The sequence below is a fragment of the Elioraea sp. Yellowstone genome (assembly GCF_006704265.1).
Classification (GTDB): Bacteria; Pseudomonadota; Alphaproteobacteria; order Acetobacterales; family Acetobacteraceae; genus Elioraea.
Genome location: NZ_VIKA01000004.1, coordinates 1 through 56,409 on the forward strand (window position 1 = coordinate 1; position 56,409 = coordinate 56,409).

Annotated in this window: 50 protein-coding genes and 1 tRNA gene (1 of these 51 only partly in view); 39 read left to right on the plus strand and 12 right to left on the minus strand. The window is 73.2% G+C overall.

What is annotated here, in order from left to right; all coding sequences use genetic code 11:
* A partial coding sequence (locus FK498_RS01450) for a mechanosensitive ion channel family protein (RefSeq protein WP_141851035.1) occupies positions 1-2,058 on the plus strand: 2,058 nt, incomplete at its 5' end.
* A gap of 20 nt (positions 2,059-2,078) precedes the next feature.
* Here the strand turns inward: FK498_RS01450 and FK498_RS01455 are convergent.
* Positions 2,079-2,549 carry an L-2-amino-thiazoline-4-carboxylic acid hydrolase gene (locus tag FK498_RS01455; protein WP_141851036.1) on the minus strand — a complete coding sequence of 157 codons (471 nt, stop codon included), beginning with the start codon at positions 2,547-2,549 and terminating at the stop codon, positions 2,079-2,081.
* Positions 2,550-2,651: 102 nt separating this feature from the next.
* On the opposite strand from FK498_RS01455, the gene FK498_RS01460 reads away from it, so the two are divergent.
* Genes FK498_RS01460 through FK498_RS01485 form a run of 6 tightly spaced genes read left to right on the plus strand, consistent with a single transcriptional unit; the run spans position 2,652 to position 9,626 of the window.
* On the plus strand, positions 2,652-3,623 hold the full coding sequence (locus FK498_RS01460) for a tripartite tricarboxylate transporter substrate binding protein (protein ID WP_141851037.1): 972 nt from the start codon (positions 2,652-2,654) through the stop codon (positions 3,621-3,623).
* A 3-nt stretch (positions 3,624-3,626) separates the two neighbouring features.
* Complete coding sequence (locus FK498_RS01465; RefSeq protein ID WP_141851038.1) at positions 3,627-4,778, plus strand: mandelate racemase/muconate lactonizing enzyme family protein; 1,152 nt, start codon at positions 3,627-3,629, stop codon at positions 4,776-4,778.
* A complete protein-coding gene (locus FK498_RS01470) occupies positions 4,778-5,653 on the plus strand; it encodes an alpha/beta fold hydrolase (protein WP_141851039.1) in 876 nt (291 codons plus the stop codon). Before FK498_RS01465 ends, FK498_RS01470 begins: the two co-directional genes overlap by 1 nt.
* A 57-nt stretch (positions 5,654-5,710) precedes the next feature.
* Positions 5,711-7,279, plus strand: a complete 1,569-nt coding sequence (locus FK498_RS01475) for an ABC transporter substrate-binding protein (RefSeq protein WP_141851040.1) — start codon at positions 5,711-5,713, stop codon at positions 7,277-7,279.
* Positions 7,279-8,712, plus strand: a complete 1,434-nt coding sequence (locus FK498_RS01480; RefSeq protein WP_141851041.1) for an amidohydrolase family protein — start codon at positions 7,279-7,281, stop codon at positions 8,710-8,712. Before FK498_RS01475 ends, FK498_RS01480 begins: the two co-directional genes overlap by 1 nt.
* Positions 8,712-9,626 (plus strand): EamA family transporter, encoded by a 915-nt coding sequence (locus FK498_RS01485; RefSeq protein WP_141851042.1) that lies wholly within the window; start codon positions 8,712-8,714, stop codon positions 9,624-9,626. The genes FK498_RS01480 and FK498_RS01485 overlap by 1 nt, the downstream gene beginning before the upstream one ends.
* 61 nt (positions 9,627-9,687) lie before the next feature.
* On the opposite strand, the gene FK498_RS01490 is transcribed toward FK498_RS01485, so the two are convergent.
* Positions 9,688-10,710 (minus strand): enoyl-CoA hydratase/isomerase family protein, encoded by a 1,023-nt coding sequence (locus FK498_RS01490; RefSeq protein WP_141851043.1) that lies wholly within the window; start codon positions 10,708-10,710, stop codon positions 9,688-9,690.
* A 300-nt stretch (positions 10,711-11,010) separates the two neighbouring features.
* Between FK498_RS01490 and FK498_RS01495 the strand changes: the two genes are divergently transcribed.
* Positions 11,011-13,488: a ribonucleoside-diphosphate reductase gene (locus tag FK498_RS01495; RefSeq protein ID WP_141851044.1), complete on the plus strand. Its 2,478-nt coding sequence runs from the start codon at positions 11,011-11,013 to the stop codon at positions 13,486-13,488.
* 88 nt (positions 13,489-13,576) lie between these two features.
* Here FK498_RS01495 and FK498_RS01500 read toward each other — a convergent pair whose 3' ends face one another.
* Positions 13,577-16,405 carry an EAL domain-containing protein gene (locus tag FK498_RS01500; RefSeq protein WP_141851045.1) on the minus strand — a complete coding sequence of 943 codons (2,829 nt, stop codon included), beginning with the start codon at positions 16,403-16,405 and terminating at the stop codon, positions 13,577-13,579.
* A 289-nt stretch (positions 16,406-16,694) separates the two neighbouring features.
* Here FK498_RS01500 and FK498_RS01505 point away from each other — a divergent pair, with 289 nt between their 5' ends.
* The 16 genes from FK498_RS01505 (at position 16,695) to FK498_RS01580 (ending at position 32,876) form a co-directional block, all read left to right on the plus strand.
* Positions 16,695-17,810, plus strand: a complete 1,116-nt coding sequence (locus tag FK498_RS01505) for an ABC transporter ATP-binding protein (protein ID WP_141851046.1) — start codon at positions 16,695-16,697, stop codon at positions 17,808-17,810.
* Positions 17,811-17,873: 63 nt separating this feature from the next.
* Positions 17,874-18,914 (plus strand): ABC transporter substrate-binding protein, encoded by a 1,041-nt coding sequence (locus tag FK498_RS01510; protein WP_141851047.1) that lies wholly within the window; start codon positions 17,874-17,876, stop codon positions 18,912-18,914.
* 19 nt (positions 18,915-18,933) lie between these two features.
* Complete coding sequence (locus tag FK498_RS01515) at positions 18,934-20,160, plus strand: ABC transporter permease (protein ID WP_141851048.1); 1,227 nt, start codon at positions 18,934-18,936, stop codon at positions 20,158-20,160.
* Entirely contained in the window at positions 20,157-20,984 is an 828-nt protein-coding gene (locus FK498_RS01520) for an ABC transporter permease (protein ID WP_141851049.1), read from the plus strand. Before FK498_RS01515 ends, FK498_RS01520 begins: the two co-directional genes overlap by 4 nt.
* Before the next feature lie 7 nt (positions 20,985-20,991).
* Complete coding sequence (locus tag FK498_RS01525; protein ID WP_141851050.1) at positions 20,992-22,101, plus strand: ABC transporter permease; 1,110 nt, start codon at positions 20,992-20,994, stop codon at positions 22,099-22,101.
* Positions 22,095-22,889, plus strand: a complete 795-nt coding sequence (locus tag FK498_RS01530) for an ABC transporter ATP-binding protein (protein ID WP_141851051.1) — start codon at positions 22,095-22,097, stop codon at positions 22,887-22,889. The genes FK498_RS01525 and FK498_RS01530 overlap by 7 nt, the downstream gene beginning before the upstream one ends.
* A 12-nt stretch (positions 22,890-22,901) precedes the next feature.
* Positions 22,902-23,945, plus strand: coding sequence for an MlaD family protein (locus FK498_RS01535; protein ID WP_141851052.1), 1,044 nt, complete (start codon positions 22,902-22,904; stop codon positions 23,943-23,945).
* A complete protein-coding gene (locus FK498_RS01540; RefSeq protein WP_141851053.1) occupies positions 23,942-24,556 on the plus strand; it encodes an ABC-type transport auxiliary lipoprotein family protein in 615 nt (204 codons plus the stop codon). The genes FK498_RS01535 and FK498_RS01540 overlap by 4 nt, the downstream gene beginning before the upstream one ends.
* Before the next feature lie 105 nt (positions 24,557-24,661).
* Positions 24,662-25,381, plus strand: a complete 720-nt coding sequence (locus FK498_RS01545; RefSeq protein WP_141851089.1) for a GntR family transcriptional regulator — start codon at positions 24,662-24,664, stop codon at positions 25,379-25,381.
* A gap of 56 nt (positions 25,382-25,437) precedes the next feature.
* The gene (locus FK498_RS01550) at positions 25,438-26,430 is read left to right on the plus strand and encodes a TRAP transporter substrate-binding protein (protein WP_141851054.1); all 993 of its coding nucleotides are present in this window, start codon (positions 25,438-25,440) and stop codon (positions 26,428-26,430) included.
* A gap of 53 nt (positions 26,431-26,483) precedes the next feature.
* Positions 26,484-26,960, plus strand: a complete 477-nt coding sequence (locus FK498_RS01555; RefSeq protein WP_141851055.1) for a TRAP transporter small permease — start codon at positions 26,484-26,486, stop codon at positions 26,958-26,960.
* Positions 26,960-28,237 (plus strand): TRAP transporter large permease, encoded by a 1,278-nt coding sequence (locus FK498_RS01560; protein WP_141851056.1) that lies wholly within the window; start codon positions 26,960-26,962, stop codon positions 28,235-28,237. Before FK498_RS01555 ends, FK498_RS01560 begins: the two co-directional genes overlap by 1 nt.
* Positions 28,238-28,245: 8 nt before the next feature.
* On the plus strand, positions 28,246-29,289 hold the full coding sequence (locus FK498_RS01565) for an L-idonate 5-dehydrogenase (protein ID WP_141851057.1): 1,044 nt from the start codon (positions 28,246-28,248) through the stop codon (positions 29,287-29,289).
* Between the two features lie 18 nt (positions 29,290-29,307).
* Complete coding sequence (gene uxuA, locus FK498_RS01570) at positions 29,308-30,489, plus strand: mannonate dehydratase (protein WP_141851058.1); 1,182 nt, start codon at positions 29,308-29,310, stop codon at positions 30,487-30,489.
* A complete protein-coding gene (locus FK498_RS01575) occupies positions 30,489-31,979 on the plus strand; it encodes a mannitol dehydrogenase family protein (protein WP_141851059.1) in 1,491 nt (496 codons plus the stop codon). Before uxuA ends, FK498_RS01575 begins: the two co-directional genes overlap by 1 nt.
* A gap of 222 nt (positions 31,980-32,201) precedes the next feature.
* A complete protein-coding gene (locus FK498_RS01580; protein ID WP_141851060.1) occupies positions 32,202-32,876 on the plus strand; it encodes an SIMPL domain-containing protein in 675 nt (224 codons plus the stop codon).
* Positions 32,877-33,473: 597 nt separating this feature from the next.
* Here the strand turns inward: FK498_RS01580 and polA are convergent.
* Positions 33,474-36,242 (minus strand): DNA polymerase I, encoded by a 2,769-nt coding sequence (gene polA, locus FK498_RS01585; RefSeq protein WP_141851061.1) that lies wholly within the window; start codon positions 36,240-36,242, stop codon positions 33,474-33,476.
* 13 nt (positions 36,243-36,255) lie between these two features.
* Positions 36,256-36,444: a zinc-finger domain-containing protein gene (locus tag FK498_RS01590; RefSeq protein ID WP_141851062.1), complete on the minus strand. Its 189-nt coding sequence runs from the start codon at positions 36,442-36,444 to the stop codon at positions 36,256-36,258.
* Between the two features lie 44 nt (positions 36,445-36,488).
* On the opposite strand from FK498_RS01590, the gene FK498_RS01595 reads away from it, so the two are divergent.
* The 5 genes from FK498_RS01595 (at position 36,489) to FK498_RS01615 (ending at position 39,104) form a co-directional block, all read left to right on the plus strand.
* Complete coding sequence (locus FK498_RS01595) at positions 36,489-37,526, plus strand: alpha/beta fold hydrolase (RefSeq protein WP_161988267.1); 1,038 nt, start codon at positions 36,489-36,491, stop codon at positions 37,524-37,526.
* Positions 37,517-37,593, plus strand: a tRNA-Arg gene (locus FK498_RS01600). The genes FK498_RS01595 and FK498_RS01600 overlap by 10 nt, the downstream gene beginning before the upstream one ends.
* 66 nt (positions 37,594-37,659) lie before the next feature.
* On the plus strand, positions 37,660-38,112 hold the full coding sequence (locus tag FK498_RS01605) for a MarR family winged helix-turn-helix transcriptional regulator (protein ID WP_141851064.1): 453 nt from the start codon (positions 37,660-37,662) through the stop codon (positions 38,110-38,112).
* 18 nt (positions 38,113-38,130) lie between these two features.
* The gene (locus FK498_RS01610; protein ID WP_141851065.1) at positions 38,131-38,508 is read left to right on the plus strand and encodes a hypothetical protein; all 378 of its coding nucleotides are present in this window, start codon (positions 38,131-38,133) and stop codon (positions 38,506-38,508) included.
* Entirely contained in the window at positions 38,505-39,104 is a 600-nt protein-coding gene (locus tag FK498_RS01615; RefSeq protein WP_141851066.1) for a permease, read from the plus strand. Before FK498_RS01610 ends, FK498_RS01615 begins: the two co-directional genes overlap by 4 nt.
* 16 nt (positions 39,105-39,120) lie before the next feature.
* Here FK498_RS01615 and hemW read toward each other — a convergent pair whose 3' ends face one another.
* The 6 genes from hemW to FK498_RS01645 form a co-directional block, all read right to left on the minus strand.
* A complete protein-coding gene (hemW, locus tag FK498_RS01620) occupies positions 39,121-40,275 on the minus strand; it encodes a radical SAM family heme chaperone HemW (protein ID WP_141851067.1) in 1,155 nt (384 codons plus the stop codon).
* Positions 40,276-40,364: 89 nt separating this feature from the next.
* Positions 40,365-40,934, minus strand: coding sequence for a GNAT family N-acetyltransferase (locus FK498_RS01625; RefSeq protein ID WP_141851068.1), 570 nt, complete (start codon positions 40,932-40,934; stop codon positions 40,365-40,367).
* The gene (locus FK498_RS01630; RefSeq protein ID WP_141851069.1) at positions 40,931-42,238 is read right to left on the minus strand and encodes an RsmB/NOP family class I SAM-dependent RNA methyltransferase; all 1,308 of its coding nucleotides are present in this window, start codon (positions 42,236-42,238) and stop codon (positions 40,931-40,933) included. Before FK498_RS01630 ends, FK498_RS01625 begins: the two co-directional genes overlap by 4 nt.
* Positions 42,235-42,918 carry a haloacid dehalogenase type II gene (locus FK498_RS01635; protein ID WP_141851070.1) on the minus strand — a complete coding sequence of 228 codons (684 nt, stop codon included), beginning with the start codon at positions 42,916-42,918 and terminating at the stop codon, positions 42,235-42,237. Before FK498_RS01635 ends, FK498_RS01630 begins: the two co-directional genes overlap by 4 nt.
* Positions 42,915-44,408: an IMP dehydrogenase gene (guaB, locus tag FK498_RS01640; RefSeq protein WP_141851071.1), complete on the minus strand. Its 1,494-nt coding sequence runs from the start codon at positions 44,406-44,408 to the stop codon at positions 42,915-42,917. Before guaB ends, FK498_RS01635 begins: the two co-directional genes overlap by 4 nt.
* A 102-nt stretch (positions 44,409-44,510) precedes the next feature.
* The gene (locus FK498_RS01645; protein ID WP_202614703.1) at positions 44,511-45,572 is read right to left on the minus strand and encodes a LacI family DNA-binding transcriptional regulator; all 1,062 of its coding nucleotides are present in this window, start codon (positions 45,570-45,572) and stop codon (positions 44,511-44,513) included.
* Between the two features lie 327 nt (positions 45,573-45,899).
* Between FK498_RS01645 and FK498_RS01650 the strand changes: the two genes are divergently transcribed.
* The 4 genes from FK498_RS01650 to rpiB are packed head-to-tail and all read left to right on the plus strand — an operon-like array spanning position 45,900 to position 49,142.
* Positions 45,900-46,907, plus strand: a complete 1,008-nt coding sequence (locus tag FK498_RS01650; protein ID WP_141851072.1) for a TRAP transporter substrate-binding protein — start codon at positions 45,900-45,902, stop codon at positions 46,905-46,907.
* Positions 46,908-46,915: 8 nt separating this feature from the next.
* A complete protein-coding gene (locus FK498_RS01655; protein ID WP_161988268.1) occupies positions 46,916-47,392 on the plus strand; it encodes a TRAP transporter small permease in 477 nt (158 codons plus the stop codon).
* Between the two features lie 12 nt (positions 47,393-47,404).
* A complete protein-coding gene (locus FK498_RS01660) occupies positions 47,405-48,679 on the plus strand; it encodes a TRAP transporter large permease (protein ID WP_141851074.1) in 1,275 nt (424 codons plus the stop codon).
* A gap of 16 nt (positions 48,680-48,695) precedes the next feature.
* Entirely contained in the window at positions 48,696-49,142 is a 447-nt protein-coding gene (gene rpiB, locus FK498_RS01665; RefSeq protein WP_141851075.1) for a ribose 5-phosphate isomerase B, read from the plus strand.
* Positions 49,143-49,269: 127 nt separating this feature from the next.
* Here rpiB and FK498_RS01670 read toward each other — a convergent pair whose 3' ends face one another.
* Complete coding sequence (locus FK498_RS01670) at positions 49,270-50,604, minus strand: MATE family efflux transporter (RefSeq protein WP_141851076.1); 1,335 nt, start codon at positions 50,602-50,604, stop codon at positions 49,270-49,272.
* Positions 50,605-51,102: 498 nt separating this feature from the next.
* On the opposite strand from FK498_RS01670, the gene FK498_RS01675 reads away from it, so the two are divergent.
* From FK498_RS01675 to FK498_RS01700, 6 genes are all read left to right on the plus strand, one after another.
* Entirely contained in the window at positions 51,103-52,125 is a 1,023-nt protein-coding gene (locus FK498_RS01675) for an extracellular solute-binding protein (RefSeq protein WP_141851077.1), read from the plus strand.
* A gap of 201 nt (positions 52,126-52,326) precedes the next feature.
* On the plus strand, positions 52,327-53,142 hold the full coding sequence (locus tag FK498_RS01680) for an ABC transporter permease (RefSeq protein WP_141851078.1): 816 nt from the start codon (positions 52,327-52,329) through the stop codon (positions 53,140-53,142).
* A complete protein-coding gene (locus FK498_RS01685; RefSeq protein WP_141851079.1) occupies positions 53,139-53,936 on the plus strand; it encodes an ABC transporter permease in 798 nt (265 codons plus the stop codon). Before FK498_RS01680 ends, FK498_RS01685 begins: the two co-directional genes overlap by 4 nt.
* Positions 53,933-54,961, plus strand: a complete 1,029-nt coding sequence (locus tag FK498_RS01690) for an ABC transporter ATP-binding protein (RefSeq protein WP_141851080.1) — start codon at positions 53,933-53,935, stop codon at positions 54,959-54,961. Before FK498_RS01685 ends, FK498_RS01690 begins: the two co-directional genes overlap by 4 nt.
* A gap of 102 nt (positions 54,962-55,063) precedes the next feature.
* A complete protein-coding gene (locus tag FK498_RS01695; RefSeq protein ID WP_141851081.1) occupies positions 55,064-56,056 on the plus strand; it encodes a TAXI family TRAP transporter solute-binding subunit in 993 nt (330 codons plus the stop codon).
* Positions 56,057-56,129: 73 nt separating this feature from the next.
* On the plus strand, positions 56,130-56,409 hold the start of the coding sequence (locus tag FK498_RS01700; protein WP_141851082.1) for a DMT family transporter. 638 nt of this gene lie beyond the right edge of the window; the window shows 280 of its 918 coding nt (coding positions 1-280); its start codon is at positions 56,130-56,132; the stop codon falls past the right edge of the window.

Sequence of the window (56,409 nt, forward strand, 5' to 3'; positions counted from 1 at the left end):
GCGCGCCCCCGGCCGGCGGCCCAGGCCGAGGCGCCGCCCGCGCAACCCGAGGCGGAGCGCTCGCTGCCGCTGGCCCCCGACAGTCTCGGCGCGCAGCTCCTGGTCGCGCTGAGCGAGCGGCTGGTCGGCATCGGCGAGACCACCATCGCGGTGGTGCAGACGCTCGCGGACGCGCCGCAGGTCTGGACCTGGGTCAACCGTGTGGCCGCCGACCCGGCCGCGCGCGCGGGCGTGCTCGACACGCTCTGGAAGATCGCGCTCGTGCTCGGCGCGGGCATCCTGGTCGAGCGGCTGCTGATCCTGGCGCTGCGGCCGGTGCGCGCGCGCCTGCTCAGGCGCGAGCCGGCGAACTGGACCGCGCGCGGGCTCGCCGCCGGCGCCGATTTCGTGCTCGACGTGCTCCCCATCGTCGCCTTCGCGATCGTCTCCTACAGCCTGATCACGGCGGTGGAGCGCTGGCCGTCGCGCCAGATCGTGCTGCTGGTGGCGAACAACGCCTATCTCGCCGCACGGCTCGCGCGCGCCCTCGGCCGGCTGGTCTTCTCGCCCGACGCGCCGTCGCTCCGGCTGATCCCGCGCATGTCCGACGAGACGGCCGCCTATGCGCAGATCTGGCTGCAGCGCATCACCACGGTCGGCGTGATCGGCTATGCCGCGACCGAGGCCGCGCTGGTGTTCGGCCTCGACCGCGCGGCCCATTCGGGCCTGCTCAAGCTGCTCGGCCTGATCATCACGGTGCTCCTGATCCTGATCGTGATGCAGAACCGCGAGGCGGTGGGCGACGCGATCCGCGCCGGACCGGGGACCGGCGGCCCCTGGGCGGTGGTGCGCAACCGGCTCGCCGATGTCTGGCACATCCTGGCCGCGCTCTATCTGGCCGCCGCCTGGGTGGTGACCGCGCTCGAGATCGAGGACGGCTACGGCCGCATCCTGCGCTTCACCGTCACGACGATCCTGGTGGTGGGGCTGGCCAAGCTCGCCGAGCTCGCGATGCGGCGCGCGCTCGAGCGCGGCTTCGCGGTCAAGCGTGCGACCGCCGAGCGCCATCCGGGGCTGGAATCCTGGGTCAACCGCTACGTGCCGGCGCTGAAGGGCGTGCTGGCGGGCGCGATCTGGGCCTTCGCGGCGGTGGTGATGCTGCAGCTCTGGGGCTTCGGTGCCTTCGACTGGTTCCGCCCGGGCCAGCTCGGCAGCCGCCTGCTCGGCGCGGTCGCCTCGATCGGCATCACCGTGCTGATCGCGCTCCTCGTCTGGGAGAGCGCGAACGCCGCGATCCAGCGCCATCTCGACCGGCTCTCGCGCGATGCGCAGGCTGCGCGCAGCGCGCGGGTGCGCACGCTCCTGCCGATGCTGCGCACCTTCCTGATGGTGGTGATCGTGGTCGTGGTGGCGCTGATCGCGCTCTCGGAGATCGGCGTGAACATCGCGCCGCTTCTGGCCGGCGCCGGCGTGATCGGGCTGGCGATCGGCTTCGGCTCGCAGCGCCTGGTGCAGGACCTGATCACCGGCATCTTCCTGCTGATGGAGGACGCGATCGCGGTCGGCGACGTCGTCAACGTCGCCGGCCAGGGCGGTGTCGTCGAGGCGCTCTCGATCCGCTCGATCCGGCTGCGCTCGCTCGACGGCACGGTGCACATCATCCCGTTCAGCGCCGTGAACATGGTGTCCAACATGACCAAGGACTTCGCCTTCGCCGTGTTCGATGTCGGCGTGGCCTACCACGAGGACACCGACCGGGTGGTGGAGGTGCTGAAGGCCGCCGCCGAGGAGATGCGCGGCGAGGACCGCTGGGCGGCGGTGATCCGCGAGCCGCTCGAGATCCTGGGCGTCGACCGCTTCGCCGACAGCGCGGTTGTGATCCGCGCGCGCTTCCGCACCAACCCGGGCAGCCAGTGGTCGGTCAGCCGCGAGTTCAACCGCCGCTACAAGAAGGCGTTCGATGCGGCCGGGATCGAGATCCCGTTCCCCTACCGCACGGTGGTGCTGAAGGGGGAGGGCGGGACCCCGGCGCTGACGGTGGACGAGAAGCGCGCCATCGCCGCCGCCGGCGCGGCCTGATGCCCGGCGCGGGCGGGGCGCTACGTCTCGAGCCGGTAGCGGAAGTCGCAGTGGCTCGCCCCGCCCATGATCGTCTGCGTGCGGGTGAGCTTGAGGCGCGGGTCGTAGCCCTCGCAGAACGCGCCGTCGCGGTTGCAGGAGAGGATCGCGCCGAGATGGCCGATCCCCATGGCCCTGTAGGTCTCGGCATAGCGGCAGCGCGTGACGTTGAAGTGGAACTCCGTCTCGCTGCGCTTCAGCACCTCGATCCGCAGCGCGTCGTCCCTGGTCCAGGCCGGCAGAGTCGCCTCGAAGGTGGCGAGGTCGGTCCTGCCCTCCGGCGCCTTGCGGGCCCATGCCGCCCCTGCCGCCCTGGCCATCCGGATCACCGCGCGGGCGAGGATCTCCCGCGCCCGCGCCTCGCCGAGCTCCGCCGCCATCTCGTCGTAGATCTCCTTCGCGAAGGCCGCCTCGATGGTGCGCTGGCGCAGGATGCCGATCTCGTCGCTCATGGCCCGTCCATTCCCTGGTCCGGCGCGGACAGTAGCGCCGGGGTTGCGGCGGGCGGAAGCCCGCGCAACGATGCGCGCCAGGACCGGGACGAGGAGGGAACGATGATCCGCCGCCGCGCGCTGCTGGCTGCCCCGGCGCTGCTGATCCCGGCGCAGGCGAAGGCCCAGGACCCGTGGCCGTCGCGGCCGGTGCGCGTGATCGTTCCCTCCGCTCCCGGCGACGGTGGCGATTCGATCGCGCGGCTCTACGCCGCGAAGCTGCAGGAGGCCTTCGGCCAGCCCTTCCCGGTCGAGAACCGCACCGGCGCGGGCGGGCGGATCGGCACCGAGGCGGCCGCGCGCGCCGCCCCCGACGGCCACACGCTCATCATGGGCAATGCCGGCAGCCACGGTATCAACGGCGCGGTCTACCGCAACCTCCCCTACGACCTGGTGCGCGACTTCCAGCCCATCAGCCTGCTGGTGGAGGCGCCCAACGTGCTGGTGGTGAACCGCAAAGTGCTGGATGTCGGCTCGGTCGCCGATCTGATCGCCCATGCGAGGGCGCGGCCGGGCCGGCTCGACTACGCCTCGGGCGGGGTCGGCACCTCGGCGCATCTCTCGATGGAGCTGTTCAAGTCGATGGCCGGGCTCGAGATGCAGCACGTGCCGTTCCGCGGTGCCGCGAACGGGCTGCAGGCGCTCGTCTCGGGCGCGCCGCCGGTGATGTTCGTCAACCTGCCGCCGGCGATGGCGATCATCCAGCGGGGCGAGCTGCATGCGCTGGCCGTGACGTCGATGCAGCGCACGCCGGATCTGCCCGACACGCCCACCGTGCACGAGAGCGGCCTGCCGGGCTTCGAGACCATCGCCTGGTTCGGGCTGCTGGCACCCGCGGGCACGCCGCGCCCCGTCGTCGACCGGCTGCATGCGGCCTGCGTGACGATCGCGTCCCTGCCCGAGACGGTCGCCGCCGTGCGGCGGATCGGCGGCTTCCCGCGCGCCACCACGCCGGAGGAGTTCCACGAACGCGTGCGCGACGATGTCGCGAAGTGGCGACGCCTGGTGGCCGAGAAGAACCTGGCGCTGGAGTAGCGGGTGCGCATCGCCGCCATCCGCTTCGCGGGCGTCAACGTCACGCCGAAGACCAACTGGTCGTTCGTACAGGTCGCGACCGAGGATCGGCGCACCGGCACGGGCGAGTGCACGCTGGCGAACCACGAGGCCGTGCTCGCGCTCGAGGTCGCGCGGCTGGATGCGGCGCTGCGCGGGGCAGACGCGCGCGACCGCAACGCCCTGGCGCGACTGCTGCCGCACGCGCCGGGCGGGCTGGTGCGCCATGCCGCGATCTCGGCCCTGGAGCAGGCGCTCTGGGATCTCGCCGGGCAGGAGGCCGGTGTGCCGATCTGGCGCCTGCTCGGGGGGCGGCTGCGCGACCGTGTCGCGCTCTACGCCAACATCAACCGCGGCGTGGCCGAGCGCGTGCCCGAGGGCTTCGCCGCCGCCGCCCGCCGCGCGGTCGCGGACGGGTTCGGGGCGGTGAAGCTCGCGCCGTTCGACCCGTTCGTCTGGGAGGATGCCGCCGCCCCGGACCAGCGCGCAGCCTATGCCCGGGGGATCGAACGCATCGCCGCCGTGCGCGAGGCGGTCGGTCCCGGAATCGACGTGATGGTCGACTGCCACTGGCGCTTCTCCGCCGGCGGCGCGGCCGCGCTGGTGCGCGACCTCGCGCGCTTCGACCTGTTCTGGCTCGAATGCCCCCTCGCCGAGGCGAACCTCGGCGAGCTCCGCCGCATCCGCGCAATGGCGAACGATCGCGGCATGCGGCTCGCCGGTGCGGAGACGCTCGCCGGGCTCGCGGGCTTCGCCCCCGTGATCGCCGCCGGCGCCTATGACGTGCTGATGCCCGACATCAAGTACTGCGGCGGGTACGAGGAGATGCGCCGGATCGCCGCGCTGGCCCAGGTGCACGGCATCGAGATCGCGCCGCACAACCCGACCGGCCCGATCTGCCACGCCCACACGGTGCATGCCTGCGCCACGATCCCGAATCTCGGCCGGCTCGAAGTGCAGTTCGGCGAGACGCCGCTGTTCTTCGGCATCGCCGCCGGCACCGTGCCGGCGATCTCGGGCGGGGCGGCGCCGGTGCCCGACCGGCCGGGCCTCGGCGCCGCGCTCGCCGAGGGCATCGCCGCCGAACGCCCCTGGATCCCGATCCCTTCCCCCTGGCTCGACCCGAGGCTCGGCTGATGCATGCGCGCATTCGCGACACCACGCTCTATTTCGACGTCGACGGCGCGGGCCTCGTCCCCGACGGGCCGCGCATGCGCGAACGCCCCGTCGCCTTCGCGATCCATGGCGGGCCCGGCTCGGACCATTCCGGCTTCAAGCCAGGCTACGCGCCGCTGACGCGCGCGATGCAGCTCGTCTATTTCGACCATCGCGGCCAGGGTCGGTCGGCGCGCGACGGCGATCCCGCGCGCTGGACCCTCGACGAGAACGTCGAGGACATGGAGGCGCTCAGGCGGCATCTGGGGCTCGGCCCGATCGTGTCGATCGGCACGAGCTACGGCGGCATGGTCGCCATGGCGCATGCCGCGCGCCACCCGGACGCGGTCTCGCACCTGATCCTGGTCGCCACCGCCGCGCATGGCGGGTTCATCCACCGCGCGCGCGCGATCCTCGCCGAACGCGGCACGCCCGAACAGCAGGCGATCGCGGCGGCGCTCTGGGAGGGCGGGTTCCGCAGCGAGGAGGACGTGCGGCGCTTCCACACCGTGATGGGCCCGCTCTACTCGCGCCGCTTCGACATCGGGAAGGCGGGGCCCGCGCTCGCGCGCCTGCCCTATGCGCCCGAGCCGCTGAACCGGGCCTTCGGGCCGGACGGCTTCCTGCGCCGCTTCGACCTCCGCCCCGAACTCGCCCGCATCACCGCGCCGACCCTGGTCATCGCCGGCCTGCACGACTGGATCTGCCCGCCCGAGTTCTCCGAGGAGATCCACCGCCTGATCCCGGGCTCGCGCTACGCGCTGTTCGAGAACAGCAGCCACTCGATCCGCGCCGACGAGCCGGAACGGCTGATGACGGCGATCCTCGACTTCGTCGGCGCCCCCGTCACGAATTGACGCGCGGGCACGGCGGCCGCAGGCTCACCCTGACGCAACGGAGCAGGGAGACGGACGATGCGCATCCTGGCGGCGGTGGCCCTGGCGGCCGCGATGGTATTCGGACCGGCCCAGGCCAGGACCTTCACCTGGTCCTTCACCTCCGACGTGCTGACGCTCGATCCGCATGCCTCCAACAACACCTTCACCAACGCCTTCATCAACAACATCTACGAGGGGCTGACGCGGCACAACGCGAAGCTCGAGATCGAGCCCGCGCTCGCCGAGCGCTGGGAGCTCGTCTCGCCGACCGTCTGGCGCTTCCACCTGCGCCGCAACGTCGTGTTCCACGACGGCTCGGCCTTCGACGCCGACGACGTCGTGTTCACCTGGGCGCGGCTGAACACGCAAGGCGCGCTGGCGCGCCCGACCATTGGCCCGGTGAGGGAGGTGCGCAAGATCGATTCGCACACGGTCGAGTTCGAGACCACCCAGCCCTTCCCGGTGTTCCTCTCGGCGCTCACGCACTTCTTCGTCATGGACAAGGAATGGAGCGAGCGCGTCGGCGCGACCACCGCCTCGGACCTCTCCGCCCAGCGCGAGAGCCCGGCGGCACGGCAGGCGAACGGCACCGGCCCGTTCCGGCTGCGCGCGCGCGAGCCCGACACGCGCACCGTGCTGGAGGCGAACCCGCGCTGGTGGGACAAGCCCGAGCACAACCTGACGGAGGTGGTGTTCCAGCCGATCCGCAGCGCCGCGACGCGGACCGCGGCGCTGCTCTCCGGCGCGCTCGATGCGACGGTGGAGATCCCGATCCAGGACATCCCGCGCATCGAGCAGAACCCCGCCCTCCAGGTCGTGCAGGGGCCGGAGCTGCGGACGATCTATTTCGGCTTCGACCACTTCCGCGACGAGCTGCTCTACAGCGACGTGAAGGGGAAGAACCCGTTCAAGGACCGGCGCGTGCGCCAGGCGATCTACCAGGCGATCGACGTCGAGGCGATCAGGCGCAGCGTGATGCGCGGCCAGTCCTGGCCTGCCGGGATGATGGCCTCGCCGTTCCTCAACGGCGCGCCGCAGGACCTGAACACGCGGCCCTACCCGTACGATCCCGAGGCGGCGAAGAGGCTGCTCGCCGAGGCGGGATATCCGAGCGGGTTCTCGGTCGGGCTCTCCTGCCCGAACGACCGCTACGTCTATGACGAGCGCATCTGCCTCGCGGTGATCGGCATGCTCGGCCGCGTCGGCATCACCGTGCAGCCGCAGATCGAGCCCCTGAACGTCTGGTCGCGCCGCGTGAACACGCACGACCTCTCGATGTTCATGCTCGGCCATGCCGGGCTGCCGCTGATCGACGCCTGGTACGTGCTGTCCGAGGTGATCCAGACCAAGGGCGAGCGCGTGGGCGGCCTGAACAGCGGGCGCTACTCCAACCCGAGGATCGACGCGCTCACCCAGGCGGCGAGCCGCGAGACCGACGAGACGAAGCGGCGGGTGCTGCTGCGCGAGGCCTTCGCCCTGGAGCGCGAGGACATCGCGCATGTGCCGCTGCACCAACAGCCGATCGTCTGGGCCTCGAGGAAGGGCATCGAGCTCGCCCAGGCGCCGGACAACCGGCTGCGCCTCTGGCTGGTGCGGATGCCCTGATGCGGGACGCGTCGCTCATCATCCGGGGCGGGGTCGTCGTCACGATGGACCCCGCCCGGCGGGTGATCGAGGACGGCGCGGTCGCGCTCGCGGGCGACCGCATCGCCGCGGTCGGCCCGCGCGCCGAGGTCGAGGCCGCGTGGCGCGCGCGCGAGGCGATCGAGGCCAGGGGCCGCGCGATCCTGCCGGGCTTCATCGACGGCCACGCGCACGCGGGCCACGGCCTGGTGAAGACGATGGGCGGCGGCGACTCCGAGGCCTGGTCCGAGGCGTGCCGGATCATCTACACCCTCGCCTCGCCGCCCTCGTTCTGGCGCGCGGAGGCCGAGCTCGCGGCGCTGGAACGTCTGCGCAACGGCGTCACCACCGGCGTGTCGCTGCTCGGCGGCGGCGATTCGATCATGCGCACCGACGATCCCGCGCATGGCGACGCCCATTGCGAGGGCGTGGCCGCGGTCGGCATCCGCGCGGTCGTCGCGGTCGGGCCGACGCGGCCGCCGCATCCGCGAGAGTACGCCGTCTGGGAGAACGGTACCGAACGCCGCCGCGCCGTCAGCTTCGAGCGCCAGGTGGAGACCTGCGCGGCGCTGATCGAGCGCTGGCACGGCGCGGCCGAGGGGCGGATCGCGATCGCGACCCTGATGCCCGTCTATCGCGAGGAGCGGCACGATCCCGCCAGGGTCGCCGAGATCGAGCGGCAGGGCCGGATCATCCGCGACCTCGGCAGGAAGCACGGCACGCTGTTCCACCAGGACGGCCACCGTGCCGGCTCGATCGCGATGGCCGACCGCATGTTCGGGCTCTGCGGTCCGGATGCGTTCTTCAGCCACTGCACCGATCTGACCGATGCCGACATCGAGACGCTGGTACGCACCGGCACCTCGGTCGTGCACAACAGCTCGGCGATCGCGCAGGTGCGCGGCCACTGCCCGGTGCCGCGGCTGATCGAGGCGGGGGTGACCGTGATGATCGGCTCGGACGGCACCGCACCCGATCGCGGCACTGACATGTTCCGCCACATGGTGATGTGCGCGCGGGTGCACCAGCGCGCGGCGCGCGACGAGCGGCTGATGCCGCCCGGCAAGCTGCTCGAGATGATCACGATCGACGCCGCGCGGGGGATCGGCCGCGCGGCCGATCTCGGCAGCCTGGAGGTCGGCAAGAAGGCGGACATCATCACGGTCGATCTCGCCACGCCGCACGCCTATCCGCCGAACATGCCGGTGCATCGCCTCGTGTGGTTCGCGCAAGGATCGGACGTGCGCGACGTGATCGTCGACGGGCGCGTGCTGATGCGCGACCGGACGGTGCCGCATCTCGACGAGGCCGCGATCCTCGCCGCGGCCGCGCGCGAGACCGAGACGATGCTCGCACGCAGCGGTCTTGCCCATCTGACCCGCATGGATCCGGGCTGGGGCCGCATCCGGCTCTGATGGCGCCGGCCGATCTCTGGATCCCGATCACGGTCGGCGCCGCGCTGCTCCAGACCTGGCGCACCGCCCTGCAGCAGAAGCTGCGCGGCGCGCTGTCGGCCGACGGTGCGGCCTTCGTGCGCTTCCTCTACGGCGCGCCCTCGGCCGCGGTGCTGCTCGCGCTCTGGTGCGTCGCGACGTCGCGCCTGCCGCCCCCGCCGCACGCCTGGTTCCTCGCCCTCTGCGCCACCGGCGGCGTGTTCCAGATCCTCGGCACCTCGCTCCTGATCCGCGCCTTCGGCTACCGCAACTTCGCCGTCGGCACCGCCTACTCCAAGACCGAGGCCGTGCAGGGCGCGGTCGCGGCCTGGATCATCCTGGGCGAGGCACTGACGCCGATCGCCTGGGTCGGGATCGCGGTCGGCGCGGGCGGTGTGCTGACACTGTCGCTGCCGAAGGGCGGCACCACGGTGGGGGCCTTCCTGCGCTCGTCGATCCAGCCGGCCGCGGCGTGCGGGCTCGGTGCGGGCGGCGCCTTCGCCCTCTCCGCGGTGCTGTTCAAGATGGCCAACTTCACGCTCGCCGGGCCGGACGCGATCCTGCGCGCGCTCGCCACCCTTCTCGCCACCAACATCCTCCAGACGCTGATCATGGCCGCGTGGCTCGCCCGCCGCGAGCCGGAGCAGCTCCGCCTCGCCGTCTCCACCTGGCGGGGTTCGGGGCTCGTCGGCGTGCTCTCGGCCTGCGGCTCGGCCTGCTGGTTCTCGGCCTTCGCGCTCGCCCCGGTCGCGCTCGTGCGCGCCCTCGGCCAGGTCGAGATGGTGTTCACCCTCGCCTTCAGCCGACTCTACCTGCGCGAGGTGGTCCGCCGCGAGGACGTGATCGGGCTCGCGCTGGTGGTGCTCGGCGTGGTGCTGATCCTGGTCGGGCGATGAGCGCGCGCGGGCGCTCCTGCACATGCCCGACGGGCCGCCTCGCTCCCCCCGAAGCCCGCCCCTAGGCCCCCTCGAACAGCGCCAGCACCGCCTCGCGCGAGACCTCCTCGACGCGCGCGGGCTGCCATCTCGGATCGCGCGTCTTGTCCACCACCTGCGCGCGCACGCCCTCGGCGAAATCCGGGTGGCGGATCACGCCGCGCGTCAGCCTGAGCTCCATCGCCAGGCATTCGGGCAGCGTCATGGTCGCGCCGCGCTTCAAGAGCTCCGCCGTCACGCAGAGGCTGGTCGGCGACATCCGCCTGAGCGTCTCGAGCGTGCGCCTGGACCACTCCGTTCCCTCGGCCTCGAGCGCGCGGAGGATCGCCATCACGTCGTCGGCGGCGAAGCAGCGGTCGATCGCGGCGCGGTCGCGCGCGAGCAGGCTCTCGGGCGGGGCGTGCGCATGCGCGGCGAGCGCGGCGACACCGTCGCGCGCGAGCGCCGCCTTCAGCGCCTCGAGCGACGCCCGCGGCACGTGGTGCGTTGCAAGCCCTGCATAGATGGCGTCGCCGGGCGATACCCGCGCGCCGGTGAGCGCGAGATAGAGCCCGAGCCTGCCCGGCAGGCGCGGCAGGAAATAGGACGCACCGATGTCCGGGAAGAGCGCGATCGCCGTCTCGGGCATCGCCATCACCGCGTGTTCGGTGACCACGCGGTGACTGCCGTGGACCGAGAGCCCGAGACCGCCGCCCATCGACAGCCCGTCGATCAGCGCCACGTAGGGCTTGGGGTATTCGGCGATCATGCGGTTGACGCGGTACTCGGCGGCGAAGAACGCCTCCGAGGCGGCGGCATCGCCGCGCAGCACGTTGTCGCGGATCAGCCGGACATTGCCGCCGGCGCAGAACGCGCGCCCGCCCGCGCCCTCGATCGTCACCAGCCGCACGGCCGGATCGTCGCGCCACGCGGTCAGCGCCGAAGCCAGCGCGGCGATCATCTCCGGGTCGAGCACGTTGAGCACGCGCGGGCGGTTGAGCACGATCCGCCCCACGCCGTGCGCGACCTCGGTCAGCACGCTGGGCTCGGTGGCGGCGTCGGTCATGGGCGGCTCCTGCGATCGATCGGCCGATCGCCTACCAGCCGCACCTGCGGCGGGCAACCGCGGCCCGGCGGCAGGCTGGTCCCCGGGCGTCGGTTGCGGGTCGGATCCGCCCCGCATCGGGGTTCCCTCCCCGGCTGGGCGATGCCCAGATCGGGCGCATGACGGCGCGGGCGGCTCGGCCCACTAGATGTGGTGTGCCGGCCACAGCGTTCCCCAATATGCAGATGATCCTATGGCACAGTCCCGTCTCCCCTTGGTAGCCTTCCGACTCCGCCTGTCCCTTCCCGAGAGATCCTGCCCATGACCGTGATGCCGGTGCCGCCTGTCTCGTCGAGCCAGCCCCTGCTGCCCTGGGGCGAGACGCCGGCCCGCACCTACGCCCCGGGCATGGGCCAGGCGGTGGCCGACCGGACGATCAACCGGCGCATCGTCCGCCGCCTGCCGGCGCCCGAGCGCGTGCCCTTCGAGGTGCCGCGCGACGACTCCACCTCGCTCGAGAGCCAGCTCGCCGCCTGGGCGCGCCGCCAGGGCTGGGCCTATGAGGGGCGGTTCTTCGTCGAGCATGGCGACGACCGGCGCGTCTCCGGCTGGATCGAGGCGGTCGGGCGGATCGAGACCGAGTCCTGGGCCGACGTGGCGGAGCGGGTGGCGCTCGGCAACGCGCTGCTCGAGCCCCGCCCGGAGTGGCGCGAGGCGGAGCGGGCGACGCTGCGCCATCACCTGCGCCAGGCTTCGCTGCTGATGAGCGGGCGGCATCTGCAGCACGGCGACGCCTCGCAGCCGACCCGCAACATGGAGGTCTTCACCAACTGCTCGACCGCGGCGACGAGCTTCCTCTGCTACCTGCTGCTGCTGAACGGCTCGGGCGTCGGCCGTGCCTACGACGACGCGATGATGGCGGTCGACTGGGCGAACGACATGCCGATCGTCGTCCCCGTGATCGACTGGAGCCATCCCGACGTGCAGGCCGGTCACATCACCGGGTTCCTGACGCGCCGCGACGCCGAGCACCTCTACGCCTCGCACGGGCGGATCGTCGTGCACGAGGTCGCCGACAGCCGCGAGGGCTGGGCCAAGGCGGTGGAGGTGGTCGAGCGCCTCGCCTTCGAGCGCCGGCGCGACGACGTGGTGCTGCTCGACTTCACCGGGGTACGCCCGAAGGGCGCGCCGATCATGGGCATGCAGGGCCGCCCCGCCTCGGGACCCGGGCCGTTCATGCACGCCCTCTCCCGGGTGGCGATGGTGCGCGGGTCGGGCATGGAGCCCTGGCGCGCCGCGCTGTTCGTCGACCACTACCTCGCCGAGTGCGTGCTGGTGGGGGGAGCCCGCCGGTCGGCCCGGATGAGCACGAAGACGTGGCGGGACCGCTCCGTGCTCGGCTTCATCTCGGTCAAGCGCGGCGGGTTCCTCTGGTCGTCGAACAACTCGATCACCGTCGATGCCGCGTTCTGGGCGCATGTGCACCGGGCCGAGCCCGACCCGGCCTGGGACGCGGCGACGCGCGAGGAGTGGGCGCACGCCCATGCGGTGTTCGAGGCGGCGGTGAAGGCCGCCTACGACGACCAGACCGGCGAGCCGGGCTTCATCAACCAGGACAAGCTGGTCGCCAACGACGAGGGGCTCGACGCCTACGAATCGGGCGCGCTGTTCGTGGGCAGCGACAAGTACCAGCCGGACGCCGAGACGCATCCGCTGCTGCGCGACCTCGTCCGGCGCGCGCGCGCCTCGCGCTACACCCAGATCACCAATCCCTGCGGCGAGATCAGCCTGTTCATGCTGGGCGGCTACTGCGTGATCGCCGATGTCGTGCCCTACCACGCCGCGGACGACGACGACGCCGAGGCCGCGTTCCGTGCCGCCGCGCGCGCGCTGATCCGCGTCAACCTGATGGACTGCCTCTACCGGCCGGAGACGCGGCGCACCAACCGCATCGGCGTCGGCATCACCGGGCTGCACGAATGGGCGCTGAAGCGCTTCGGCCTCGGCTTCCGCGACATGATCGACGAGCGGCGCGCGAGGCCGTTCTGGATGATGCTGTCGCGCTTCAAGCGCGCGGTGCGCGACGAGGCGGTGCGCTACTCGGCCGCGCTCGGGCTCACCGCGCCGCACACCGACACCACGATCAAGCCCGCCGGCACGACCAGCAAGCTGTTCGGCCTGACCGAGGGGGCGCACCTGCCCTCGATGCGCGAATACCTGCGCTGGGTGCAGTTCCGCAACGACGACCCGATGGTGCGCGAATACGCCGCCAAGGGCTATCCGGTGAGGAAGCTCACCACCTATCGCGGCACCACCGTGGTCGGCTTCCCGACCAAGCCCGAGATCGTGCGGCTCGCCGACGAGCTCGGCCTCGCGGACGCGCTCGTCACCGCCGGCGAGGCGACGCCCGAGGAGCAGTACCGCTACCTCCAGCTCCTCGAGAAGTACTGGATCCGCGGCGTCGACGAGCAGGGCGAGCCGCTCGTCCCCGATACCGGCAACCAGGTCTCCTACACCCTCAAATACGACCCGAAGGTTGTGAGCTTCGAGGCGTTCCGCCGCGCCGTCCTCGACCTCCAGCCGACGGTGCGCGCCTGCGCGGTGATGCCGCAGGCCGACACCACCGCCTACGAGTACCAGCCCGAGGAGCCGGTGACGAAGGCGGAATACGAACTCATCGCCGCGGCGATCGCCGGCGCGCAGGCGAAGGAGGAGGTCGGGCGCGAGCACGTGGACTGCGCCGCGGGCGTCTGCCCGATCGATTTCGGCACCAACGAGGCGAGCCAGAAGGCGGCCTGAGGCCGCGCGGGACTGGCAGCGCCGCCGCGCCCGGGACCAGGACCGTCATGCCGGCGAGCGGTGGGGCTCGCCAGCATGCGTGCCTCCGCTACGCGGCAGCCGCGTTCGCCGGAATGCGCCGCTGCGCGAGCGTGCTCAGAAGCGCCGGCACGCGCTCGGCCGCGCAGGGCCGGCTGAACAGGTAGCCCTGCGCCTCGGTGCAGCCCTCCGTGCGCAGGATCTCGAGGACCGCCCCCGTCTCGACGCCCTCGGCCGTGGTGCGCATGCCGAGCGACCGCCCGAGCGCCGCGATCGCGCGCACGATCGCCCGGCTGTCCGGCTTGGAGTCGAGATCGCGGATGAAGGACTGGTCGATCTTGATCTTGTCGAAGGGGAAGCTGCGCAGGTAGCCGAGCGAGGAGTAGCCGGTGCCGAAATCGTCCATCGCGATGCGCACGCCGAGGCCGCGCAGCCGGTGCAGCAGCGCCCCGGTCGCAGCCTCGTCCTCGAGCAGCAGCGACTCGGTGATCTCGATCTCCAGCCGGCTCGCCGGCAGGCCGGAATCGGCAAGCGCGGTCGCCACCGTCGCGACCAGATTCGGATCACGGAACTGGACCGCCGAGACGTTCACCGCCACGCGGATGCCGTCCGGCCAGGCGGCCGCATCCGCACAGGCGCGGCGCAGCATCCAGGCGCCGATCGGCACGATCAGGCCGAGCTCCTCCGCGACGGGGATGAACTCCACCGGCGAGACCATGCCGCGCGCGGGATGGCGCCAGCGCAGGAGCGCCTCGAAGCCGACCACGCGCCCGGAGGCGAGCTCGACGATCGGCTGATAGGCCGCCTGGAACTCCTCCCGCTCCAGCGCCTGCTTCAGGTCGGCCTCCAGCGCGCGGCGCCGCTGCGCGGCCGCATCCATCTCCGGCTCGAAGAAGCGGAACGCGCCGCGCCGCTCGCGCCGGCAGAGCTCGAGGGCGAGCTGCGCGTGGCTCAGGAGCGCATCGTGGGTCGCCCCGTCGCGGGGCGCCAGCGCGATGCCGACGGAGGCGCCGAGCTCGACCGTCTGCCCCTCCACCACGAACGGCTTCGCAAACGCGGCGATCACGCGGCGGGCCAGGGCGGCGGCATCCTCGCCCCGTTCCAGCCCGGTCTGCACCACCGCGAACTCGTCGCCGCCGAGGCGGGCGACGCTGTCGGTCTCGCGCACGCAGGCCCTCAGCCGCTCCGCCACCTGGCGCAGCACCTGGTCGCCGGCCGGATGGCCCAGCGACTCGTTGACGGCGCGGAACCCGTCGAGGTCGAGGGCGAGCAGCGCACAGTGCCCGCCGCGCGCGCACTGCGCCAGCGCGTGATCGACCCGTTCGCGCAGCAGCAGGCGGTTGGCCAGGCCGGTCAGCCCGTCATGGCGGGCGAGATAGGTGATCTGCGCCTCGGCGCGCCGCCGTTCCGTGATGTCCTCGTAGGTGACCACCCAGTGTCCGCCCGGGATCGGCTCGTGCGAGATCGCGATCACGCGCCCGTCGGCGAGGTCCTGGAAGCTGGTGCCCGGCTCGCCGCGGGCGACGAAGCCGAGCCGCTCGCGGACCAGCGTCTCGGTCACGGCGGGGCTGTGGTTGCCGGCGGCGATGCTCTGCATCAGGAGGTCGCGGAAGGTGATGCCCGGACGCACCACCTCGGGGTCGAGCCGGTAGATCTCGTAGAAGCGCCGGTTGGCGACCAGCAGCCGGTGCTCGGAGTCGTAGAGGCAGAGCCCCTGCGACATGTTGTTCAGCGCCGCGTCGAAGCGGAGATTGGCCTCCTCGAGCGCGGCCTGCTGACGCTTCAGGGCGGTGATGTCGGAGAGCACGAGCACGAACCCGCCGTCGTGCACCGGGCTGCGCGCCACGCGCAGCCAGCGCCCGTCCGCGGTCCTGAGTTCCGCCTCCTCGGCGGCGAGGTCGAGCCCGGCGGCGCGCGCCAGCGCCTCGGCGGGCGTTCCCGGGGCGAGCAGCGCCGCCGCCGCGGGGAGGAACGCGGCGACCTGCCGGTTGGCGATGACGATCCGTCCGTCGCCGTCGACCAGCATCACGCCCTCGCGCGACCCCTCGATCGCGTCCACCAGCCGCCCCTGTGCGGAACGCCGCGCCGCGACCTCGCGCTCCATCATCGCCCGGATGTTGTCGCGCATCGTCGCCATGGCCCGCAGCAGGGCGCCGAGCTCGTCGCCTCCGGCCGCGGGGATCGGCGTGTCCAGCCGCCCGGCGGCGATCCCGCGCGCGGCGGCCGAGGCGGCGGCGACCGGACCGAGGATCCGCCGCCCGAGGAGCCAGGCGACCAGCGCGCCCAGAATGAGGCCGATCGCGGTCGCCGCCGCTCCGGCCTCGCGGATGACGCCGACCTGGGCGCGTGCCGCGCGCTCGGCGCGGAACGCATCGCCGGCGATATGGTTCACGACCACGTCCAGCGCCTCGCGCATCTCCGCCGAGAGCGCGGCGATGGGCGCGCCGTCATCCGCCTGTTCGGCCGCCCTGCGCCAGCGCGCGAACAGCGCGAGCGCCGCCTCGAGTGCGGCGCGCGTCTCCGCGGACTGGGCCCGCTCGCGCACGATCGCGAGGTCCCCCTCGACCTGCTCGGCGAGGGCGGCGAAGCGTCCCCCAGGCGCGGCGGAGGAGGCTCCCGGCGCGCGGCCGTCACGCGCCAGCATGGCTTCGAGGGCGACGAAGTCGGCCTGGGCCGCGCGCGCGTAGCTGGTGGCGATGACGGCGTTGTCATAGGCGCGCGCCGCGATGTCGTAGGTGAGCGAGACGTTGCGCACGCCCACATAGCCGATCGCGCCGGCAATCAGGCCGAGCGCCAGGAAGCCGACCAGGATCGGGGCGCGCAGCCCGACCGGCCTGCGCCCGGACCGGAGGCGCTGCCCCGGCCCCGACGGAGACGGCGAGGGGCTTCCGCGCGGCATGGGCCCGGATCATCGGCGCTGCGCCTTAACGTCGCCATAACGCTGCGCCGCGACGGAGCGATTACGCTTGTTTCATGCGTCTGCCGCAGGCTCGGCCGCGAGATCGGGTGGAGACATGCGCATGATCGACCCGCATCCGATTCGATGACGTGACAGCCGCCAGGCGAGGAGGACATTCCGCTCCGTTTACCGAACAGACTGCCCGCCATCCTCGCGCGGATGCGGCTCGAGGTGACGGTGCGCTGACCGGCTTGCCCGCCGGCCGCGGCGCTGGCAGCGTGCCGCGCCGATGCCTCCGTTCCCAGCCCCGATCGTCCGCTTCCTCGGCGTCGAGAAGTCCTACGACGGCCTGACGCGCGTGGTGCGCCATCTCGACCTCGAGATCGCGCGCGGCGAGTTCCTGACCCTGCTCGGCCCCTCGGGCTCGGGCAAGACCACGACCCTGATGATGCTCGCCGGCTTCGAGGAGCCGACCGCCGGGCGGATCGAGGTCGAGGGGCGCGACGTCTCCCGCCTGCCGCCGCACCGGCGCGGCATCGGCGTGGTGTTCCAGTCCTACGCGCTCTTTCCCCACATGACGGTCGCCGAGAACGTCGCCTTCCCGCTCGCGGTGCGCGGGGTGGCGCGGGCCGAGCGCGCGGCGCGCGTGGCGCGCGCGCTCGAGATGGTGCGCCTCGGCGGGTTCGGCGACCGTCGCCCCGCCCAGCTCTCGGGCGGCCAGCAGCAGCGCGTGGCGCTGGCCCGCGCGCTCGTCTTCGAGCCGGCGCTGGTGCTGATGGACGAGCCCCTGGGCGCGCTCGACAAGCAGCTCCGCGCCGAGATGCAGCTCGAGATCCGCCACCTGCACGAGGCGCTCGGCGTCACGGTGGTCTATGTCACGCACGACCAGGAGGAGGCGCTGACGCTCTCCGACCGGATCGCCGTGTTCCACCAGGGCGCGGTGCAGCAGCTCGACGCGCCCGCCGCGCTCTACGAGCGCCCGGCCAACGCCTTCGTCGCCCGCTTCATCGGCGAGAACAACCGGCTCGCCGGCACGGTCGCCGAGATCGATGCGGTCGACGGCATGGCGCGCGTCGCGCTCGCGGGCGGACGCAGCCTCTGGGCGATGCGCGGCGACTGCGGGCCGCCGGGTGCCGCTGCGGTGGTGTCGATCCGGCCCGAGCGGATCGCGCTCGCCGCCGGGCCGGCCGCCGATCTCTCGGAGGATGCGATCCCGGCACGCGTGCTCGAGACGATCTATCTCGGCGACCACGTGCGGGTGCGGCTCGCGCTCGAGGGCGGGGCGGAGGTGATGGCGAAGCGGCCGATCGCGGCGGCCGATCCGCGGCTCGTGCCGGGCGCGGAGGCCGCGGTCGCCTGGCAGCCCGAGCACGCGATCGCCTTCGCGCCCGAGCCCGCCGATTGAGCACGCCCGGTCTCCGCCGCTAGACTCGCCGGCCGGTTCCGATCGTCTGGGGAGAGAGCCACCATGAAACCGCTGATCCTGGCCGCTGCCCTGGCCGCGGCCGCGCTCGCCGCGCCCGCGGCCGCAGCCCGCGACCTGACCGTCGTCTCCTGGGGCGGGGCGTACCAGGACGCCCAGCGCGCGGTCTATTTCCAGCCCTTCATGCAGGCCAGGGGCATCCGCCTGCTCGAGGAGACCTGGGACGGCGGGGTCGGCGTGCTGCGCGCCAAGATCCAGTCGGGCGCGAACAACTGGGACGTCGTGCAGGTCGAGAGCGAGGAGCTGCTGGTCGGCTGCGAGGAGGGGCTGTTCGAGCGGATCGACTGGGCGCGGATCGGCGGGCGCGCCGCCTATCGCGAGGATGCGGCGCATGAGTGCGGCGTCGGCGCGATCTACTACTCCTTCATCCTCGCCTATGACCGCGCCCGCATCACCGGCGAGGGCCCGAGATCCTGGGCCGATTTCTGGGACGTGCAGCGCTTTCCCGGCAAGCGGGGCCTGCGGCGCGGGCCGAAGACCAACCTCGAGATCGCGCTGATGGCCGACGGCGTGCCGGCCGCCCAGGTCTATCCGATGCTGCGCACCGAGGCGGGCGTGGAGCGTGCCTTCCGCAAGCTCGACGCGCTGCGTCCGCATCTCGTCTGGTGGACCGCCGGCTCGCAGCCGCCGCAGCTGCTCGCCTCCGGCGAGGTGGCGCTGACGAGCGCCTACAACGGCCGCATCTCGGCGGCGAACAGGAACGACGGGCGGAACTTCGCGATCGTCTGGACCAACAACCTCTACACGATCGACTCCTGGGTGATCATGAAGGGCTCGCCCAACCTCGCCCAGGCCTACGCGTTCCTCGCCTTCGTCGGCCAGCCGCAGGCGCAGGCGCAGCTGCCCCCGCGCATCCCCTACGGCGTGCCCGCGATCGGCGCCGATGCGCTGATCCCGGCGGCCGTGAAGGCCGAACTGCCGACCACCGAGGCGAACATCGCGACCGCCCTGCACATCGACGATGCGTTCTGGCTCGAGAACATCGACCGGCTGACCCAGCGCTTCAACGCCTGGGCGGCGCGCTGAGGGGCCGGCACGGCGGCTGATGGCGGAAGGATCGGCCGCCGCGGGGCTCGCGCACCGGGTCCGTCGCACGGGGGGGCGGCGGCGTCTCGCCGCCGCCCTGCTGGTCATGCCGCTGTTCGTGTTCCTGCTGGTCGGCTTCGTCGGGCCGATCGCCGCGCTGCTGGCGCGCGGCGTGCAGGACACCGAGGTGCCGCGCGTCCTGCCGCGCGTGACCGCCGCGCTGGCCGAGTGGGACGGGCGCGGCCTGCCGGACGATGCCGCCTTTGCCGCGCTCGTCGAGGACCTGCGCGCGGCGCGCGCCGCCGGCACACTCGCCCAGGCGGCGACCCGGCTCAACTACGACATCAACGGCTTCCGCACCCTGATGTTCGCGACCGCCCGCCGGCTGCCCGTCCCGGGCGAGGATGCGCGCGCCGCGCTCATCGCCGCCGATCCGGCCTGGGGCGAGCGCGCGACCTGGGCGGCGATCCGGCGCGCCGCCGGGCCGGTCACCGACTTCTACCTGCTCGCCGCGCTCGACCTGAAGCGCGACACGGACGGCGCCATCGTCGCCGCGCCCGCGGAGCAGGCGATCTTCCTCGACGTGCTCGCGCGCACCTTCGGCATCAGCGCCCTGGTCACGCTGCTCTGCCTGGCGGCGGGGTATCCGGTGGCGGCGCTGCTCGCGAGCCTGGAGCCACGGCGCGCGGCGGTGCTGTTCGCCTTCGTGCTGCTGCCGTTCTGGACCTCGCTGCTCGTGCGCACGGCGGCCTGGGTCGTGCTGCTGCAGCGCGAGGGCGTGGTCAACGCAGCCCTGCTCGGGCTCGGGCTCGTCGAGGCGCCGCTGCAGATGATCTTCACGCGCTTCGCCGTGGTGCTGGCGATGGCGCACATCCTGCTGCCCTTCATGATCCTGCCGCTCTATGCGGTGATGCGCGCGATCCCGCCCGGGCTCGGCCGCGCCGCCGCCTCGCTCGGCGCGCCGCCCTGGCTCGCCTTCCTGCGCGTCACCTGGCCGCTCAGCCTGCCCGGCGTCGCGGCGGGGTCGCTGATGGTGTTCATCCAGGCGCTCGGCTACTACATCACCCCGGCCCTGCTCGGCGGCGCCTCCGACCAGATGATCTCCTGGTTCATCGCCTTCTACGCCTCGCGCACGGTGAACTGGGGCATGGCGGCGGCGCTCTCCGCCCTGCTGCTCGTCGCCACCGCCGCGCTCTATGCCGTCTATGCCCGGCTTGCCGGCGAAACCCAGGCGAGGATGGCATGAGCGCGCCGCGCACGCCGCTCGGCCGGCTCGGCCGGGTCGTCCACTGGGCCTTCACGCTCGCCGTGCTCGCCTTCCTGGTGGCGCCGATCCTGGCGATCGTGCCGCTCTCGTTCTCCGCCGGCTCGTTCCTGCACTACCCGCTGCCCGGGCTGTCGCTGCAGTGGTACCGCGAGTTCTTCGGGAGCCCGTTCTGGATCGACTCCGTCGTCAACAGCCTGATCATCGGCGCCGGCGCGACCGCGCTCGCCACCACGCTCGGCACGCTCGCCGCCTTCGGGCTGTGGCTCGCCCGCCTGCCCGGACGCGGCGTCGTGGTCGCGGTGCTGATCGCGCCGATGGTGGTGCCCTCGGTCGTCGCCGCCGTCGGGCTGCTGTTCGCCTACGCCCCGGTCGGGCTGGCGAACAGCCATGCCGGCATGATCCTGGCCCACACCGCGCTCGCCGCGCCCTTCGTGGTGGTGACGGTCTCGGCCACACTCTCGGGCTTCGACCGGACGCTGCTGCGCGCGGCCGCCGCCTGCGGCGCCGGTCCGGCAACCGCGTTCCGGCGCGTCGTGCTGCCGCTGATCGCGCCGGGGGTGGCGGCGGGCGCCCTGTTCGCCTTCGCGATCTCGCTCGACGAGGTGGTGGTGGCGCTGTTCCTCGCCGGCCCCGGCCAGCGCACCCTGCCGCGGCAGATGTTCGCCGGCCTCAACGACAACCTGAGCCTCGCCATCGCCGCTGCGGCGACGATCCTGATCGCGCTCTCGATCCTGCTGATGGCGTCCGTCGGCTGGCTGCGCGGCCGCGCGGCGCGGCTCGCTGCGCGGACGGGCCAGCCCTAGCCGGCGCATGGCCGCCTCGCCCACCGCCGACGCCGCGCTGACCCGGCGCGACGGCGCGATCGTCCTCTCCGGGCGGCTCGATGCGCGTTCGCTGGCCACGCTCTGGGAGGAGGCGGTCGCCGCGGTGACGCCGGGCGCGACGCTGACGATCGATCTCTCCGGCTGCGGCTACTGCGATCTCTCCGGGACCGCGCTCCTGCTCGCCATGGAGGAGCGGGCGGGAACGCCGGCACGGCTGGTCGGCGCCGATCCGCGCACCGTCCGGCTGGTCGAGCGAGCGCGCGAGGCCGGCGCGGTGCGGCCCCCGCCGGCGCCAGGCCCCGCGCCGAGCCTGCCGGTCGCCCTCGGCGAGGCGGTGGTCCGGCGCCTGCGCGACCTCGGCATGCGCATCGCCTTCCTCGGCCAGACCGCCGCGGCGACGGCGCTGACCGCGATGCGTCCGCGCTCGCTCAGGCTCGCCGACACGCTGCACCAGGCCGAGGAGGTGGGCAGCCGCGCGCTGCCGCTCGTCTGCATGATCGGCTTCCTGTTCGGGCTGATCCTCGCCTTCCAGTCCTCGATCCCCCTGCGCCAGTTCGGCGCCGACATCTTCGTCGCCAACCTCGTCGCGATCTCGGTCTTCCGCGAGCTCGGCCCGCTGCTCTCGGCGGTGATCCTGGCGGCGCGCTCCGGCAGCGCCTTCGCCGCCGAGATCGGCACCATGAAGGTGAACGAGGAGATCGACGCGCTGACCACGATGGGGCTCGACCCGTTCCGCTTCCTCGTCCTGCCGCGGCTGCTCGCCGCGGTCGTCATGATGCCGGTGCTGATCGTCGCGATGAACCTCGCGGCGATCGCGGGCATGTCCTCGGTGATGCTCTCGCTCGGCTTCCCCTGGGCCGCGATCTCCTCGCAGGTGGTCACCTGGACGGGACCGTCGGACGTGTTCGGCGGCCTCGCCAAGGGGCTCGTGTTCGGCGCGGCGGTGGCCGGCATCGGCTGCGCGCGCGGGATGGCGACGGGAGTCGGGCCGCGCGCGGTCGGCGAGGCGGCCACCGCGGCGGTGGTCGGCGGCATCGTCGCGATCATCGTGCTCGACGGCATCTTCGCCGTCCTGTTCTATCTGATGGGATGGTGAGCGCATCCGCCTCGGCAGCGGTGTCCGACGGCGACGGGGTGGCGGCCTCGGTGCGCCGCGTCGCCATGCGCTTCGGCGCGACGACCGTGTTCGAGAACGTCACCTTCGACGTCCGGCGCGGCGAGGTGTTCGTCATCCTCGGCGGCTCCGGCTGCGGCAAGTCGACCCTGCTCAAGCTGATGATCGGGCTCCACGCGCCCGCCGAGGGGACGATCACGATCCTCGGCCAGGAGATCGGGGCGCTGCACGGCGAGGCGCGACGGCGACTGCAGCGGCGCTTCGGCGTGATGTTCCAGTCGGGCGCGCTGTTCGGCTCGATGAGCGTGCTCGAGAACGTCGCCCTGCCGCTGGCGAGCTTCACCGCCCTGCCGCCGGCGGCGATCGAACGGATCGCGCGCATCAAGCTCGGACTGGTCGGCCTCGCCGACGCGGCGCACCGGATGCCGGCGCAGCTCTCCGGCGGCATGATCAAGCGCGCGGCGATCGCGCGCGCGATCGCGCTCGATCCGCCGCTCGTCTTCCTCGACGAGCCCTCGGCGGGGCTCGACCCGATCACCTCCGCCGGGCTCGATGCGCTGATCGTCTCGCTCGCGCGCGACCTCGGCATCACCTTCGTCGTCGTCACCCACGAGCTCGCCAGCATCCTCGCGATCGCGGACCGCGTGATCATGCTGGACCGCGAGGCGCGCGGGGTGATCGCGGAGGGGGATCCGCGCCGGCTCAAGGCGGAGAGCACGCACCCGCTGGTGCACGCCTTCTTCAACCGCACCGAGCCCGGAGGCGCCTGAGGAGCGGCAGCGATGGACCAGAAGAGCCTCTACTTCCGCATCGGCAGCGCGATCCTGGGCGGGCTTGCGGGCCTGCTCGCGCTGCTCGTCTGGATCGGATCGGATACGTTCCGCCGCCGCGGGATCATGATGGAGACCTATTTCGGCGAGACCGTGCAGGGGCTCGAGGTCGGCGCGCAGGTGAAGTTCCGCGGCGTGACCATCGGCGCCGTGCGCCAGATCTCGGTGGCGGCGGCGGAGTATCCGCAGGCGGTCGGCGAGACCCTCGCGACCGACCCCTCGCTCCGCCTCGTCGTGGTGCGCTTCGAGCTGATCCGCGAGCGGGTCGCCGGTTCGGACGGGCGCGACTTCCGCGAGATGGTCGATGCCGGGCTCAGGATGCGCATGGCAAGCCAGGGCATCACCGGCATCGTCTATCTCGAGGCCGACTTCGTCGATCCGGCACGGTTCCAGGTCCTGCGCCCGCGCTGGGAGCCGGCCTATCCCTACATTCCCTCCGTGCCCTCGACGCTGACGCAGTTCCAGACCGCGGCCGAGCAGCTGATGGCCCGGCTGAACGACGTCGATGTCGGCGGGCTGGTGCAGCGGACGGACGCGCTGGTGACGGCGCTGACGGAGGCGGTGTCGAGCGGCGAAGGCTACCGCCTGCTCGTCGAGGCGGCCGATGCGGCGGCCGAGCTGCGCACGGCCGTGCACAGGATCGCCCCCGCGCTCGAGGCCACGGCCGCCGAGGCGGGCGCGGCGACGAAGGCGCTGCGCGAGATCATGGAGGGACGCGAGATGCGCGCGATCGTCACCAACACCGCCGCCGCGACGGCCGAGCTCCGCGCGGCGCTGGCGCGCCTGCCGGCGACGCTGGCGACGGCCGACCAGACGGTGCGGCGGATCGACGCCCTGGCGAGCGACGCCGACCGGGATCTCGGCCCGATCCTGCGCGACCTGCGGGCGATGGCGGACAATCTGCGCGCACTGACCGAGCAGATGCGCCGCTACCCGAGCCAGGCGCTGTTCGGCCAGCCGCCGCCGGGGGGGCCGGCCGAGGAGCCGCGGCCATGAGGCGGCGCGGCGTGCTGGCGGCGCCCGCCCTCCTCCTGCTCGAGGGCTGCGCGAATCCGCTGTCGCGCCCCTATCCCGAGAAGCGGCTCTACGTGCTCGCGGCGCGGCGCGCGACGGCGCTTCCCGCCCCGCCGCAGGGGCGGGTGCTGGTGGTGCGCTCCGTCACGCCGGCGCCCGGCATGGAGGGACGCGGCCTGGTCACGCGCCGCCCGGGTCACGTGCAGGAGAGCGACTTCTGGAACGAGTTCTTCGCCCCGCCCGCCGCGATGGTGCAGGACGCGCTGCGGCAGTGGCTGTCGGATGCCGGGCTGCATGCCGCGGTCCTCGACCAGGGCAGCCGGGCGCGCGCCGATCTGGCGCTGGAGGCCGTGCTCGTGGCCGCGATCGGCGACGGCAGCGATCCGGCCGCGCCGGCCGCACGGCTGCACCTGCAGACGCTGCTGCTCGGCCTCGACCGCACCCCGCCGCGCATCCTCGCACGCGGCGACTACGACCGGCGCGTGTCGGTGGCCGCGCTCGCGCCGGACGCCGTGGTGGAGGGGTTGTCGCGCGCGCTGGCCCTCGTGCTGGCCGATCTCGAGACCGATCTGCGCCGGGTGGCGGGCGCGTGACGGGGCCACGGCGCGACCGGCACCGAAGGGAACGCGGGCCTCGCGGCGAGGGATGGGCCGGCGCGTCGACTTGACTGGTATGGTAGTATGGTGCATCCTCTGGCCATGGGCGCGACACCCGGCACCCTCAACGCGCAGGACGCGATCGCTCCGCAGGTCGTCCGCCTGCTCCGCGACGCCATCATCCGCGCCGAGCTCGCCCCTGGCAGCGCGATCTCCGAGGCGGACATCGCCCGCCGCTTCGGCGTCAGCCGCCAGCCCGTGCGCGAGGCCTTCATCAAGCTCCGCGAGATGGGCCTGCTCGAGATCCGTCCCCAGCGCGGCACGCTGATCCGCCGCATCTCGGCGCGCGACGTCATGAATGCGCGCTTCGTTCGCGAGGCGGTCGAGGTCGCGGTTGTCCGCGAGGCTGCGGCGGAGCGGCCGGCCGGCCTGATCGACGACCTGCGCGGCCAGATCGTGGCGCAGAAGGCGCTGGCCGGCGCCGAGGACGGACCGGGATTCCTGCTCCTGGACGAGCGGTTCCATCGCACCCTCGCCGAATCGATCGGCCGCGGCTTCGCCTGGACCGTGCTCGAGAGCATCAAGGCGCAGATGGACCGCGTGCGGTTCCTGAGCGTTGCCGGCGCGACCCCCCTGCGCGAGCTCGTACGCCAGCACGACGCGGTGGTGGACGGCATCGCCGCGGGCGATCCCGACCGCGCCGAGCGCGCCATGCGCACGCATCTGCGCGAGATCCTGTCCAGCCTGCCGCGCATCGCCGCCGCCCACCCCGACTACTTCGACGTCGAAGAACCGCAGCCGCCGCGATCGGCCGCGGCCTGACCGCCACCCCCTCGTCGCCGCATGGTGCGGGACGAGACGAACACGGGAGAGACGCCATGAATCGCAGACTGTTCCTCGGGACCGGATCCGCCGGGCTTGCCCTGCTCGCCGCGCCCGGCCTGATCGGCCGCGCGCGCGCCCAGGCCCGCGTCACCCTCAAGCTCGGCCATCTCGCGAACGAGCAGAACGTCTGGCACAAGGCCGCGCTGCGCTTCGCCGAGGAGGCGGCCAAGCTCTCCGGCGGGCGGATCGAGGTGCAGGTCTTCCCGAACGACACGCTCGGCCGCGAGATGGACCTGATCAACGGCATGCAGCTCGGCACCGCCGACATGACGATCACCGGCGAATCGCTGCAGAACTGGGCGCCGCTCGCCTCGCTGCTCGCCGTGCCCTACGGCATGACCTCGCTCGCACAGCTCGACCGCGTCGCCGGCGGGCCGATCGGCCAGCAGATCGAGGCGGAGATCGTCAGCCGCGCGCGCATCCGCCCCCTCGCCTATTTCGCGCGCGGCCCGCGCAACCTGACCTCCAACCGGCCGATCCGCACGCCCGACGAGCTGAACGGGCTCAGGCTGCGCGTGCCGAACGTGCCGCTGTTCGTCGCGGTCTGGAGCGCGCTCGGCGCCCGGCCCACGCCGATGGCGTTCGGCGAGGTGTTCACCTCCTTGCAGAACGGCACGATCGATGCGCAGGAGAACCCGCTCTCGCTGATCCGCAGCGCCAACTTCAACGAGGTCCAGAAGTTCGTGAACCGCACCGAGCATGTGCGGAGCTGGATCTATCTCGCGATCAGCGAGCGCCGATTCCAGTCGCTCTCCGCCGCCGACAGGGAGGCCGTGACCGAGGCCGCGAAGCGCGCCCAGGCCCATGAGCGGGCGCTGTTCCTGGAGGACGAGAAGAGCCTCGAGGACGATCTCAAGAAGCGCGGCATGACCTTCGTCGAGAGCGACCAGCAGGCCTTCGCGGCCAAGGCGCGGCCAGCCGCGATCAGCAGCATCCGGCCCGAGGCCAAGGCGCTGCTCGAGCAGATCCTCGCCCTCGGCGCCTGAGCGCGACGTGCCCCGGCGCGCTGCCGCGCGCCGGGACCTGACGGAGGGTTGCCATGCTCTCGCTGCTCGGGCGGTTCCACGCGGCGCTGCGCGCCGCCGTCGGCGCCTGTTTCACCGTGCTGCTGGCCGCGGTGCTGCTCCAGGTCGTCTCGCGCCTGGCCCTGCCGAACCCGCCGGTCTGGACCGAGGAGCTGTCGCGGTTCTGCCTGATCTTCGCGGCCGCCCTCGGAGGCGGGCTCGCGCTGCGGTCGGGCGAGCTCGTCGGTGTCGACGTGGTCACCGCCGCCCTGCCGCCGCCCCTGCGCCGCGCGGTCGACGCGATCGGCTGCCTGGCGATCATCGGCTTCTGCGCGCTCCTGCTCGCGCCGGCCTGGGAGTTCGTCGATATCGGCTCGCTCCAGTCCTCGCCCGCGCTCGGGTGGAACATGTTCTGGGTGCACATGGCGATGCTGATCGCGCCGGCCACGCTTGCGCTCGCCGCATTCGAGCGGCTGGTGGGCCTGTTCACGCCCCAGGCGCGGAGGGGGTGATGTCGCTCGCCCTGTTCGGCCTCAGCTTCGTGCTCGCCCTGCTCGCCGGGATGCCGGTGGCGATCGTGCTCGGCATCTCCTCGGCCGTGTACATCCTCGCCGCCGACCTGCCGCTCGCGGTGATCCCGCAGAAGATGTTCGCAGGCATGGACTCCTTCGTCCTGCTCTCGATCCCCGCCTTCGTGCTCGCCGGCAACATCATGAACGGCGGCGGCATCACCGACCGGATCATCCGCTTCTCCAACGCCATCGTCGGGCATCTGCGCGGCGGGCTCGCGCAGACCAACATCGTCGGCTCGATGATCTTCGCCGGCATCTCCGGAACGGCCGCGGCCGACGCGGCCTCGCAGGGCGCGGTGCTGATCCCCGGCATGGCGCGGGTCGGCTATCCGGTCCCCTACGCCGCGGCCGTGACGGCCGCCTCCGCCGTGGTCGGGCCGATGATCCCGCCGAGCGTGCCGATGATCATCGTCGGCTCGCTCACCGGCATCTCGGTCGGCCAGATGTTCCTCGCCGGCGCCGTGCCCGGCGTGCTGCTCGGCCTCGGCATGATGGTGCCGGCCTACCTCCTGGCGGTGCGCGACAACCACCCGCGCGAGGCCTGGAAGGGCTGGTGCGAGGTCTGGCTCAGCTTCAGGGACGCCGTCTGGGCGATGGCGATGATGGGGCTCGTGCTGTTCGGCATCGTCGGCGGGTTCTTCACGCCCACCGAGGCGGCGGTGATCGCCGTCATCTACGCGGCCGTGGTCGGGCTCTTCGTCTATCGCGAACTCTCCTGGCGCCACATCCCCAAGCTGATCGCCGACAGCGCGATCTCGGGTGCCGCGATCATGGTGCTGGTCGGCTTCGCCAACGTGTTCGGCTGGATCCTCGCCTCCGAGCGCGTGCCGCAGCTGCTCACCGACGGGATCATGGCGATCTCCAGCGAGCGCTGGGCGGTGCTGATCCTGATGAACCTGCTGCTGCTGGTGGTCGGCATGTTCATGGAGACGATCGCGGCGCTGATCATCCTGTTCCCGCCGCTCCTCGCGGTCGCGACCTCCGTGGGCATCGACCCCGTGCACTTCGCCACCTTCGGCGTGTTGAACCTGATGATCGGGCTCTCGACCCCGCCCGTGGGCGTCTGCCTGTTCATCTGCGCCAGCATCGCGCGCATCTCGATCGCCGAGATCACGCGCGCGGTCTGGCCGTTCCTGGCCTCAAACCTGGTCGTGCTCGCGCTGGTGACGGCGATCCCCGGCCTGTCGCTCTGGCTGCCCGGCCTGTTCTACCGATGAGGACCGCGATGACCACCACCGATGTCTGCGTGCTGCACGGCGCGCGCGACCTGCGCATCGAGACGCGCGAGCTTTCCCCGCCCGGCCCCGGCGAGGTCGCGGTGCGCGTCGGTGCGGGCGGCATCTGCGGCTCGGACCTGCACTACTTCCTCGACGGCGGATTCGGCACGATCCGCGTGCGCGAGCCGATCATCCTGGGCCACGAGGTCGCCGGCACGGTCGAGGCGCTGGGGCCCGGCGTGCGGGGCCTCTCGGTTGGCGATCGGGTGGCGCTGAACCCGAGCCACCCCTGCGGGAGCTGCGCGTACTGCCGGCGCGGCGAGCAGCAGCACTGCCTGGAGATGCGCTTCTGGGGCAGCGCGATGCGCATGCCGCACGTGCAGGGCGGGTTCCGCCGGCGCATGGTGGTCGCGGCAACGCAATGCGTGACGGTCGGCGAGGCCGTGTCGATCGGCGAGGCGGCGATGAGCGAGCCGCTCGCGGTCGCGCTGCACGCGGTCGCCCAGGCGGGCAACGTCGCCGGCAGGCGCGTGCTGATCACCGGCTTCGGCCCGATCGGCGCCGTCGTGCTGCTCGCCCTGCGCCACGCCGGCGCGGCCGAGATCGCGGTCACCGACATCGTGCCCGAGCCACTCGCTCTCGCGCGCCGGCTCGGCGCCGCGGCGGCCTACGACGTCACCGCGGACCCGGATGCGCTCGGCCCCGAGCAGCGGGACAAGGGCCGGTTCGACCTCGCCTTCGAATGCTCGGGCAATCCGCGCGCGCTCGCCCAGGCGATCGCCTGCGTCCGCCCGCGCGGCACGATCGTCGAGGTCGGCGTCGGCGGCGCCTTCGACGTGCCGATGAACACCGTGGTGGCGAAGGAACTGCACCTGGTCGGCACGTTCCGCTTCCATGCCGAGTTCGCGGAGGCCGCGCGGCTGATCGCCAGCCGCGCGATCGATGTGCGCCCGCTGATCACCGCGACCCGCCCGCTGGACGACGCGGCGGCCGCCTTCGCGCTCGCCGCCGACCGCCGCCGGGCGATGAAGGTCCAGCTCGACTTCGCCTGACCCCCGGGAGACCGAGAGATGGAAGAGACCTGGCGCTGGTTCGGCCCCGCCGACGACATCAGTCTGGAGGAGATCCGCCAGACCGGGGCGACCGGGATCGTCACCGCCCTGCACGAGATCCCCTACGGCGAGGTCTGGCCCGAGGAGGCGATCCGCGAACGCCAGGCGACGATCGCGCGCGCGGGGCTGACCTGGAGCGTGGTCGAGAGCCTGCCGGTGCACGAGAACGTCAAGCGCGGCGCGGGCGACCTCGACCGGATCTTCGGCAACTACCGCACCTCGCTGCGCAACCTCGCGCGCTGCGGCATCCGCACGGTCTGCTACAACTTCATGCCGGTGCTGGACTGGACGCGCACGGCGCTCGCGCATCCGCTGCCGACCGGCGCGACCGCGCTGCGCTTCGACGCCGTTCTGCATGCCGCGTTCGACGTGCTGATGCTGGAGCGCCCCGGGGCGGAGGCCGAGCACGACCCGGGCGTGCTGGAGCGCGCGCGGCGCTGGTTCGCCAGGGCGACGCAGGCCGACAAGGACGCGCTGCTCGCCACCATCATGGCGGGCCTGCCCGGCGCCTATGACCGCTACGACATCCCCGGGCTGAAGGCCGTGCTCGCGAGCTATGCGGGGATCGACGCGGCGACGCTGAAGGCCCACCTCGCGCGCTTCCTGCGCGAGGTCGTGCCGGCCGCGGAGGAGGTGGGCGTGCGGCTCTGCATCCACCCGGACGATCCGCCCCGCCCGCTGCTCGGCCTGCCGCGCATCGTCTCCACCCATGCCGACCTCGCCGACATCGTCGGCGCGGTGCCCTCGCGCGCGAACGGCATCACGTTCTGCACCGGCTCGCTCGGCGCCGGCGCCGCCAACGATGTGCCCGCCATGGCGCGCGCGCTGGCGCCGCATGTCGCCTTCGCGCATCTGCGCAACGTGCGCAAGGAACCCGACGGCTCGTTCTACGAGGCCGATCACCTCGACGGCGATGTCGACATGCCGGCCGTGGTCGCCGCGCTGCTTGCCGAGGAGGCGCGGCGCAAGGCGGCCGGCGAGGCCGACTGGCGCATCCCGTTCCGCCCCGATCACGGCCACCAGATGCTGTCGGATTTCGGCCGCCGCACGCATCCCGGCTACACGCTGATCGGGCGGCTGCGCGGGCTTGCGGAGCTGCGCGGCGTGGTCGCCGGGCTCTCCCATCGCCCGGCGCGATGATGCGCCTCTCCGCCGCCACGCTGCACCGCCTGCCGGCATCGGTCGCGCGCCCCGGCTACCCGCGCGAGGCGGTCACGCCGGGCATCGTCCATCTCGGCCTCGGCGCGTTCCACCGCGCGCACCAGGCGGTGATGACCGAGGCGGTGCTCGCGGCCGGCGGGACGCGATGGGGGATCGTCGCGGCCAGCCTGCGCAGTCCCGCGACGCGCGATGCCCTCGCCCCGCAGGATGCGCTCTACACCGTCGCCGTGCGCGAGGGCGACGACCAGCGCCTGCAGGTGATCGGCGCGATCCGGGCGCTCCACGTGGCCCCCGAGGACCCGGAGGCCCTGCTGCGCGCGATGTGCCACCCCGCGGTCCGCATCGTCACGCTGACCGTGACCGAGAAGGCGTACTGCCACGACCCGGCGACCGGCGCGCTCGACGAGGCGCATCCGGAGATCCGCCACGACCTCGCCGAACCCGGCCGCCCGCGTACCGCGGCGGGCTTCCTGGTGGAGGCGCTGCGCCGCAGGCGGGCCGCCGGGATCGCCGCCTTCACGGTGCTCTGCTGCGACAACCTGCCGGCCAACGGCCATTTGCTCCGGCGGATCACCTCCCGCCTCGCCGCGCTCGGCGATCCCGGCCTCGGCGCGTGGATCGCCGACGAGGTCGCCTTCCCCTGCACCATGGTCGACCGGATCGTTCCAGCAACGACCGACGAGGACCGCCGCCGCATCGCCGCCGGGCTCGGCCTGCGGGACGCCTGGCCGGTCGTCTGCGAGCCCTACTCGCAATGGGTGATCGAGGATCGCTTCCCGGCCGGCCGGCCGGACTGGGAACGCGCCGGCGCCACCTTCACCGACGATGTCGCGCCGTTCGAGCTGATGAAGCTGCGCATGCTGAACGGGGCGCATTCCGCGCTGGCCTATCTCGGGTATCTGGCGGGCCACGAGACCGTCGCGGAGGCGGCCTCCGATCCCGTGTTCTCCGCCTTCCTCGCGCGTCTCTGGCACGAGATCATGCCCACGGTGCCGGCCCCGCGCGGGGTGGATCTCGGCGACTACGCCGCGCGGCTGCTGGACCGGTTCCGCAACGCCGCGCTGCGCCACCGGACCGCGCAGATCGCGATGGACGGGTCGCAGAAGCTGCCCCAGCGCCTCCTCGGCACGATCCGCGACGCACTCGCCGCCGGGCGGTCCTTCCCGTGCCTGGCACTCGGCGTCGCCGGCTGGATGCGCTACGTCGCCGGCGTGGACGAGCGCGGCCGGCCGATCGACGTGCGCGACCCGCTGCTGCCGGCCCTGCAGGCAGCCAGCGCGCCCGGCCTTCACGATGCGCGTGCGTTCGCCTCCCGCCTGCTCGGCATCGAGGCCGTCTTCGGACGGGACCTGCCGCGCGACGGGCGCTTCCGGTCCGCGATCGAGCAGGCCCTGGCGCGCCTCGTCGGCGAGGGCGCCCGCGCGGCCGTCGCGGCCCTGGCCGGTACGGCCGCGGCAGGGCCGCGCTGAACGCGGCCCGCCGCCGTTCCAGCTCCGGCCCCCGCACCCGGGACCGCGGCCCTCCTCCAGGTCTCCGGATGACCGTCCGGCCGCCATGGCCGGAGGACCGCGGCACGGCCCCGACCGGCGCCTTGCGCCCACCGCGTTCGCCCCGCAGTGTCCGCCACGCCCCGGGCCGGTCCCGGTCCGCGTCGGCGGCCGCGGCGCGGCCGCCGCAGAGAGGAGACCCGCATGCGCCCCATCCTCGCCCTCGTCGTCCTGCTCGCGCTGGCTGCCCCTCTCCGCGCGCAGGAGACCCTGCTGCGCCTGGCCGAGTCCGCCGAGCGCACCGTACTCCCCGACGAGCTGCACGCCACGCTGCGCGCCACCGCCTCGGGCAACTCGGCCGCCGCCGTGCAGCAGGAGGTCAACCGCCGCATGGCTGCAGCCCTCGAGCGCGCCCGCGCCGTGCCCGGCGTGACGGCCGCCACCGGCGCCTACTGGTCCTGGCGCAGCGGCGAGCGCGGCCAGACCTGGAGCGCGACGCAGGAGCTGCGCCTCACCGCGACCGCGGCCGCGCCGACGCTGCTCGAACTCGTCGGCACGCTGCAGGGCCAGGGCATGACGATCGGCGAGCTCGGCTACCAGGTCTCGCGTCCGCTCGCGCGCGCGACCCGCGAGGCGGTGACCGAGGAGGCGCTCGCCGGGCTGCGCGCGCGTGCCGAGCGGCTCGCCGCCGCACTCGGCATGAGCTTCGCCGGGTTCCGCGAGGTGCGCGTCGATGCGCCGCACCGCGCCCCGCCGCCCATGCCGCGCGCGATGATGGCAAGCCGTGCCGAGGCCTCAGCGCCGCCGCCCTCTGCCGAGCCCACCGAAGTGCCGATCGGCGCCACGGTCGAGGGCGATGCCGTGCTCAAGCCGCGCTGAGCGGATCGCCAAACGTCAGCAAGCGGCGGGGAGTGCAACCTTCGCGCGTCACCTCTGCACCCCCGGGTGTGTTTTCCGTTTGCACGGCGACGGCGTTCCAGTATTCTTGTTCTGTCGGCGGCGATTTCACGCCGAGCATCCGCGAGGACGGTCTCCCCTGCCGAACCTCGCGGCTTTCCGTACGGAAAAGGCGGCGCCCGGTTACCCCCCTAACCGGGCGCTTTCTTTTGCGGCCGGTGCCGCGCGGGCAGCCCCGCCCCGCTACCGTCGGTTGCCGGCCCGCCGCGGCGCGACGCAGCGCCGATCCGTCGGGGCTCCGTCCTCGGCCGCCGCGGAGACGGTCGGGCGACCAGCGTGACCAGGCCGCGGCCAGCTTGCCCGTACGAGGCGACGTGCTTGCTCCGGGACCTTCGGCGGGACGGCATCGGCGGGATTCCGTTCCGCACCGACCTCAGGCCTTGGCGCGGCCTCATACCCGGAGCACAAGGGTTTGACCTTTGTGCGGAGGGTATGGCGCGCGGGGCTCAAGGGGCGGCCGCGCGCAAAACCAAGGCCTGATGCCCGGCCGGCAAAGGTCGAACCGTTGTCGGCCGGGTATCAGTGCGCCTCGGCCCAGTTGCGCCCGGTCCCCGTCTCCACCACCAGCGGCACGCGGATCGCCGCGGCTCCCTCCATGGTGCGCTTCACGACCGCGGCGGTGGCGTCGCGTTCGGCCTCCGGCACCTCGAACAGCAGCTCGTCATGCACCTGCAGCAGCATCCGCGCCGAGAGCCCTGCTTCGGCAAGCGCCCGCGGCAGGCGTACCATCGCGCGCTTGATCACGTCCGCCGCCCCGCCCTGCAGCGGCGCGTTGATCGCCTGGCGCTCGGCGAAGCCGCGCCGCGCGGGGTTCTTCTCGCCGATCCCGGGGATCCAGATGCGCCGGCCGAAGGGGGTGGTGACGTAGCCCCTCATGCGCGCCTCCTCCTTCATCCGCTCCATGTAGTCGCGGATGCCGGGATAGCGCTGGAAATAGGCGTCGATATAGGCCTTCGCCTCGCCCGGCGTGATGGCGAGCTGGTTCGCCAGCCCGAAGGCCGAGATGCCGTAGATAATGCCGAAATTGATCGCCTTGGCCTTGCGGCGGGTGACCGGATCCATGCCCTGCATCGGCACGCCGAACACCTCCGCTGCGGTGCGCGCGTGGATGTCCTCGCCCTTCGCGAAGGCCTCGCGCAGGGCGGGCACCTCGGCGACGTGCGCGAGCAGGCGGAGCTCGATCTGGCTGTAGTCGGCCGAGAGCAGCAGATGCCCCGTCTCGGCGACGAAGGCGCGGCGGATGCGCCGCCCCTCCTCGGTGCGCACGGGGATGTTCTGCAGGTTCGGATCGGTCGAGGCGAGCCTGCCGGTCGCCGCCCCCGTCATCATGAAGCTGGTGTGGATGCGGCCCGTCGCGGGGTCGATCTGATCCACCAGCGCATCGGCGTAGGTGGACTTCAGCTTGGCGAGCTGGCGCCACTCCAGCACCTTGCCCGGCAGCGGATGCTGCGTGGCGAGTTCCTCCAGAACGGCGGCGTCGGTGGCGTACTGGCCGGTCGCGGTCCTGGCGCGCCGCCCGCCCGGGGGCGTGAGCTTGAGCTCGTCGAACAGCACCCGCCCGAGCTGCTGCGGCGAGCCGACGGTGAAGGGCCGGCCGGCGAGATCGTGGATCTCCTGCTCCAGGAGCCTCAGCCGGTCGGCGAACTCGGCCGAGATCTGGCGCAGGTCGCGCGCATCCACCTTCACTCCGGCGCGCTCCATCGCCGCGATCACCGGGATGAGCCGCCGCTCCACATGCTCGTAGAGGGCGAGCACCTGCTCGGCGCGGAGCCGCGGCTTCAGGAGCCGCCACAGGCGCAGCGTGACGTCCGCGTCCTCGGCCGCGTAGGCGGTGGCGCGCTCGAGCGGCACCTCGGCGAAGCTCACGCGCGCCTTGCCGGTGCCGGTGACGGCATCGTAGCTGATCGGTTCGTGGCCGAGATGGCGCGCGGAGAGCTGGTCCATGCCGTGCTCCCACCGCCCGGCGTCGAGGCAGAAGCTCATCAGCATGGTGTCGTCGATCGGCCCGAGCGCGATCGCGCCGTTCTCGGCGCGCGCCAGCACGGCGAGGTCGTACTTGCCGTTCTGCATCACCTTCAGCACGGCCGGGTCTTCCAGCAGCGGGCGCAGGAGGTCTATTGCGATCTCGAACCGGATCTGCTGCGGCGCGGGATCGGACGCGAGATCCGCCCCGCGCCCGACATGACGCAGCGGCACGTAGCAGGCGCGCCCCGGCGCGGTGGCGAGGCTCACGCCGACCAGCCGCGCGCGCTGTGCATCCAGGCTGTCGGTCTCGGTGTCGAAGGCGAGGAAACCCTGCGCGGACGCCTCGGCGATCCAGGCGCGCAGCCGTTCCTCGCTCGTGACCGTCTCGTAGGGGCCGAAGGGCGCCTCGGCGGACATCCCGCGCGGCGGCGCGGTCGCGGGCGCGGCTGCCGTCTCGCCCGCGCCGTCGAGGCCGAGCCGCTGCAGCGTCGAGCGGAAGTTCTGCGCCTTGAGCCAAGCGGCGAGCTTGGCCCGGTCGGGCGGCTTCAGGTCCAGCGCGGCGAGCGGCAGCGGCAGCGGCGCCGAAGGGTCGAGCGTGACGAGCCTCTTGCTGATGCGCGCGGCCTCGGCGTGCCCGATCAGCGCCTCGCGCCGCTTGGGCTGCCTGATCGTCTCGGCCTTGGCGAGCAGCGTCTCGAGGTCGCCGAACTCCTCGATCAGCGCGGCCGCGGTCTTCACGCCGATCCCGGGCACACCCGGCACGTTGTCGGTGGCATCGCCGGCGAGCGCCTGCACGTCGATCACCTTGTCGGGCCTGACGCCGAACTTCTCGACCACCTCGGCCTCGCCGATCGGCTTCTGCTTGATCGGATCGAGCAGGGTCACGCCGGGGCGGATGAGCTGCATGAGGTCCTTGTCGGAGGAGACGATGGTGACCGTGCCCCCCTCCTCGAGCTCGGCCTTCGCGTAGGCGGCGATCAGGTCGTCCGCCTCGAAGCCGTCGGCCTCGATCGCGGGCAGACCGAACGCGTCGACGGCCTCGCGGATCAGGCCGAACTGCGGCACCAGCTCCGCGGGCGGGTCGGGGCGGTGCGCCTTGTAGTCGGGATAGATGTCGTTGCGGAACGTCCGCCGTCCCTTGTCGAACACCACCGCGATGCGGTCGCCCGCGTGCTCGGCGATGAACTTCGCCAGCATGTTGGTGAAGCCGAACACGGCGTTCACCGGCGTGCCGTCGGGCCGCGTCATCGGCGGCAGGGCGTGGAAGGCGCGGAAGATGTACCCCGAGCCGTCGATCAGGATCAGGTGCGGGCGGGGGGACATGCGGGCGCGCGGCTCAGGCCGCCTTCGCGCCCTTGAGCACGAACAGCCGCGAGCAGTACGGGCACATGACGCGGCCCTCCACGAGCGTCAGGAACACGCGCGGATGGCCGAGCGGGCCGTTGCCGTCGCAGGCGACGGTGGTCTCCTCGGTCTCGACGATCTCGCTGGGCGCCGGCGCCCTGGGGGCGGATGGGGCGGTCATCGCACTTCCTGTCGGGGATCGGGGGGCGGATGATAGCGGCCGGGATGCGCGGGGCAACAGACGGAAGGATCGGCAGGCGGGCGGCGCTCGCGGGGCTCGGCGCGCTTGCCGCCTGCGCGCCGCGCATCGCGCCACCCGGTCCGCCGGACGGACCACCGCGCGACGCGGGCTCGGCACTGGTGATGGCCGACGGCGCGCGCCTGCCGCTCGAGGCCTGGCTCCCCGCGGGGCCGCCGCGCGGTGCGATCCTCGGCCTGCACGGCTTCAACGACTACCGCCGCGCCTTCGCGCTCGCGGCGCCGCTCTGCGCCGAAGCCGGCTGGGCGTTCTATGCCTACGACCAGCGCGGCTTCGGCGCCGCCCCGCATCCGGGGAGCTGGCCCGGCCACGACGCGCTGGCGGCCGACGCGACTGCGGCGGCGCGGCTGATCCGCGCGCGCCACCCGGGCCTCACGCTCGCCATGCTGGGCGAGAGCATGGGAGCGGCGGTGCTGCTGGTCGCCGCCGCCTCGGCCGACCCGCCGCCGGCCGATGCCTATGTGCTCTCCGCGCCGGCGGTCTGGGGCGGCGAGACCATGGGCCGGTTCGGCCGCTGGCTGCTCGATCTCGCCGCTCATACCGTGCCGGCGCTCGGCATCGTCGGCGGCTCGCCCTTCATCCGCGCCTCCGACAACGCGGCGGCGCTCAGCGCGATGGCGCGCGATCCGCTGGTGCGCAAGTCGACACGGGTGGACGCGGTCTACGGCCTCGTTGCGCTGATGGACGCCGCGCTCGCCGCCGCGGCGCGCTTCGCCGCGCCGGCGCTGATCCTCTACGGCGCGCGGGACGACCTGGTGCCCGAACGCGCGATCGCGGCGCTGGCGGCGCGGCTGCCGGGGCTGGCCTCGGGCCGGCAGCGCGCGCTGGTCTACCCGGACGGCTACCACCTGCTGCTGCGCGACACGATCCGCGCCCGCGTGGTGGGCGACGTGCTGGCGTGGCTCGCCGATCCGGCGGCGCCGCTCTCCGCCGGAAGCCTCGAGGCGCCTGCGCGTTTGCCGCCCCCCGCGGCTTCGGCTATAGGGGCGGGCACGGACCCGTAGCTCAGCTGGATAGAGCGCTGCCCTCCGAAGGCAGAGGTCGCACGTTCGAATCGTGTCGGGTCCGCCAGCCCGCAGCTCCGCCGCTCGCGCCGCCTCCACCCTCCCCGGGAACGGCGTTCCTCCCGGCTTGACGATGATTATTGATATCAATATATCTCGGGCCATGAACGAGTACCGCGAGATCGGCAGCGTCTGCATCGCGCTCCATCTCCGCCGTGCCGCCCGGCACGTCGGACGGATCTACGACGAGGCGCTGCGGCCGGCCGGGATCAACAACGGCCAGTTCTCGCTGATGGCGATGCTCGCGGCGAAGGACGACTGGACCATGCAGGAACTGGCCGATTCCCTCGGGCTCGACCAGAGCTCGCTGAGCGCGGCGGTCAAGCCGCTGATGCGGCGCGACCTGATCGTCCAGGAGGCCGGGACCGACGACGCGCGCGTGCGGAGGCTCCGCCTCACCCCGGCCGGCAGGCGCCTGCTCGACCGCGCGCGGCCGCTGTGGCGCACGGCGCAGCGCCGCGCGGAGGAGCTGCTGGAAGACCACCAACCGGATGCCGTGCGGTCCGCCTTGCGGGCCCTCGGCTGAATGCGAGGCAGGCCCGCCATGATCGCGGATAAAAACATTGATATCAATAATCCTCGCCTGCCGCTGGCCGCGCTGACGGCAGCGTCCTTCGCGCTCGGGACCGGGGCCTACGTCTTCGCCGGGCACCTGGAGGCGCTCGTGCGCGATCGCGATGCCGGCCGCCAGGCCGATGCCGCGGTCCTGCTGGCGCTCAACGGATCGACGGTCCTCGTCGGCCAGGGCCTCGGCGCGGCCCTGGGCGCTCTGACCACGGCGACCTTCGGCCTCGGCGCGCTGGGTTTCGCCGCTTCGGCGGTCGCCGCGGTCGGGCTCACGGCGTCCTTCGCGCTGTCTCCCCCGCGCGGCGCGGAGCTGCGGCCACGCGCCGCCCAACCGGCAAGGGACATGGCATCATGAACGGCACCGCAGGACGTGCCCCCGCGATCGGTCTGACGGCCGCCGTCAGCGCCCTGACCGTCGCCATCTGGGCTGCCGGCGTCGTCGTCGCGGCGCACACCGGCGTGCTCGCCCGGGCGTGGCCGCCGTCGATCGCGGCGCTCGTCGCCGCCGGCATCGCGGTCCCCACGATCCTCCACCTCGCCCTCGCCCCCCTGCGGGCCCTCGCCCGGACGATCGGGCTCAGGGTGATCACGGCGTTCCACGTCTGGCGCATCCCGGCCGCGATGCTGTTCTTCTGGTACGGCCTCGAGGGCGCGCTTCCGCCCGCCTTCTGGCTCCTCGCCGGCATAGGCGACGCGATCGCGGGCGCGTGGGCGCTGAGGGTGGTGACGCGTCCCGATGCGCGGCTTGCCGACTATCGCGCCATGCACCGTTTCGGCCTCGCCGATTTCGCGGTGGCCGTCGGCACGGGACTGGCGTTCACGCTTCTCCTCGATCCGCGCATGGCGCCGATCGCGCACCTGCCGCTGGCGCTGATCCCCCTGTTCGGTGTCGGGCTGTCCGGCGCCACCCACATCGTCGCCTTCGATCTGATCCGCGAGGGGCGGCGCTGACGCGGCAGGGCGGGGCTCACCGCACGAGCCGCGGCAGCAGCGCGTCGAGCCGGAGCCGGCCCGCGCGCGTCGTCGCGATGCCGCCCGCGGTCGTGCGCGCGACCAGCCCCTCGGCTTCCGCCGCGGCGAGGGCCGCCGGGTCCAGCGCGTCGGCCAGCGCCACGCCGGTGCGCGCGAGGAAGCGCGCGGGGTCGATGCCCTCGGCGAGGCGCAGCCCCATCAGCAGCGCCTCGCGCGCGCGCGCAGCCGCCGACAGTTCCTCCTCCTCGCGCACGCCGTGCCCCCGGCGCTCCACCGCCTCGGCCCAGGCCTCCGGCGCCCGCACGCGCGCCGTCGCGGTCAGGCGGCCGCCGACCATGATGCGGCCATGCGCGCCCGGCCCGATCCCGGCATAGTCCAGGTAGCGCCAGTAGGCGAGGTTGTGGCGGCTCTCCGCGCCGGGTGCCGCGTAGTTCGACACCTCGTAGGGCGCGAGCCCCGCGCGCGCGGCCTCCTCCTCGGTCGCCCGGTAGAGCGCGGCCTGGGCGTCCTCGCCCGGCAGGACGAGTTCGCCGCGGTCGTGCAGCCGGGCGAAGGGCGTGCCGGGCTCGATGGTGAGCTGGTAGAGCGAGAGGTGGTCGAGCCCGAAGGCGAGCGCCCGGCGCAGTTCGGCGCGCCAGGCGGCGCGGGTCTGGCCCGGGCGGGCATAGATCAGGTCGAAGGAGGCGCGCGGGAAGAGCGCACGCGCGGTCTCGAGCGCGGCGAGGGCCTGGGCGGCGGAGTGGCGGCGGCCGAGGAAGGCGAGGGCGCTGTCGTCGAGCGCCTGGATGCCGAGCGAGATGCGGTTCACGCCGGCCGCGCGGAAGCCGGCGAGCTTGGCCGCCTCGACGCTGGTCGGGTTGGCTTCGAGGGTGATCTCGGGTGGCGTGGCGGGCGGGAAGGCGCGGGTGGCGGCCTCGATCAGGGCGGCCACGGTCTCGGGCGACATCAGCGAGGGCGTGCCGCCGCCGAAGAAGATCGAGGCGAGCGGGCGGGGTCCGAGGCGCCCGGCCTCCCAGGCGAGATCGGCGAGCAGGGCGGCGCGGAAGCGTCGTTCATCGATGCGCTCGCGCACGTGGCTGTTGAAGTCGCAGTAGGGGCAGCGGCTCAGGCAGAAGGGCCAGTGGACGTAGAGGGCGAGCGGCTCGGGCATGGTTCACGGGATAGGGGGTCCGGGGGCGAGGCCGCCGGCCCTTGCCCCCGGCTTCGCCTCTTCCTCTCGCGCGCGGCCCGGGCCGGGCCCTACTGGTTCGCGGTCGGAGCGGTGGCGGCGAGCAGCACGCCGATCGGCTCCCACAGCAGGCCGAGCTGCACGACCGGCTGGCCGGCGAAGCGCAGCGTCTGCTCGGCCACCGGCCGGCCGCCGAGGTGCTGGTAGAACCAGCGCGTGGGGTTGTCCTTCAGCACCCAGAGCGTGACGGACCGGCAGCCGATCGCATTCAGGTGCGCGGCGACGGCCCGCATCAGCCGCCGGCCGACGCCGCGCTCGCGGAAATCCTCGAGCAGGTAGAGGGTCTCGATCTCGCCGGCCTCGCGCGCCCCGCTGCGCGCGCGCCCGCCCGAGGCGAAGCCGACCACGGCGGGGGCGGCGCCGTCGGGCGAGTCCGGACCGGTGGCGACCGCGACGAAGGTGGCGTGGCCGGGCGGCGGGGCGGTGATCAGGCGCCGCCAGCCGGCCGCCTGGCGCCCGGGGGAGAGGCCGGCCAGGTAGCTGTCCGGCAGGATGCCGGCATAGGTGCTGCGCCAGGTCGCGACATGGATCGCGCCGATCGCCTCGGCGTCGGCGGCGCGGGCGCGGCGGATGGCGATCACGCGACCGCCTCCCGCACCAGCGCGGCGGCGAAGAACCCGTCCGTGCCGTGGCGGGCGGGGGTGAGCGACAGATAGGGTCCCTCTCCCGGCAAGGCGAGGCGCGTGCGCGCACGCACCGCCTCGAGCGGCAGCACCGCGAAGCCCGCAACGCGGGAGAGGAACCCGTCCACCTGTGCCTCGTTCTCCTCGGCCAGCACCGAGCAGGTAGCGTAGACCAGAACCCCGCCGGGTTTCACCAGCCCTGCGGCGCGCTCCAGGATCACGGACTGTTTCCGCACGAGGTCGTCAAGATCCGCCTCGGCGAGCCTGAGCCGCGCATCCGGGCGGCGGCGCCAGGTGCCGGTGCCGGTGCAGGGGGCGTCCACGAGCACGCGGTCGAAGCTGCCGGCGGCGCGCTTCAGCCATTTCGCGCCGGGCTCGATCAGCCGCCGCTCGACATTGGAGACGCCGGCGCGCCGGAGCCGCCTCGCCGCCGCGGCGAGCCGCGCGGCCGAGACGTCGGCGGCGACGATCTGGCCGCGATTCGCCATCGCCGCGGCGAGTGCCAGCGTCTTGCCGGCGGCCCCGGCGCAGAAGTCGCAGACGCGCATGCCGGGCCGCGCGTCCAGCATCGCCGCGACGAGCTGGCTGCCCTCGTCCTGGATCTCGACCAGCCCGGCGCGGAAGGCGGCGCCGGCGGTGACGGGCGGACGGCCCTCGGCGCGCAGCCCCCAGGGCGAGAACGGCGTCGGCACGGTCGCGATCCCCTCGGCGGCGAGGGCGGCGCGCGCCTCCTCGCGCGTCGCCTTGAGGAGGTTCGCGCGCAGGTCGGTCGGCGCGGGCCGATCGAGGGCCCCCATCTCGACGGCGAGATGATTGCCGAACCGCGCGGCAAGCCGCGGCAGCAGCCAGTCGGGCACGCCGAGCCGCACCGCCTCCGGCATCGCGGGATCCACGAGCCGGGCGCCGGCGAGGGCGGCGAGGGCACGCCGTTCGGCCTCCGCGAGCGGGGCGGGGCCGTGGCGCGCGGCGTTGAACAGTCCAGCGACCGAGTCCGCCGCCATGCCCTCCGCGACCGCGAGTTGGACCAGCATCAGCGTGCGCGGCGTGACCGGCGCGCGCGCCCGCTCGAGGTGCCAGGCGAGCCGCGGGGCCGCGCGCAGCATGGCCCAGAGCCGGTCGGAGACGGCGCGCCGGTCGGCCGCGCCGATGAAGCGGCGCGCACGGAACCAGGCGTTCGCGACCGCGTCCGCCGGCGCCTCGGGTGCGGCGTCCACCGCCTGCCAGAGCGCGATGCCCGCCTGGACGCGGGCGGCCGGCGTCACGGCAGGAAGAACGCCGGCACGGCGTCCAGATCGGCGGCGAGATGCGCGATCTGGTGCATGGCGAACTCGGTCGGCTGGTTGATCCGGTTCACCCAGACGGTGCGGAACCCGTAGGCGGCGGCGGCCCGCGCGTCCCAGGCATTGGCGGAGACGAAGCCGATGCGGCTGCAGTGGCGGTGGAAGGCGTCCTCGGCCAGGCGATAGACGCGCGGGTCGGGCTTGAAGACGCGCACCGCATCGGCCGAGAGCACGTGGTCGAGCAGCGGGCCGAGCTGCGAGGCCGCAACCGCATCCGCCAGCATCGCGCGCGAGCCGTTCGAGAGGATCGCCGTGCCGATCCCCGCCCCGCGCAGCGCCGCGAGCGCGGTGCGCGCATCGTCATAGGCGGGCAGCGCGCGATAGGCGGCCATCAGGTCCTCGACCAGCCTCGTCTCCGCCCCGCCGTTCCAGTTCAGCGCGACATGGAGCGCCTCGCGCGTCAGCGCCTCGAAGTCGCGCCAGTGCTCGGGGCCGGTGAGCGAGGTCACCCAGGCGTATTCGAGCTGCTTCTGGCGCCAGAGCGCGCTGACCGACGGCCAGGACTCGCCCAGGCGGCGGGCATGGCGCGCCATCGCGGCGTGCACGTCGAACAGCGTGCCGTAGGCGTCGAACACCACGGCATCGACCGGGGAGCCGCTCACTGCTCGAGCCGGTAGTTCGGCGCCTCGCGCGTGATCGCCACATCGTGGACGTGGCTCTCGCGCAGCCCCGCACCGGTGATGCGGCGGAAGCGCGCGTTCAGCCGCATCGCCGAGATCGTCTCGCTCCCGGTATATCCCATCCCGGCGCGCAGGCCGCCGACGAGCTGGTGCAGCACCGCCGCGACCGGCCCCTTGTAGGCGACGCGGCCCTCGATCCCCTCGGGAACCAGCTTGTCGGTGTCGGCATCCTGCTGGAAGTAGCGGTCGGCCGAGCCCTTGCGCATCGCCCCGATCGAGCCCATGCCGCGATACGCCTTGTAGCTGCGGCCCTGGTAGAGGAACACCTCGCCCGGGCTCTCGTCGGTGCCGGCGAGCAGGCTGCCGATCATCACCGCATCCGCCCCGGCGGCGATCGCCTTGGCGAGGTCGCCCGAGCTGCGGATGCCGCCATCCGCGATCGCGGGGACGCCGCGGGCATGCGCCGCCTCGGCCGTCTCGAGGATGGCGGAGAGCTGCGGCACGCCCACGCCGGCGACGATGCGCGTGGTGCAGATCGAGCCGGGGCCGATGCCGATCTTCACCGCATCCGCGCCCGCCTCGATCAGCGCGATCGCAGCCTCCGGCGTCGCGACGTTGCCGGCCACCACCTCGATCGCGTTCGAGAGGCGCTTGATGCGCTCGACCGCCTCCAGAACGCCGGCGGAATGGCCGTGCGCGGTGTCGACCACGATCACGTCCGTCTCGGCCTCGACCAGCATCTCGGCGCGCCTCAGGCCGTCCGGACCCACGCCGGTCGCGGCCGCGACGCGCAGGCGCCCGAGCTCGTCCTTGCAGGCGTTCGGATGCGCGGTCGCCTTGTCCATGTCCTTGACGGTGATCAGGCCGACGCAGCGATAGGCGTCGTCCACCACCAGCAGCTTCTCGATGCGGTGCTTGTGCAGGAGCCGCTTGGCCTCGTCGGGGGCGACGTGCTCGCGCACGGTGACGAGGTTCTCGCGCGTCATCAGCTCGTAGACCTTCACCGTCGGGTCGGAGGCGAAGCGGACGTCGCGGTTGGTCAGGATGCCGACCAGGCGGCCCGACTCGCGCTCGACCACGGGGATGCCGCTGATGCGGTGGCTCGCCATCAGCGCGCGCGCCTCGGCGAGCGTCTGGTCGGGGTGGATGGTGACCGGGTTGACCACCATGCCCGATTCGAACTTCTTCACCTGGCGCACCTGGGCGGCCTGGTCCTCCGGTTCGAGGTTCTTGTGGATCACGCCGATGCCGCCCGCCTGGGCCATGGCGATCGCCATCGCCGCCTCGGTGACGGTGTCCATCGCCGCCGAGACCAGCGGGATGTTGAGGGTGATGCGGCGGGTGAGGCGGGTCGAGACGTCGGTGCGGCTGGGCAGGACGGTGGAATAGGCGGGGACGAGGAGCACGTCGTCGAAGGCGAGCGCCTCCTCGATGGCGGCGCGCGGACGGGGTGTGGCGGTGTCGGGGGCCATGGCGGAGCCTTCTGCGGCGAGCCTTGGCGGCCCGCCATACGACGACGGCGCAGGGGTTGCAAGCGACGAGACCGTGGCGCCGGCACGCCCGATGCCGTCGCGTCAATCCGCCGGCACCGTCCCCTCGGGCAGGCGCGCCGACCGGCGCAGCACCAGCCGGCAGGGGATGCGCCACTGCGGCGCGGCGCGGCGCGGCGACGCCGCCGGGTCTTCCAGCGCCGCCACCGCGGCCTGTGCGAGCGCGGCGACGTCCTGCGCCACCGTGGTGAGGCGATAGGCGGCCAGCCCCGCCGAGGGCGTGTCGTCGAAGCCGACCACCGAGAGATCGCGCGGGATGTCGAGCCCGAAGCGCGTGCGTGCCGCGTCGATCACGCCGAGCGCCATCTCGTCATTGGCGCAGAACACGGCATCCGGCCGGTCCGCGCGCGCGAGCAGCCGCTGCGCCGCCTCCAGCCCGCCGGCGTAGGTGAAGCGGCCGACTTCGCGCGCGGCGAGCACGAGCCCTTGCGCCGCCAGCCCCTGCGTGAAGCCGCGCTCGCGCTCGTCGCTGGTCGAGGTCGCCTCGATCCCGGCGAGGAAGGCGGGCCGGCTGTGGCCGGCGGCGGCGAGCAGGTCGGCGACCAGCCGGCCGCCGCCGAGATTGTCGGCACCGACCAGCGCGGCCTGCGGCCCCTTCGCGTCGGCGCGGCGGTCCACCAGCACCACGGGCGTGCGGGCGGCGGCGCAGCGCGCCGCGATCCCCGAGGAGAGCATGGCCGAGGCGACCACCACGCCGTCCACCTGGTAGGAGAGCAGATGCGCGAGCAGGTCGTCGGTCGCCTGCGGGTCGGGCGCGACGGCGACCAGGGGCAAGAGCCCGCGCGCCTGCAGCGCGCCGCCCAGCGCCTCGAGCAGCCGCGCGTAGAACGGATTGGCGATCTCGGTGATCACCACCCCGACGATGCCGGAACGACGCGTGTTCAGGCTGCGCGCAAGCGCGTTCGGCCGGTAGCCCACCGCCTTCGCCGCGGCGAGGATGCGCCGGCGCGTCTCGGGCGCGACCGATGCGCCGGGGGTGAAGGCCCGGCTGACGGCCGCGCGCGAGACGCCGGCCGCGCGTGCGACATCGGCCGAGGTCACCCAGCGGCGCGCGCGGCGCGCCCTGTCCGCCTGATCCTGGTCCAATCGCCTCTCTCCGCGCCTGGCTTGACGGCGCGGGCCGATCGTAAGAGGCTTTGCACACGTGTGCAAAGACGCCCGGCGCCGAGGCGCCGGGCAGGGGGAGGAGCGGATGGGCGCCAGCCGCGGCCGGATCGTCGGGATCGGCTTCCGCAGCCGCGCGGTTGCCGCCCGCAGCGTCGGGACAGCCGGCGCATCGCCCCGCGGCTTCGCCGTCCCCCTCGCCTGCGGGCGCCGCGTCGCGGCGCCGTCCCTGCCGGACCGCGCGACGCGCGCGGCCGGATCGGCCCGCCGGGACCGGGCCCGGACACGACCAGCAGAGGAAGCCAGACCATGACCCCGACCCGTCGTACCGTGCTGGCCGCGGCCGGCGCCGCCGCCACGCTGCCCTGGCTGCCGCGCGCCGCGCGCGCGGCCACGCTGCGCTACGCCCATGTCGGCGCGCCCGGCGACGTGCAGACGCGCTTCGCCGAGGAGTTCGCCGCCCTGGCGAGACAGAAGAGCGGCGGACGCACCGACATCCGGGTGTTCGGCAACAGCCAGCTCGGCGGCGTCTCCGAGATGGTTGACGGCGTGCAGACCGGCGCCATCCAGATGGCGCATCACGACTTCGCCTCGCTCACCAAGTACGTGCCCGAGCTCGGCGTGTTCAATGCGCCCTATGTCTATCGCGACGGCCGCCACGCGCTCGCCGCGACCGATCCCGAGCGCTCGCCGGTCGCGCGCGAGCTGAACGAGAGGCTGGTCGCCGCCGCCGGCATCCGCATCGTCGGCCGGATCTATCGCGGCCCGCGCCACATCACCGCCAAGTTCGCGGTGCGCCGCCCCGAGGATCTCAGCAACAAGCCGTTCCGCGCCGTGCCCGTGGATCTCTGGGTGTCGATGGTGCGCGGCTTCGGCGCCGTGCCGACCCCGGTCGAGGTCTCGGAACTGCCCACCGCGCTGATGACCGGGGTGGTGGTCGGGCAGGAGAACCCGCTCACCATGATCAACGCGAACAAGCTGTTCGAGGTGCAGTCGCACGTCTCGCTCACCGGGCACATGCTCTCCGTCCTCGCCGTGTTCGCCAACGACCGCGCCTGGCAGCGCCTGCCGGCAGACGAGCGCCAGGCGATCTCGGCCGCGCTCGCCGAGAAGGCGACCGAGTCGCTCGCCTGGGCGGAGGCGGCGGATGCCGAGCTCGTGCAGGTCCTGAAGCAGCGCGGCATGACCGTGATCACCGAGGCGGACGGGCTGGACAACGCCGCGTTCCGGCGCGCGGTGCAGGCGCAGATCCGGCGCGACTATCCGGCCTGGACCTCGCTGATCGAGCGCATCGGCCAGGTGCAGGCCGGATCGTAGCCGGCGCCGTGGCCGCGCTCGCCCGCCTCCTGGTCGCCGCAACCGGCGCCGTCGGGGTCGCGCTCCTGCTCGGCCTGGTGGCGATCCTGTCCGCGCAGATCGTGCTGCGCGACCTCTTCCTCGCGCCCATCGTCGGGCTCGAGGAGGTGACGCGGATGCTGATGATCCTGATGGTCTGGATCGCCTATCCGCTGGTGGTGCAGGCGGGCGAGAACATCGTCATGGCGGAGCTGAAGGCGGGCCTGCCCGCCCGGCTCCGCCGCGGCGCCGACCTCGCGATCGGGCTCGCCTGCGCCGCGGCGGCGCTGGTCATGGTCTGGGCGACCTGGCGGGCGCTCGCGGCCAATCCGCGCAACATGACGCCCACACTCGGCATCCCGTTCTGGATCTATCTCGCCTCCGCGGCCTTCGGCTTCGCCGGCGCGGCCCTCCTGCATCTGCGCCGGCTGCGCCAGGGCCAGGACGCCGGCAGCGTCGCGCTCTAGGGGCCGCGGCGCGTGGGCTACGCCGTCATCGCCGGCTTCGCCGCGCTGTTCGTCGCCGGCGTGCCGGTGGTCTATGCGGTGCTGATCCCGAGCATCGCCTATGTGCTGCTCGAGGGCCTGCCGCCGACGCTGCTCGCGAGCCGCGTCGTCTACGCGCTCGACAGCTTCCCGCTGGTCGCGGTGCCGGTGTTCATCTTCGTCGGCAACCTGATGAACCTCGCCGGCATCACCGACCGCATCTTCCGCTTCGCGAGCGTGCTCGCTGCGCGGCTGCATGGCGGGCTGGCGCAGGTGAACATCCTCGCCAGCCTGATCTTCTCGGGGATCTCGGGCGCCGCACTCGCCGATGTCGGCGGCCTCGGCCGGGTCGAGATCAAGGCGATGCGCGAGCGCGGCTTCGATGCGCCGTTCGCGGCCGCGGTCACCGCCTCCTCGGCGCTGATCGGGCCGATCTTCCCGCCCTCCATCCCGCTGATCGTCTACGGCTCGGTCACCTCGGTCTCGATCATCCAGCTCCTGATGGCGGGCATCCTGCCAGCGCTCTTCTGCACGGCGGCACTGATGGCGACGGCGGCGATCGTCGCGCTGCGCGCCGGCTACCCGCGCGCGGAGCGCTGGCCGTCCGTCCGCGAGGTGCTGAAGGCGCTCGGGCCGGCGCTGCCCGCCCTGCTCGCGCCGCTGTTCCTGATCGCGGGGATGCTGACGGGCGTCTTCACCCCGACCGAGGCGGCCGCGGCGGCGGCGGTCTACGTGCTCGCGATCGGCTTCCTCCTCTACCGCGAGATGACGGTGGCGCACGTGCTGCACGCGGCGCTCATGACCGCGCGCAACACCTCGGCGATCCTGGTGATCGTCGCGGCCGCGGCGATGTTCGGCTGGATCCTCGCGATCGAGGAGATCCCGCAGGCCTTCGGCGCCGCGATCGCCGGGCTGTCCGGGAACCGGCTGGTTCTCCTTCTGCTCGTGAACCTGATCTTCTTCGTCGCCGGCATGTTCCTTGACAGCACCACGGCGACGCTGCTGATCGTGCCGATCATCGCCCCGCCGGTGGTCGCCGCCGGCGTGGATCCCGTCCATCTCGGCCTGATCGTGGTGTTCAACCTGATGATCGGGCTGCTGACGCCGCCGATGGGGCTGGCGCTGTTCCTGATCTGCGACATCGCGCAGATCACGATGCGGGCGCTCCTGCGCGCGCTCGTGCCGTTCTACCTGCCGCTCGCGGCGACGCTCGCCGCCATCACGCTGTGGGAGGACATGGTGCTCGCCATCCCCCGCCTGATCCGCTGAAGGAGGACACTCGGAGATGCGCATCGCGCTCGGTTGCGACCACGCCGGATTCCCGATGAAGGCAGAGGTGCTGGAGGTGATCCGCGCGCTCGGCCACGAGGTGGAGGATCTCGGCACGCACACCCCCGATCCGGTCGATTTCCCCGACATCGCCCGCGCGGTGTGCGACCGCGTCGCCTCCGGCCGGGCCGATCGCGGCATGCTGGTCTGCGGCACTGGGGTCGGCGCCTCGATCGCGGCGAACAAGCGGCGCGGCATCCGCGCCGCGGTCTGCCACGACGTGCATTCGGCGCACCAGTCGGTGGAGCACGACGACGTCAACGTGATGTGCATCGGCGCGCAGATCGTCGGGCCGTGGCTGGCGCGCGACCTGGTGCGCGCGTTCCTCGAGGCGCGTTTCGATGCGACCGAGGACCATCGCCGCCGGGTGGCGAAGCTGACGGCGTTCGAGCGCGAGGGGTAGCGGGCCGCGGCGCGCCGCCCGTCGGTCTCGGCGGCGGGGCAAGGGCGTTCCGGCCCTCCGCGTCCGCTGTTGCGGCTCGCCGCGGAGGCGCTGCGGCGGGACGGGACGTCTCTGAGCCGCTCTGCGCCTATCGCGCGCCGCCGGACCAGATGCCGGGCCGCACCGACGACGCGACGACCAGCCCGTAGCCCGCGAGCGCGAGCGAGACGCAGGCGAACAGCCCGGCAAGCCCGAACCGTCCGCCCGCCAGCGCGCCGCCGCCCGCCGCGAGCGCGATCCGGAGCAGCGCGGCGAGGAAGGGGATGCGCATCCGCCCCGCCCCCTGGCTCGCGAAGTAGAGGGTCATGCCCAGGCCGAGCGCGGCGAAGGACGGCCCGACCAGCAGGAGGTAGAGGCGGATCGCCTCGCGCACCGCCGGTTCGGTCGCGAACAGGCCGGCGAAGCGTGAGGGGAAGAGGGCGACCGTCAGCCCGACCGCGCCCGAGATCGCCGCCGAGAGCAGGCCGCCGCGCCAGGCGGTGAGGCGCGCGCCGGGCCAGTCGCCGGCGCCGACGCGCATGCCGACCAGCGCGGTCAGCGCCGCGCCGATGCCGTAGGCGAGCGGGATCATCAGGAACTCGAGGCGGACGCCGACGCCATAGGCGGCGATCGCCGCGGTGCCGTGCCGGCCCACCAGCGCGGTCACCAGCACCGTGGTCAGGTTGGCGATCGTCGCCATGGCGGAGGCGACCAGCCCGACCGAGAGGATCCGCCCGAACAGCCTCGCATCGAGCCGCGCCCGCAGCGAGGGGCGGAAGCCCGCGCCGCCGCGCAGGATCGCCGCCCCCATCAGCGCAGTCGCGAGCGCGAAGGAGACGACGTAGGCGACGCCGGCGCCGGCGATGCCGAGATCCGTGCCCAGCACCAGCGCGGCCGAAAGCGGCGCATCGACCGCCCAGACGCCGAGCATGATCCGTGCCGGCAGGCGCATGTTGCCCGCGCCGCGCAGCGCGGCGGCGAGGGTGTTGGCAAGCCACACCATCACCGAGCCCGCGAACAGCGTGCGCGCGTAGAGGGTCGCATGGGCGAGCGCCTCGCCCCGCCCGCCCATCAGCCGGAACAGCGCCGGCCCCCACAGCCCGATCAGCACCGTGAAGGCGAGGCCGAGCACGATGGCGATGACCGCGGCGTGCAGCACCAGCGCCGAGGCCTCGTCGCGCCGCCCCGCGCCGAGCGCGCGCGCGATCGCCGAGGAGACGCCTCCGCCCATCGCCCCGGTGCTCATCATCTGCATCAGCAGGAGGAGCGGCAGCACGAGCGCGTAGCCCGCGAGCGACGCGGTACCGAGCCGGCCGATCACCCACACCTCGACGGTCTGGCAGGCGGCCTGGGCGAAGGCGACGCCGATGGTCGGCAGGGAGAGCCGCAGGATCGTGCCGAGCGATGCCGGCTGGGGGGCCGGCGAGCCGACGGGCGGACGCATGCGGGGCGGAGAGTGGCGCGGCCGGCGGTGCGCGCCAAGGGCCGGTCTGGCGGGGGCGGTCCGTGGCGGCCGCGGCCGTGCCGGCTGCAACACGGTTGTGACCGGACGCACATCAATCGGTAACGATCCGGTGCGAGACTGGAGAGGTCGGCGTTCGTCCGGTCGGGCCGGCCGCCGACGCCCGGAGGTGACGGTCATGTTCGCGCTGTTCGCAACGCTACCGCCGATGCCGAGCCCTCCCCGTGCGGGCCTGATCGCGCGCATCGCGCGACGCTTCCGCCGGCCGCGCTGAACCGGCCGCGCGACCCGGCCCCGACGGTGCGGCGGGACCGGCGCCAGCGCACGCGGCTTCCGCTCCAGGGGCGCGGGCGGCGGGGTGCCGGGCCTGCAGAACGGTCACGGTCCGGACCACGTTTCGCACAAGTTTAACGCCGCCGTCACGTGCGTGACGCGATCCCGTGCGATGCCATCCGCGGCATTCGATCGGGGGAGCTTCCGATGCGCCGGCGTCACCTTCTGGCCGCGACCGCGGCCACCCTGCCCGCGGCTGCCCTGCCGCTGCCGCTTCGCGCCGAAGCGCGGGCGGTCTGCTACAATTGCCCGCCAGAATGGGCCGACTGGGGTTCCGCGCTGCGGGCGATCCGCGACCGGCTCGGCATCGTCGTGCCGCACGACAACAAGAACTCCGGCCAGGCGCTCGCCGCCCTGATCGCCGAGAAGGCCCGGCCGGTCGCGGATGTCGTCTACATGGGAGGGAACTTCGGGCCGCGCGCGGTGGCGGCCGGCGTGCTTGCGCCCTATCGCCCGGCGCTGATCGCGGAGGTGCCCGAGGGGATGAAGGACCCGGCCGGGCACTGGTTCGCGATCCATTCCGGCACGCTCGGGCTGTTCGTGAACACGGAGGCGCTCGGCCGCGGCGTTCCGGTGCCGGAGGGCTGGAACGACCTGCTCAAGCCCGTCTACCGCGGCAAGGTCGGATACCTGAACCCGGTCTCGGCCGCGGTCGGCCAGGTGGGCCTGTTCGCTGTCAACCTCGCCCTCGGCGGGTCGTACGAGGATTTCGGGCCGGGCGCACGGTTCTTCGCGGCGCTCAAGGCGAACGATCCGATCGTTCCGACCCAGACGGCCTATGCGCGTGTGGTGTCGGGCGAGATCCCGATCCTGTTCGACTACGACTTCAACGCCATGCGGGCGCAGTTCACGGATCGCGCACCGGTGCGCTTCGTCCTGCCGAAGGAAGGCACGATCAGCTTTCCCTACGTCATGGGCCTGGTCGCGAACGCGCCTCATCCCGAGAACGGCAAGAAGGTGCTCGACTTCACCCTCTCCGACGAGGGGCAGCGGATCTGGGCGAACGCGTATCTGCGCCCGGTGCGGCCGACGGTGGCGCTGCCCTCGGCGGTGGCCTCGCGTTTCCTGCCGGCGGGCGAGTATGCGCGGGCGCGGCCCGTCGACATCGAGCGGATGGTTGCGACCCAGGACGCGGCGGTGGCCCGCTATCGTGCCGAACTCGGCGTCTGACGCGGATGGACGACCGCGTGCGGGGCGGAGGGCGGGCGGCGCACATCCGCGCCGCATCGGCGGATAGGTGGGCGTCGGCGCGGATCGCATCGTCGGCCCCGCGCCATGCCAACCGCCGCGGCGACCACAGCCGCCGTCGCGATTGCCTCGTCCGGGGCCCGCACCGCACGGCATGACCGCGAAGTGCCGGAACGGCCGGTGATGTCCGACCGTGTCGCGGTGGCGGCGCTCGTCTCGCCGGCCCTCGCCTTCCTGCTCGCCTTCTTCCTGCTGCCGCTCCTGCTCATGGCGCGCGCGGGGGCGGAGGGCCCGGAAGGGGTGGCGACCTATGTCGCGATCGCGACCGACACGCGCTATCTCGCAAGCCTCGCGCGGACCGTGGGGCTGGCGGCAGCGACCACCGTGGCGACGCTGCTGATCTCGACGGTCGCGGGGGTCTTCCTCGCGCGCAACCGGTTCCCCGGCCGACGGCTGCTCACCGCGCTGCTCACCCTGCCGCTCGCCTTCCCCGGCGTCGTGGTCGGCTTCATGGTGATCCTGCTCGCGGGCCGGCAGGGCGTGATCGGCACGGCGACGGCCGCGCTCTGGGGCGAGCGGATGGTCTTCGCCTACTCCTTCGCCGGGCTGTTCGTCGGCTATCTCTACTTCTCGATCCCGCGCACCGTGCTGACGGTCATGGCGGCCGCCGAGAAGCTCGATCCGGCGCTGGAGGAGGCGGCCCGGTCCTGCGGTGCGGCACGCTGGCAGGTCGTGCGGGACGTGATCCTGCCGGGGCTCAAGGGCGCGCTGCTGGCCGCCGGCGCGATCTGCTTCGCCACCGCCATGGGAGCGTTCGGCACGGCCTTCACGCTGGCCACCGACATCGACGTGCTGCCCATGGTGATCTACGCGGAGTTCACCCTGGGCGCGAACATCGCGGCCGCCGCGGCGCTTTCCTTCCTGCTCGGCGCCATCACCTGGATCATCCTGGCGGTCGCCCGCACCGCCGCGGGCGCGACGGTCGCGGCGGCCGGATGAGGCGCGGCGCCGGATTCTGGGCAGGGCTGGCGCTCGCCGTGCTGGTCGCCCTGTTCCTGATCGGACCGGTCGTGCTCTCGGTGCTCGCCGGGCTGACCCGGAACTACCAGCGCGGCATCCTCGAAAGCGGGGTGACGCTCGCCTGGATCGGGCGTGTCCTGGATCTCTACGCGCACACGATCTGGCTGTCGGTCGGGATCGCGCTCGCCACCCTGGCGGCGACGCTGATCCTCGGCGTGCCGGTGGCCTACGCGCTGGCGCGCCGGCCCGGCCGGGCCGCACGGCTGTTCGAGGAGATGCTCGTGATGCCGGTGGCGATCCCGGGGATCGCCACGGCGCTCGCGCTGATCCTGGCCTGGGGCGCGGTCGGCTCGTTCCGCAGCCACTGGAGCTTCATCCTGGCCGGCCATGTCCTGTTCACGCTGCCCTTCATGGTGCGCGCGACGCTCGCGGTGATGCTCGCCGTGGATCTTGCGACGCTGGAGGAGGGGGCGCGCTCGCTCGGCGCGGGGTTCCTGGTCCGCTTCCGCACCATCGTGCTGCCGAACGCCATGCCGGGCATCCTCGCCGGCGCGCTGATGGTGGTGACGCTCTCGCTCGGCGAGTTCAACATGACGCTGCTCCTGCACACGCCGTTCACGATGACGCTCCCGGTCGGGCTGGCGGACGCCTACGCGTCGATGCGGCTCGAGATCGGCTCGGCCTTCACGCTGGTCTTCCTGGTCCTGCTCGTGCCGCTGCTCGTCGCCCTGCAGTGGGCGGCCGACGCCGCCGCGGGGATGCGCCGGCGATGACCACGCCGGTCACGCTGGAGCGCGCCGGCTTCACCTACCCCGACGGCACCCGCGCCCTCGCGCCCACGGATCTCGCCATCCGGGCCGGGGAGACGCTGGCGCTGCTCGGACCGTCGGGCTGCGGCAAGACCACGGCGCTGCGCATCGTCGCGGGCCTCGCCGAGCCCGATCCCGGCGGGCGCGTGCGCTTCGGCGCCGAGGACGTGACGCGCATCCCGATCGAGCGGCGCAACGTCGGGATGGTGTTCCAGTCCTACGCCCTGTTCCCGAATCTCGATGTCGCCGGCAATGTCGGCTACGGCCTGCGCGTGCGCGGGGTGCCGAAGCCCGAGCGCGACCGCCGGGTCGCGCAGATGCTCGCGATGATGCGGATCGAGGGCCTGGCCGACCGCCGCGTCGACCAGCTCTCCGGCGGGCAGCGGCAGCGGGTGGCGCTCGCGCGCGCGCTCGCCCCCGAGCCGCGCGTGCTGCTGCTCGACGAGCCGCTCGCGGCGCTCGATGCGAAGCTGCGCGAGACGCTGCGCACGGAACTCGCCGCGCTGCTGCGCGGGCTCGGCGTGACGGCCGTGTTCGTCACGCACGACCAGGCGGAGGCGATGGCGCTCGGCGACCGGGTGGCGGTGATGCGGGCGGGGCGGATCGAGCAGATCGACGTGCCGGAGGCGATCTACCACCGCCCGGCCAGCCGCTTCGTGGCGGAGTTCGTGGGCACGCTGAACGTGCTGGCGGGGCGCATCGAGGGCGGCATGCTGCGCCTGCCCGGCGGAACGCTCGCCGCGCCGGACCTGCCGGAGGGCGAGGCGCTGGTCGGCATCCGGCCGGAGCAGTTCGTGCTGGATCCGGAGGGCGGGCTCGCCGGCCGGGTCGCGAGCGCCTTCTTCCTCGGCGACCGGACAAGGCTCGTGGTCGAGGAGGCGGCAGAGGTGCCGCTGACGGTCGAGCTCGCCGGCGCCGGACCACGCGCGGGCGAGCGGATCCGACTGGCCGCAAGACCGGGCGCGCCTTGGCGTCTGCCCGCGGACTGAGCGGCCTTGCCCCTTCCATCGTCCGGCACTTTCGCCCATGTTGCGGCCATCCGCGCCGCCGTCCGGGAGGGATGGCGCGCCTCGAACCTGGGAGGACACGCGATGATCCGCAGGCGTACCCTGCTCGTCTCCACCACGCTCGCCGGCACCGGGCTTGCCGCGCCGGCTCTCCGGGCGCAGCCGAAGAACGCATCCTGGCCGCGCACGCTCACCATGGGCACGGCGGCCCCCGGCGGCACCTACGCGATCTACGGGCCTGCCTGGGGACAGCTCGCCGCCCAGGCCACCGGCGTGAACATCAGCTACCGCACCACCCAGGGTCCGAACCAGAACATCGTGCTGGTCGACCAGAAGCAGGTCGAGCTCGGCATGGTGACGATGGGGGTCGCGCTGCAGGCCTGGAACGGCACCGGCGAGTGGACGCGCGGCACCAGGTTCCGCAACATCCGCGCGCTCTTCCCGATGTACGACACCCCCTTCCACGCGGTGGCGCTGAAGCGTTCGGGCATCACCGACCATGCCCAGCTCAACGGCAAGAGCGTGGGCGTGGGCCCGCGCGGCGGCACGCCCGGCACCTACTATCCGCTGATGCTCAAGGCGATCGGCGTCACGCCGAGCCGGATCGGCTACGGCTCCGCCTCCGACCTGATCGGCCAGGTCTCGGACGGGCTGCTCGACTGCTTCGCCTTCGCCGCCGGCGCGCCGATCCCGGCCTTCAGCGAGATCGAGACCACCAACGAGGTGACGATCTTCGGCTTCACCGACGCGCAGATGGACGCGATCGTGAAGGAGCTGCCCGAACTCTCGAAGGGCGAACTGCCCGCCGGCACCTACCGGTCGCAGACCGCGCCGATCAAGATCCTCGGCGTCTACAACTTCGCGATCGGCCACAAGGACCTGCCGGAGGATCTCGTCTACGAGATCGTCAAGTCGGTGATGACGCAGAACGCCGCCCTGGTGCAGGCGACCGCCGCGGCCAAGGAGACGGTGCCGCAGAACGTGACCAAGAACACCTTCCTGCCGTTCCATCCGGGCGCGGCGAAGTGGTTCCGCGAGAACGGGCACGCGATCCCCGACAACCTGATCATGGCGTGACGCCGCCTCCGGCGCCGGGACGCCCGGCCCGGGCCCGCGCGGCCCGGGCCTTTTGCTGTGCGGACCCGGCCCGGTGAGCCGCGAGGGCTGGGGCTGGCTTGCCGCCTTCTCGGCCGTCTCGATGTGGGCGGGCTGGGCGGTCGCCACCCGCTTCCTGCTCGCGGGCGCGACGATGGACCCGTTCGACATCGTCGCCGTCCGGTTCCTGACCGCCGGAGTGCTGATGCTGCCCCACGTGGCGCGGCACCGCATCCCGCTCGCGCGGCTCTCCGCCCCCGAACTCGCGGTGATCGTCGCCGGGTCGGGCGTCGCCTTCAGCCTCTGCAACACGAGCGGGCTGGTCTTCGCGCCGG

Excerpts from the sequence above, each read along its gene's own strand:
- FK498_RS01455 (WP_141851036.1), bottom strand. The coding sequence starts at position 2,549 with ATGAGCGACGAGATCGGCATCCTGCGCCAGCGCACCATCGAGGCGGCC.
- FK498_RS01460 (WP_141851037.1), top strand. The coding sequence starts at position 2,652 with ATGATCCGCCGCCGCGCGCTGCTGGCTGCCCCGGCGCTGCTGATCCCG.
- FK498_RS01470 (WP_141851039.1), top strand. The coding sequence starts at position 4,778 with ATGCATGCGCGCATTCGCGACACCACGCTCTATTTCGACGTCGACGGC.
- FK498_RS01475 (WP_141851040.1), top strand. The coding sequence starts at position 5,711 with ATGCGCATCCTGGCGGCGGTGGCCCTGGCGGCCGCGATGGTATTCGGA.
- FK498_RS01480 (WP_141851041.1), top strand. The coding sequence starts at position 7,279 with ATGCGGGACGCGTCGCTCATCATCCGGGGCGGGGTCGTCGTCACGATG.
- FK498_RS01485 (WP_141851042.1), top strand. The coding sequence starts at position 8,712 with ATGGCGCCGGCCGATCTCTGGATCCCGATCACGGTCGGCGCCGCGCTG.
- FK498_RS01490 (WP_141851043.1), bottom strand. The coding sequence starts at position 10,710 with ATGACCGACGCCGCCACCGAGCCCAGCGTGCTGACCGAGGTCGCGCAC.
- FK498_RS01495 (WP_141851044.1), top strand. The coding sequence starts at position 11,011 with ATGACCGTGATGCCGGTGCCGCCTGTCTCGTCGAGCCAGCCCCTGCTG.
- FK498_RS01500 (WP_141851045.1), bottom strand. The coding sequence starts at position 16,405 with ATGCCGCGCGGAAGCCCCTCGCCGTCTCCGTCGGGGCCGGGGCAGCGC.
- FK498_RS01505 (WP_141851046.1), top strand. The coding sequence starts at position 16,695 with ATGCCTCCGTTCCCAGCCCCGATCGTCCGCTTCCTCGGCGTCGAGAAG.
- FK498_RS01510 (WP_141851047.1), top strand. The coding sequence starts at position 17,874 with ATGAAACCGCTGATCCTGGCCGCTGCCCTGGCCGCGGCCGCGCTCGCC.
- FK498_RS01515 (WP_141851048.1), top strand. The coding sequence starts at position 18,934 with ATGGCGGAAGGATCGGCCGCCGCGGGGCTCGCGCACCGGGTCCGTCGC.
- FK498_RS01520 (WP_141851049.1), top strand. The coding sequence starts at position 20,157 with ATGAGCGCGCCGCGCACGCCGCTCGGCCGGCTCGGCCGGGTCGTCCAC.
- FK498_RS01525 (WP_141851050.1), top strand. The coding sequence starts at position 20,992 with ATGGCCGCCTCGCCCACCGCCGACGCCGCGCTGACCCGGCGCGACGGC.
- FK498_RS01530 (WP_141851051.1), top strand. The coding sequence starts at position 22,095 with ATGGTGAGCGCATCCGCCTCGGCAGCGGTGTCCGACGGCGACGGGGTG.
- FK498_RS01535 (WP_141851052.1), top strand. The coding sequence starts at position 22,902 with ATGGACCAGAAGAGCCTCTACTTCCGCATCGGCAGCGCGATCCTGGGC.
- FK498_RS01540 (WP_141851053.1), top strand. The coding sequence starts at position 23,942 with ATGAGGCGGCGCGGCGTGCTGGCGGCGCCCGCCCTCCTCCTGCTCGAG.
- FK498_RS01545 (WP_141851089.1), top strand. The coding sequence starts at position 24,662 with ATGGGCGCGACACCCGGCACCCTCAACGCGCAGGACGCGATCGCTCCG.
- FK498_RS01550 (WP_141851054.1), top strand. The coding sequence starts at position 25,438 with ATGAATCGCAGACTGTTCCTCGGGACCGGATCCGCCGGGCTTGCCCTG.
- FK498_RS01555 (WP_141851055.1), top strand. The coding sequence starts at position 26,484 with ATGCTCTCGCTGCTCGGGCGGTTCCACGCGGCGCTGCGCGCCGCCGTC.
- FK498_RS01560 (WP_141851056.1), top strand. The coding sequence starts at position 26,960 with ATGTCGCTCGCCCTGTTCGGCCTCAGCTTCGTGCTCGCCCTGCTCGCC.
- FK498_RS01565 (WP_141851057.1), top strand. The coding sequence starts at position 28,246 with ATGACCACCACCGATGTCTGCGTGCTGCACGGCGCGCGCGACCTGCGC.
- uxuA (WP_141851058.1), top strand. The coding sequence starts at position 29,308 with ATGGAAGAGACCTGGCGCTGGTTCGGCCCCGCCGACGACATCAGTCTG.
- FK498_RS01575 (WP_141851059.1), top strand. The coding sequence starts at position 30,489 with ATGCGCCTCTCCGCCGCCACGCTGCACCGCCTGCCGGCATCGGTCGCG.
- FK498_RS01580 (WP_141851060.1), top strand. The coding sequence starts at position 32,202 with ATGCGCCCCATCCTCGCCCTCGTCGTCCTGCTCGCGCTGGCTGCCCCT.
- polA (WP_141851061.1), bottom strand. The coding sequence starts at position 36,242 with ATGTCCCCCCGCCCGCACCTGATCCTGATCGACGGCTCGGGGTACATC.
- FK498_RS01590 (WP_141851062.1), bottom strand. The coding sequence starts at position 36,444 with ATGACCGCCCCATCCGCCCCCAGGGCGCCGGCGCCCAGCGAGATCGTC.
- FK498_RS01595 (WP_161988267.1), top strand. The coding sequence starts at position 36,489 with ATGCGCGGGGCAACAGACGGAAGGATCGGCAGGCGGGCGGCGCTCGCG.
- FK498_RS01605 (WP_141851064.1), top strand. The coding sequence starts at position 37,660 with ATGATTATTGATATCAATATATCTCGGGCCATGAACGAGTACCGCGAG.
- FK498_RS01610 (WP_141851065.1), top strand. The coding sequence starts at position 38,131 with ATGATCGCGGATAAAAACATTGATATCAATAATCCTCGCCTGCCGCTG.
- FK498_RS01615 (WP_141851066.1), top strand. The coding sequence starts at position 38,505 with ATGAACGGCACCGCAGGACGTGCCCCCGCGATCGGTCTGACGGCCGCC.
- hemW (WP_141851067.1), bottom strand. The coding sequence starts at position 40,275 with ATGCCCGAGCCGCTCGCCCTCTACGTCCACTGGCCCTTCTGCCTGAGC.
- guaB (WP_141851071.1), bottom strand. The coding sequence starts at position 44,408 with ATGGCCCCCGACACCGCCACACCCCGTCCGCGCGCCGCCATCGAGGAG.
- FK498_RS01650 (WP_141851072.1), top strand. The coding sequence starts at position 45,900 with ATGACCCCGACCCGTCGTACCGTGCTGGCCGCGGCCGGCGCCGCCGCC.
- rpiB (WP_141851075.1), top strand. The coding sequence starts at position 48,696 with ATGCGCATCGCGCTCGGTTGCGACCACGCCGGATTCCCGATGAAGGCA.
- FK498_RS01670 (WP_141851076.1), bottom strand. The coding sequence starts at position 50,604 with ATGCGTCCGCCCGTCGGCTCGCCGGCCCCCCAGCCGGCATCGCTCGGC.
- FK498_RS01675 (WP_141851077.1), top strand. The coding sequence starts at position 51,103 with ATGCGCCGGCGTCACCTTCTGGCCGCGACCGCGGCCACCCTGCCCGCG.
- FK498_RS01680 (WP_141851078.1), top strand. The coding sequence starts at position 52,327 with ATGTCCGACCGTGTCGCGGTGGCGGCGCTCGTCTCGCCGGCCCTCGCC.
- FK498_RS01685 (WP_141851079.1), top strand. The coding sequence starts at position 53,139 with ATGAGGCGCGGCGCCGGATTCTGGGCAGGGCTGGCGCTCGCCGTGCTG.
- FK498_RS01690 (WP_141851080.1), top strand. The coding sequence starts at position 53,933 with ATGACCACGCCGGTCACGCTGGAGCGCGCCGGCTTCACCTACCCCGAC.
- FK498_RS01695 (WP_141851081.1), top strand. The coding sequence starts at position 55,064 with ATGATCCGCAGGCGTACCCTGCTCGTCTCCACCACGCTCGCCGGCACC.